The organism is Actinomyces israelii DSM 43320 (genome assembly GCF_000711965.1).
GTDB lineage: Bacteria > Actinomycetota > Actinomycetes > Actinomycetales > Actinomycetaceae > Actinomyces > Actinomyces israelii.
Genome location: NZ_JONS01000024.1, coordinates 1 through 57,671, shown reverse-complemented (window position 1 = coordinate 57,671; position 57,671 = coordinate 1). Strand labels below are relative to the sequence as shown.

Below are 57,671 nucleotides of genomic sequence, written 5' to 3'. Positions count from 1 at the left end.
CGCCCGGCCGCTGTAGGACCAGTCGTCATGGGTGCGGGGCACGAGCTTGGGCTGTCCCGTGGTCCCTCCGGAGACCAGGAACAGGGCGAGATCGCCGGAGGCCGCCCGCTCGGGCACCCCGATCGGTTCGTCATTCGCGGCCGGACCGGTGTCCAGGCGCTGATGGTGGCCGGGTTCTCCGACGACGAGTGTGCTCCGCAGCGCTGGGACCGCGGCCGCCACCTGATCGGCCAGATCCCGGTAGTCGAATCCGTTGACGACATCGGGGCAGAGGTAGGACGCCGCCTCGGTGAGCCGGCAGAAGTGTTCGATCTCGGAGCGGCGGTGGGCCTCCAGCGCGATGACGGGACGGGCTCCGACGCGCAGCAGTCCGAACAGCACCGCGACGAAGGCCGCGCTGTTGGGCAGCTGCAGGACGACATTGTCGCCGCGGGCGATGCCGTGCCGCTGCAGGCGGGCCGCAATCGCATCGGCCCGCGAGTCCAGGTCCCTGTAGGTGAGCCGGCCGTCATGAGCGACGACAGCCGTGTGCTCTCCACGACGGTCGGCCCAGGTTCTGAGCTCCTCCCCCAGCGTCCGTCCGGCCCACCAGCCTCTGCGGCGATAGCGCTGCGCGAAGTCGTCCGGCCACCCCACGAACTCATCCGCGGGCCGCTCCGGGCCGTCCTTTCGCACGTGATCAAAAACTGTCATGGGTGCGACTCCTTCCTGCAGAGGGGATTCGTGCCAGCGCCCGGCCGAGGTGGGTGAGCACCGCCTCCCGGTTCGATTCGAGGTAGAAGTGATCTCCGGCGAATCTCTTCACCTCGATATGGGCTGAGGTGTAATCCGACCAGGCCTCGGCGTCGGCCGCCGACAGCTCGGGATCGGACTCGCCGACCATGATCAGCAACGGGCAGCTCAGGGGCGGTCTCGCACGCGGGTGATACGTCTCGATCGCCCGATAGTCCGCCCGGATCATCGGCAGGAGCAGCGACATCAGCTCGAGCTGGTCGAAGGCGTCGGCATTGCGCGGATTGAGGCGCCGGAGGTCCGCGAGCAGGGCCTGGTCGCTCCTGCGATGGAGGTCCCCGGGGCGGTGCAGCGAGGGCGGCTTCTGACCGGAGATGACGGCGAGATCGGGAGGGCACCCGCGCGCCTGGAGCCCGGCCGCGACCTCGTAGCAGATCGTGCCTCCGAGGCTGTGGCCGAACAGCACCAGTCGGGCCCCGGGTCTCGGGCAAAGGGCCTCGACGAGGGGGTCGACCAGCTCCGACATGTGCGAGCGGGGCGGCTCGTTGAATCTGTCCTCGCGCCCGGGGTACTGGGCGGCATGCACCTCGACGTCGTCGGGCAGGCCGGACGACCAGCGCAGGTATCCGCCGGCCGACCCCCCGGCGTGCGGGAAACAGACCAGCTGCGCTCGCGCGCCCGGGCGGGGCTCCCGGCACCTCAGCCAGCCGTGGGAGCGCGCGGGTGCGCCGGTCACCGGGTCGCTCCGGACGCCGTTGGTGCGCTGCTGCGCTGAAGTGCGAAGAACCGGTGCCCGGCCCGGCGGAGAGGATGGTCGGTCGGCGGCAGGTCGAGGACCAGGTCCAGCTCGCGGATCCGGTCGAATGCGGCCAGCCACTGCCGGTGGGAGAGGAACGTCTCCCCGGATCGTTGCCGCTCATCGGTGGCCGCAGTCATCAGGAAGGCCTGCGACATCGCGATCCACTGCACTTCTCGAGTCGGCTCGGTGATGAGCAGCCATCCCCCTGGGGCCAGCCGCGCGGTCAGCAGCCGCAGTGAGCGATCGGTGTCCCGCGCGTTGTTGAGCACGCCTCCGGCGAGTACGACGTCGAAACCGCCGCCGACGCCCTGGTCGTCAGCGCCATCAGGGCCATCAGGGCCATCAGTGCCATCAGTGCCATCAGTGCCATCGATGTCGAATCTCCCCACACGGATAGCGGCCGCGGGGAAGCGGCCCGTCCCGAAGAGATCCTGTGCGGCCGTGAGGAAGTAGTCGCTGAGATCTGTGAACAGGTAGTCGACAGGATGGCCGTCGAGGGCGGCCAGGACCCGCTCGGTGGTGGCGCCGGTGCCGCCGCCGACTTCCAGGAGACGAAGAGGGCGGTCACCCGGCAGCGCGTCGGCCAGCTCCGAGACGAAGCCGGCCACCGCCGCGAGCTGGTATCGGCCCACCGGCGGTTCCCGGTAGAGGGCTCGGGCGACCTCGGGGCTCCCGTCGGGGAACAGGAGCGACATCGGGGACACCGCACCCCGAAGCAGCTCCGGGAGCCTGTCGGCACTGGCGCGGGCGTAGGCCAGGGTCTTGGAGCCCGTTCCCGGTCGGGGCGCGCCGTCGAGGGCGGAATCGGGTGAGAGGCTCTGCCGCCAGCCCCGCTCGACGCGATCCCACGACTCGGCGATATCGGTCGCGGCGACCGCCCGGGTGGCCCGCACCCGTTGCGCCCCTCCCCGGCCGCCGGCGCCTTCCAGGAGGCCGTGGTCCCCGAGGGCGGCCAGCCAGCGCCGCACCAGGGGACGGTACTCGGGCACGACCGGAGCCATCACCTCGCCGACGTCGACACCCGATGCGGGAATCCTCAGGGCGTGCAGCATTGTCAGCAGTGCCGCCCGATCGAGGTTGTCGGCCATCTGCAGCGCGGGCCCCAGCGCTATCCCGCTCATCTCGGCGTCCCCGGCGCGCTCGGCCCCGGTTCGCAGCCGAGCGCGGACGACGGCGGGAATCGGCTCCGCCTGCGGAGGGGCTGCGCAGGGCGCCTGGCGGCGCTCGATGCTCGCACCGAGCAAGTCGCCCGCGTCGGCGGGGACAGGCGTGTCATCGGTGCACGTGATCGTCTCCAGCGCCGACAGGTCGGTCAGCGCGCACGCCGGATCGACAAGCATGTCCCGCACGAGGCGGCCGGGCAGCTCCGCCCGGGTGACGGCCAGGCGCTCGAGGTCAGCGAGCACTCGGGCCGCGGGGGCATCGGGGTCGGGCCGGTAGACGGCCATGCTCGGGTGATCGCTCACAGGGCCACTCCTAGGACGAGGTGCTGGCCGCTCAGTGCGAGCGGGCTGTGCTGCCCGGGCAGGTCGAAGGCGACGGCGAAACCGGCGCCGGCCATCTCATGCCGCCAGGACTGCCGGTCGAGAAAGACCTCGTCCGTGGCGCGCGCGCCCTCGGGCGGGGACAGGAGGAACGCCATGGAGGTCAGCACGGCGTGCGAGTCACGAGTCGACTCCACGACTGCCAGCACACCGCCGGGTCTCAGCACCCGACGAATCCGTCGCAGGCTGCGGCCGATATCCGCGGCGTTATGGAGCACGTTGGCCGCGACGACGGCGTCGGCGGCTCCAGGCCGCAGGCCGCAGCCCTGGTCGATCAGATCGGCATCGATATTCAGGAGGCCCAGGCGCACCGCCGCCCCGAACCGCTCCTCGGCGGCAGACAGGAGCGTCGGGGAGATATCGGTCACAAGGTAGTCGGCCTCGGTCTCTCGCAGCGCATCGAGCACGGCCGCCGTGCAGACGCCCGCACCGGCCCCCAGCTCGACGACCCGCAGGCGGCGTCCGAGCGGCCCCGCCGAGGCGACCCGGCTGACGGCGTCCGCGAGCGCGGCGTTCAGGTACCGGCTGGCGACGTTGTCCTGGTAGGCGGCGAGTGCCGGCACAATATCCCGGCCTGCGAAGAGAATCTCCTCGATTGTCGTCCTGTCGCGAATCAGCTGGCCGAGACGAGCCGCTATATCGCCGTGGAGCCGGGCCATCAGCGGATCGAAGCCGAGGCGCGCATACGCCTCGGCGAGCGCTCTTCCGCTCACCGCGGCGGGCTCCGCACTCACCGACAGCGATCCCCCCTCATCCGTCCGCAATACGCCGCTGTCGACCAGAGCGGCCAGCCAGCGACGCACCAGCCAGGCGTGTCGGGGACTGGTATCCAGCGCTGCGACCGCCTCGGGCAGCGAGGCCGCCGGCAGCGCCGGCAGGACCGCCTCATACATGGCGGCGCGGCTGAACGCGTCGGTGACGGCGGTCGCCTGCGCCAGTCCGTCGACCTGCTGGGGGTCGACGGCGGCGCTTCCGGCAGCATCGGCCGTCTGCCGAGCGAGCTCGGCGAAGGGGGCCGGCAGGACCTTCTCGCAGGGGCCCGCGAAAAGATCGGCGGCATGCACCAGCCGAGGGGATCCGGACGGCCTGGGGGCGGAGGGGGCCTCTGCGTCGTGGCGGCATCCGGTCAGCTGGTCGGCCAGCCGGCACAACGACATCTCCTTCTGCGCCCGGCCGAGCGCCGCAGCCGTGGACTCGGGGGCGCGGAGCTCGGCCCGAACCGCCTCTCGCAGGTCCTCGGCGGGATCCGTGGGTGCCGCAACCGGCGCCACCGGCTCCGCGGCGCCCTGGAGCGGCTGCCAGAGCGCCGGGCCGTGGGGCCCGGGCAGAATGAGCTCGCCCGCCGCGCACAGCAGGGTGATCCGCAGGACCTGACGCTGCTCCACCCTGATCCGCAGTCGGGCGGGGCCGATCGTGCCCGAGCAGGTGCCGGATGAGGGATTGCGTTCGCCCAGGCGGATCCGGCCGAGGGCATCGTTGATCATGTGCAGGAGCCCGTAGATCTGATCGGCGTCGGCGGAGGCCTCCACAGCGGCGACCGGGCCGAGGCCGCGCAGCGCGCCCGCGGCGAGGACGAAGTGCCCGACAGCAGCCAGGCGGCGCCCCGGATCGGCGATCCGGACCGGGACGCCGGGGGCCCGGGCCGCCCGGAGCACCTGCGCGTAGTCCTTCGCCCGGACCGGCGGCTGGAGAACGACGAGGGATGCCGACTCGCAGGCGCCGTCGGGCAGCTCGGGCGCGGCGCCCGGCGCCACCCAGATCAGCCCGGCGTCGGGGGCGAACCGGTATCCCGCGTCCCGGAGCATCGCGGCGGTGGGGGCCGGCAGCTCGCCGACGACCCGCAGCCGGTGATCGTGCACCGCCATCACAGCTCCCCCTCCTCAGCGGGATCCACCAGCTCAACGGGGCCGTCGACGACGCGGACCTCGACACCTGGAGCCGCGCACACGCGGTCGATGGTGCGTGCGGGATCGAGTATCTCCGCGGCGTAGTGCAGGCCCGGCGGAACCTCACCGGCGAGCACCGCCTGTGCCGCGGCCGCTGTCGCGGCCCCCGCGAGCGCGCCCGTTCCCGGTCCGCGGAGCAGCCCGCTGCGAATGCGCGGCGGCTCGCCCCGGGCGCCGCCGGGGCCGCGCACCTCGGCCAGCAGCGCGGCCGCCGGCCTGCGGGCCGACATGTCGATCCTGCTGGCCAGGCACAGCGCCTCACGGGCCTCGCCGCGCTCCAGCGCGTGCAGCCGGTCGAGGACGCCTGCGACCCGCCCCTGCGCCATGAGCGTGTGCCACGTGCCATCGACCAGCTCCAGCTGGGTCGCCAGACGCTCCGCCTCGGTCGTCAGCACGGGAAGGTCGGTGAAGAGCCCATCGATGCCCGGCACGGCGACCGGGTCCGACGAGCGGCGCATGGCGCGCGGAACCCGTCGCCCGTTGCGCCAGGCCGCCAGCGGCTCGGTCAGCTTCCGGGCGGTCCCTTCGAGGTAGTCCTCCGCCGCGGCCCGGGTGAACAGGTCGACGACGGCGAACCACACGACGAGCGACACCGCGCGCTCCAGGGGTGAGGCCAGCAACCGGGGCAGGATCCCCGTCAGCCCGGGCTGCATGCCGCACGACAGGACATCGATGCGCCCTTTCTCGGCCGGCGGGTCTCCGCCCGGCCCTGTCAGGAATGCGTGCAGCGGTTCGTCGCCGGCGGCATCGACGAGGTCGGCGCCGGCTGCGCGGGCTGCGCGCGCGACCGGCCGGCCGACCTCGCACGACGGGCCCGCCGCGTTGACCAGGACCCGGCACCTGCTCGCGAACTTCAGTAGGGACCGCTCGTCGGCGGCGTCGACCGCCATCGCGCAGCCGACGCCGTCGAGGTCATGGGCGAGCACCCGCCGCGCACGGCGGATGTCGCGGCTGCCGAGGCATATGGGGTCCGCCCCCGCCCGGTGCAGGAGCCGCGCGGCGTGCGTGCCGACATCGCCGGAGGCGCCGAGCACACCGACGGCGATATCGCTCACTGCTCTGCCCTCACAGCGCGCCCGAGAAGCTCTGCGACCCGGAATACATGCGGTTCCTCGATGCAGGAGAGATGGTGGCCGTCAATGTCGATCACGGTGAGTTCCCCCAGACAGGTCCGCGTCCAGTAGGGGACCGCCAGGTCCTCCATTCCCGAGATGATCCCGAAGGACTGGCGCTGCGAGGCGCGCAGCAGCGTCATACTGCCCAGGTAGGGGTCCAGGTCGACGGTGGACCCCAGCAGACTGTGCCTGAACACCCGGTACAGGGCCGGGACGAGCTCCGGCTCGACGTCGGTGGACGCCTTCGCCGCGGCCGCCTGCGCGTATGCGGCCAGACGGCGCTCCTGCGGGACGGCCGAGCGCTCGGCGAAGGCGGCGGCCACCGCGTCCAGTCCCGGGTCGCCGCCGACCTCGGCGAGGGCCCCGGCCGGGACGTGGCCGGAGCTCTGCCCCTGGATCTGCATGAAGGCGCGGAATACGTCTGCGGAGTCGACGCCGCCCAGCACCACCTCGCCCGGGTCGAGCCTGAGATTGGGGACGAACACCGCCTCCAGAGCCAGCTCGTCATCGGTGGACACGAGCATCGGCACGCTGTCGATCAGGGTGAGGTCGGCGACCGGCAGGCCCGATTCCAGCATCCGGCGGGCCACCTCCACCGCCAGCAGCCCGCCGAGGGAGTGACCCACCAGCTGGAACTGGTTCGCCGGCTGGGACATCAGTCTGTCCGTGTAGTCGTCGGCCAGCCGGGAGACGAGCTCCGCCGGGTCCTGGGCGCAGTACTGGTCCCAGTCCGCGACGGCGATGCCGACAACGGGACCGAGCCGCTGCTCGGCCAGGAGCCCTCCCAGTGTCTGGAAGGTGTCCAGGGTCCCCAGGGCGGCGTGGAAGATGACTCTGAGCGGCCCCTGGCCGCCGTCGCCGAACGGGACCAGGAGCGCGTTGCTGCCCTCCGCCCTGACGCCCGCCTCGGGGCGGGCCGGCGCGGGACGGCGCCTGTGCTCGGCCGCCGATTCCGCGGCGGACGCCTCTGGAGCGGGATCCGGGCGCATCGGCGTGCGTATCAGCGCGCACAGCGCGGCCAGGGTCGGTTCGTTGAGCATGGTCCGGAGCAGGACATCGAACTCAACGGCCTCCGCCTCCGGGATCTCCTCCCTGATCCGGCCGGCGACGCGCGCCATGATCAGCGAGTCGGCGCCGAGATCGAAGAAGCTGTCGTGCCGTCCGAGCCCGTCTCGCCGCAGCGCGCTCGACCAGAGTGCCGCAACCCGTTCCTCGAGCTCGTCGGCCGGTCCGTCTGCCGCCGCATCGAGGCTCGCGGTCGGGCTCACGGCCCAGCCGGCCAGGGCGGCACGGTCGACCTTGCCGTTTCTCGTGAGGGGGATCTCGGGCACGACCTGGATCTGCGCGGGGACCATGTAGTCGGGAAGGTTCTCCGACAGGCGGGCGATCAGCGCATCGGGCCGCAGCGGCGCCAGCCCCGGTGCGGCCATGAGCACGAACGCCGTCATCCCCAGCGGTTCCGGAGCGCTCAGCTCGGCGATCAGCCGCGCGTCCGCGCCGGCGATGGTCTTCCGCCACTCCGGGGCGCTCAGGAGCGGCACCTCGCCGTTGTCGAGGTCGCCGTCGTGCGGAGTCATGAGGAACCCCTGGGTGAGGAGGATCTGCGGCTGCGGGGCGACAGGCTCGGTGAGCACCAGGACGCCGCCGGGCATGAGCATCGACACGGCCCGGGCGAGCGCGTCCGCCGGATCCCGGGTGGAGCCGAGCACTCCGGCGGCGATGACGATATCGGCGGTGGCGGGCGCATAGCCCTGCTCGCGCAGATCCTCGTTCAGGTCCAGTCGCGCCGTGCGGATCCGGGAGCCGAATCGGGTGGCGGCTTCGGACAGGAGCAGCGGGGAGATATCGGTGAAGAGGTAGTCCACGTCGAATCCGGCGAGAACCGGGAGCACCGATTCCGTCGTCGATCCCGTGCCCGCGCCGACCTCGATCACCCGCACGGGCGCAGAGCCCGCAGAGCCCGCAGAGCCGCCTGCCGCCCGGTTGGCCGCAGCACGGTGCGCGGCGACGGCGACGGCCTGGTTGAGCCAGCGCATGGTGATGTCGTCGCGGTAGATCGCGTGGGCGATTTCCAACGGGTCGTCGCTGTCCGATCCCTGCGGGAACAGGAGCTCACTGGGACTTGCCTCGCCGCTGAGCAGCTGCGGGAGGTGTTCCGCGCACGCGAGCTGGTAGTCCAGGAGGCCCTGGGTGCACAGGCCGGACCGGACGGACTGCGCCACCTGCGCCCAGTCCGCATCGAGCCGGCGCACCAGAGTGAAGCCGGATCCGGAGCGCTCCAGGACTCCGTTATCGACGAGCGCATCCACCCAGCGTCGGACCAGCCACCGGTACTGCGCCGCCGGGTGGACAGTCTCAACGATCTCGTCGATGGTGTGCCTGCACCCGACCGCGGGGAACAGTCCGCGGGCCTGGAGCGCGCTCAGCAGGGACCCGAGTGCGGCGGAGCGCACCGAGCCGACGTACCGGGCCAGGGCCTCCGGCTCCGTCTGCGGCGCGGTCCGATCAACCGTTCGAGTGACCGCCTCCGCATACCGTCGGACGGCCTCGAGGTCCGGCTCGCGCGGCTGCGGCTGAGCGAAGCCGAGCAGCATGCCCTCTCCGGAGGGATGCCGGGCGATGGTGACGACGGCGTCCTGGACCCCGGGCGCGTCGCGCAGCACCGCCTCTACCTCGCCGAGCTCGATCCGGTGCCCGCGGATCTTGACCTGGGTGTCCTCACGTCCGAGGAACTCGATGTCCCCACCGGGCAGGTAGCGGCCCAGGTCCCCTGTGAGATAGGTCCGTTCGCCGTCCAGGTCGGGGAATCGCTCGGCGGTGAGCGAGGGGTCGTTGAGGTAGCCGCGGGCGAGTCCCGCTCCGGTGATGCACAGCTCACCGGGCGCCCACACAGGGGCGTCCCGGCCCGCCGTGTCGATGGCTCTGAAGCCCTGGTTGGACAGCGGTCTGCCGTACGGGATGCCGGCGGCGCCGGCGGGCACCGGCCTGTCCACCACATAATGGATCGACCAGATCGCCGCCTCGGTGGCGCCGCCGAGAGCGACGAGGACGGACTCGGGGGCCAGCGCACGCACTCGTTCCGACAGGGGCACCGGAATCCAGTCGCCGGAGAGCAGCACGAGCCGCAACGACCCCAGTGCGTCCGGCCGGGTCTGCACGTGGTCCACCAGCATCTGCATCTGGGCCGGGACGCTGTTCCAGAGCGTGACGCCGTGCTCGGCCACCAGGCTCGCCCAGTGCGAGGGGTCGGATCGCCGCTCCGCCTTGGGGAGAACGAGTGCACCGCCCACCGACAGTGGCCCGAAGATGTCGAACACGGACAGGTCGAAGCCGAGCTGAGCCACGCCGAGCACCCGGTCGGCGGCGCTCACGCCGAAACGGGCGTTCATGTCCGCGACAGTGTTCCAGGCGGCCGCGTGGCTGATCATCACGCCTTTGGGATCGCCGGTGGATCCGGAGGTGAAGATCACATAGGCGAGCGCGTCGGGGGCGGTGGCATGTGCTGCGTCGATGACGTCCGCGATTCGGGGGACCGTGTGGGGAGCCGTCACAGTGATCGGAGTCGTCACCGAGGTGTCGATCTCGATCCGGCTCTGCGTGAGTGACACGCGTGCACCCGCCGCCAGCAGCATCCGGTTCCGGCGTGCGAGCGGTGAGGTGGTATCGATCGGAAGGTAGACGCCGCCCGCGAGGAGCACCGCCAGGACCGCGACGATCTGCTCGACGCCCTTGTCCATGACGATTCCGACGCTGTCGCCCGGCTGGACCCCGGCCTCCCGCAGCTGCTCGGAGACCCGCCCGGCCCAGCCGATGAGCTCGGCGTAGGTCAGCGCGCCCTCCGGGAAGATCACCGCCGGCGCGTCCGGTGTGCGCGACGCCCGGTCGAGCACGGCCGCATGGAGCGGCGCCGAGCCGATCGGCGCCGCGGTGGCGTTGGCCTGCTGCCGCTCGGTCTGCTGCCACTGCGGCAGCGGGACCAGGTCGGGGCCGCTGACGGGCTCCTCCCAGGCCGGGTCCTCGCCGAGCCGTGTCAGGAGGTCGAGCAGGGCGTCGGCTAGATCCGCGACGAGTCCGTCCGGCAGCGCCCCGGCGCGGGTGTCGAGGTCGATCCGCAGTCCGTCCTCGTCGTCCGTGACCTGGCAATCGAGGGTGACCTGCGGCGTCTGGGTCAGTCCGGCTCCCTGCTGGCCTGCACCGGTCCTCGCCGCCGGGCCGACGCCGATGCCGCTGGTGAACACGACCGGCATGACGGCCGCGTCCCTGCCTCTGCGCCGCGCGAGCTCCCGCAGCACCTCGACGCCGGAGAAGAGCCTCCTGCCGAGGTCGTCGGCCAGGCGGCCCTGAAGCGCGGCAGCCTGGTCGGCGAACGAGGAATGGCCCGGGTCGTCGACGGCGAGCAGGCTGACCGAGGTGAAGTCGCCCACGAGCAGCCGGACGTCGGGGTGCAGGTCGAGCCGGTTCAGGAGCGTCAGATTGAGTGTGAACGCGGGTCTCCTGCTCCACCGCTGCAGCACGGCGGCGTAGGCGCCGAGGACGGCGCCCGCCGGCGTAATGCTGTGCCGTTGAGCGGCTCTTGAGAGGGCCTGCCAGTGCGGGGACGGCAGCCGCCGGTGATGTCGGACGAATCGCGGCTCCCGGTCTCCTGCGGGCGAGTAGCTCAGCTCGGGCGCCGGGGGCAGGGAGTCCACGCGATCGAGCCAGTAGCGCCGGTCGCGGCGGTAGCGGCCGCCGTCCCGGAGCCGGCGCTCGGCGAGGATGTAGTCGCGGAACGTGATCGCCGGCTCCGGAAGCTCGGCATCCGGGTCCGAGACCAGCGTTTCCAGCTCGCGCATGAGCAGCGCGGCGCTGCTCCAGTCGGCGATCAGACCGTCGAACGAGATGTGGAGAATGTCGTCCTCGCGGGTACGGGTGATCCTCAGGTCGAACAGCGGCCAGCTGGACGGATCGCTCATCTTGTGGTCGAGCTCTGCCCGGACGGCGGCCAACGCGGGCGCCTGCTCCGCCGCTGGGGCCTCACGCAGATCGATCACGGGGATCTTATATTCATCGACTTCCGGCAGCACCTGCTGGTAGCCGTCGGGAGACACCACGCAGCGCAGCATGTCGTGCCGTCTGATCAGTCGGTTCCACGCATATTCCGCCCGCTGCGGGTCGAGCTCCGGGTAATGAACCTCGGCGAAGCTGTGGCAGCCCACTTCTCCCAGCCCGGAGGCATCGTAGCGTCCCAGCAGGTAGGCCGACTGGACGTCGGTCAGCGGGAAGGGCTCGTAGCGGCCATCCGGGTCCGGGTGCACCTGCCCCGCGGCGGCCGCCTCGCGCAGCGCGACGATCACCTGCTCGCGGGCGGCGCGCAGCGCCGCCCTGTGCGCCTCGGTCAACGCGCCCTTCGGTCCTCTGAACCGGATCCGGCCGTTGTCCTCCCACAGCTCGACCCCGGCGTCCTCAAGCTCGGCGATCAGGCTGACGGGATCAACGGGATCGACATGACTGAATGTATCGGTTGTCATAGCGGACGAGCTCCTAACGGCTCGGTGTACCCTTGCGACGTGTCCGCAGGAGGACGCGCTGAGGGAAGTGGTCCTGGGGATGAATGACGTGATGAAGGTCGTGGTCGCCGGAACCTCATTCGGGCGGATCTATCTCGATGCGGTCCGCTCCGACCCGGACCTGGCACTGGCCGGCATCCTGGGCCGGGGGAGCCGCACGACTCGCGCCTTGGCCGAGCAGCACGACGTCCCGATGCTGACATCGGTCGCCGATGTCGGCGACGACGTCGATATGGCGTGCGTCGTGATCGGCTCGGCCGTCAACGGGGGCCCCGGGGCGGAGATCGCTCAGGCCTTCCTGCGACGGGGGATCCACGTGCTGCAGGAGCATCCGCTGCATCCCGCAGAGATCGTCGAGTGCTTGCGAGCCGCGCGGCAGGGCGGCGCCGTGCACCATGTGAGCACGCTCTACCCCGACGTCGAGCCCGTGCGCTGCTTCCTGGCCGCGGCGCAGCGCCTGCGGGAGCAGCAGCCGGTGCTGTTCGTCGACGCGGCGTGCAGCAGTCAGGTCCTGTACCCGCTGCTCGACATGATCGGTCGCGCGCTGGGCGGTGTACGGCCGTGGGCCTTCGCAGAACCGACGGCGGCTGATGCGGAGGTGACCCGCGCCTGCCGGAGCGAGCAGCCCTTCCAATCGGTGCAGGCGGCGATCGCCGGCGTGCCGGTCGCCCTGCGGGTGCAGAACCAGATCAACCCGGCCGACCGCGACAACCACGCGCTGCTGCTGCACCGGCTCGCGCTCGGCTTCGAGGGCGGGGTGCTGACTCTGGCCGACAGCCACGGTCCGGTGCTGTGGAACCCCCGGATGTATGCGCCCCGCGACGAGGAGGGGCGTCTGGTGCTGGACGGGCCTGCGAACCCGCGGCTGGACGCCGCCAGCACGAGACTGCTGGGCGACTGGCGCACCCGGACCTACCGGGAGGTCTTCACACAGGTGTGGCCGGACGCCGTCGGCGCGGCGCTGCGGAGGCTGCGCGAGGAGATCGCCGCAGAGCCCTCCCAGCGCACGACGGCGCAGCGGGGCCTGGCGGTGTCCCGAGTCTGGGCCGACCTCACGGCACGGCTGGGACCCCCTCAGCTCATCGACTCCGCGGCGCCGCAGCCGGTCAGCCCGATCTGACCCGCACCTCACAGCTCACCCTCCTCCATGTCATCCTCCTGGGGAGGGGTCATCGCCTGCGCGCATCCGGCCACTGTCGGGGCGGCGAAGAACGCCCTCAGCGACAGGCTCGCCCCCAGGCGGCGCTCAGCCAGATCGGCCAGCCTGGTCGCCGCCAGCGAGTCCCCACCGAGCACGAAGAAGTTGGCGGCCCGATCAGCCACCTCAACACCGAGGAGCTCGCTCCACAGGTCGGACACCGCGCGCTCGACGCCGGGACGCGGGCGACCCGGCTCGACCCGGGGCTCTGCCGCGGTCGTGCGGCCGCTCGGCCCCGCACCGGCGACCGGGCGGGCGATGTCCAGGGGCCGCGACCAGTCGTCGTCGGCAATCGCCGCCACGCGCGCGGTGAACGCGGCGAACATCTCATCGAGCACGGCCGGGTCGAACAGCTGCTTGACCGCGTCCCAGCGCATCAGCAGCCGGCCGTCGGCCTCCCCGACCTGGCAGTCGATCCAGACCTGCGGAGTCTGGGAGATCCCCCAGGTCTCGACGGCGAACGGTGCCGCGGCCGGCCCGGAGGCGCCGACGCCGAGCATGCTGGTGAAGACCACCGGCATGGCGGTCGCCGCCCCGGCGCTCCGGCGGGCTAGCTCCCTGAGCGCCCACACCGCCGGGACCTCGCTGTGGTCGAGCCCCTCGGCGACGTCCTCCTGCAGGGCGGTCGCGGACGCCCGCCTGTCCGGCCCGCTGTGGTAGGCGGCCAGGAGCAGGGAGGTGAAGTCGCCGAGGACGCGATCGATATGCGGGTGCACCTCGCGCCGGTCGAACAGCGTCATGGTCAGCGTCAGGTCGGGTCGGCCGCTCCAGGCCGCGAGGATCTCGCAGTACGCGGCGGCCAGCGCCACGGACGGGGTGATCCGGCTGCGTCGGGCCGCCTCCCGCAGCCCGCCCCAGGTGCCGGCGTCGAGCTCCGCCCCGCGGCGGACGAAATGCGGTTTGCCGATGTCGGCCGGGTCCGCTGCGAGCGGCAGCCGGGGGGCCGGCGGCAGCTGCGGCAGTCGGGCGCTCCAGTACCGGCGGGCCCCCTCGAGCTGCGGCGGCGTGGGCCGCATCGCCGTGACGTAGTCCCGGAAGGTGATCCCGATGGGCGGAAGCGCAGCCTCCGGGTCCGAGTACAGGACGTCCAGCTCCGCACGAAGGGTCATCAGGCTCAGCGCGTCCAGCAGCACATTGTCGAAGCTGAGACCGATCCGGGTCCCGTCGTCGGTCGGACACGCCCGGACGTCGAACAATGGCCACCGCGTCGGGTCGAGGACCTGGTCCGCCATCTGCTCCCGCAGCTGCTCGGGGCTCTCGAGCCTCCTGATCTTGAACCGCGGCACCTTTGGAAGCACCCTCTGCATGCCGTCCTCCGTGAAGACGGTTCGCAGCGTGTCGTGACGGGCGATCAGCCGGTTCCAAGCCGTGGTGAGCCGGTCCAGGTCGATGTCGTCCCCGTCGAGCTCGGTGTAGAAGTGGCACCCGACCCCGCCGAGGGTGAAGCGGTCGGAGCGTCCTACCAGGTAGGCGCGCTGCACCTCGGTCGGGGGGAAGGGCTCGTAGCGCTCCTCGGGGCGGGAGGTCACCGCCATTGCCCCGGCGTGCTCCGCAGCGCCGTCGCCCGGGGTCAGCAGGGCCGCGAACTCCGACAGCTCCGGACTGCCGAACAGCCCGCTCAGGGTGGCGCCGGTGTAGTGACGACGACGCAGCTCGGCAATGAGCCTGGTGGCGATGAGCGAGTCCCCGCCCAGGCTGAAGAAGTCGTCGCCGCGCAGCACGGTCGGGGTGTCGAGCAGCGTCGCCCACAGGTCGGCGACCTCGGCCTCGACCGGTCCCCGAGGGGGCAGGCGCGCGGGCTCCGCCGCGTGGCCCTCCGCCCGCCGGCGCAGCGCGGCGCGGTCGACCTTGCCGTTGCGGGTCAACGGCATCTCGTCGACCGGCACGATCACCGCCGGTATCGCGTACGGGGCGAGCCGCCGGCTCAGGTGCTCCTTCACACGGCCCGGCTCTGCCGACGCGGGGGCGATGAATCCGACCAGTCGCCGATTCGTGCGGGTACCAGGCGCCACCACGACCGCCTGGTGCACCTGCGGCGCCGACTCCAGCGCGGCCTCGATCTCGCCCAGCTCGATGCGATGGCCGCGTATCTTGACCTGGGTGTCGACTCGTCCCAGGAGCTCCAGCGTGCCGTCGGGCCAGTAGCGGCCCCGGTCGCCGGTCCGGTACCACCGGTCCGCACCGGTGCGGACGAAGCGGTCCGCGGTCAGCTCCTCATCGCCGCGATAGCCGACGGCGACTCCCGCACCGCCGATCCACAGCTCGCCGGCGACCCAGTCCGGACAGTCCTCGCCCGTGTCGTTGACCACGCGGAACCGCTGGCCGCGCAGCGGCCGCCCGTAGGGGATCGCCGGCCAACCCGGCTGCACCCGGTCCCCCGGGAAGAAGTTCGACCAGATCGCCGCCTCCGTGGCGCCGCCGAGCACCTGAAGTCTGCAGCGATCATCCGAGGCCGCGCGGAGCCGGGCGGGCAGGTCGACGGCCGCCCAGTCCCCGGAGACCAGCGCGAGTCGCAGGTCCTCCGGCAGGGGCCGCTGTTGGCAGGCCGCCAGCAGCATCTCCAGCAGCATCGGCACCGAGTTCCACACGGTCACCCGATGCCGGTCGCAGAGCCGAGCCCAGGCCTGAGCGTCCCTGACGTCCTCCTCGGAGACCACGACCAGCGAGCCGCCGCAGCCGAGCATGCCGAAGACGTCGAACACCGAGAGGTCGAACTCCAGCGCGGACACCGCCAGTACGCGATCCGCGCACCCCACGCCCCAGCGCTGCACGACGTCGTCAACAGTGTTCCAGGCGGCCCGGTGCGACACCTCCACGCCCTTCGGCTCACCGGTCGAACCGGAGGTGAAGATCACATAGGCGACTGCAGCCGGATCGCACTCGACCGGCTCGGGCAGGGGCTGCCCCGTCAGCGCCTCGGCGGTTGTCAGCGCCGACTCGTGATCGAGCAGGCCGGTCCGGCTCTCAGCGCAGGTGATGAGGGTCTGCGCGCGCTCCAGCACCAGGGAGCGGCGGTGCGGCGGCTGATCCAGCCCGACCGGGACGTACGCCCCGCCGATCGCAAGGACTCCGAGGACCGCGGCGATGCGCGCCGCGCCGCGCGGCATGGTGATTGCGACCGCATCGCCCGGCCGGACTCCCCGACGGCGCAGCGCCGCGCCGAACCTGAGCGCCTGGTCGGCGAGGTCCCCGTAGCTCAGCTCGCGCCCCCCGCAGATCACCGCAGTGCGGTCCGGATCCGTCCGAGCGTGCTCGAAGAACGCCCGATGCAGCAGTCCGCCGGCGGCGGGCTCCCCGGTCGCATTGGCGGCCGCACGGACCCGCTGCTGCCCGCCGGGGAGCTCGATAATGACCGGCTGCCCCCAGTCCGAGTCCGGCAGCCGATTGAGCAGCGCCACATAACTGTCGAAGATCCCATCCAGGACACCGGGCGGGAACAGCTCCTCCACCGCGTCCAGTGCGAGATGCAGGCCATCGGGGTACTCGTTGATCTGATGGTCGAGCCACACCTGGGGCGTCTGGGTGATCATGAACCCCGGCTTGCCGAATGCCTGCCGAACGGAGTCGGTGATCAGCTCGTTGCCGAGGTTGCATGCGAAGACCGCCGCCCCGCTGCTGGCCTCGCCGTACCGGCTGAGGTCCCGCAGCACCTCCACGCCCGAGTAGGCGGTGTGCTCGGCGGCGTCGCGGAAGCTGCGCTGCAGGCCCCGCGCCCGGTCGCCGAATCCGGCGGTCTCCGTCAGGTCCACGGGGAGCAGCAGCAGGTCGGTGAAGTCCGCGACCAGGCGGGCGACGTCGGGGTGCAGCGACTCGTCTCGCGCGAATACGGGAAGATTGAGCACAAATCGGCGCTGCGAGCTCCACCGGCCGAGCACCTCGCCGTACGCGGCCGCCAGCACCATCGCCGGAGTGACTCCGGCGGCCCGCGCCTTCCCGGTCACGGCGTCCCACGCCGAGCGCGGCAGCCACGACTCGCGGCGAACGAATCGGGGACGTCCCACCCGGGCCGGGTCGACGGCCAGCGGAAGCTGCGGAGGTCCGGGAAGATCCGCGGTCCGTTCCCGCCACCACTCATGATCCCGATCGCGATCGATGCGCAGGCGCTCCAGGTGCCGGCGCTGGTACTCGGCGAACGTGAGCCGCAGAGGGGCGAGCGGCTGGTCGGGTCTCAGGTAGAGGGCGGCCAGGTCGTCGAGCAGGATGCGCAGACCGACCACGTCAGCCGCCAGGAAATCGACCTCGACGTGGAGGCGCGAGCCTCCGTCCTCGAATCGGCTCAGCTGAAGGTCGAAGAGCTCGCCGCGGGAGGCATCCAGGAGGCGGTGCGACAGACGCTCCCGCAGGCGGAGCGAGTCGTCCGGGCGCCCGATCCTGTGGACGGTGACGCCCGGCCAGGCATCCTGATCGCTGATCGACTGGGTGCCGTCGTCAAGGAAGCGGGCGCGCAGCATCTCGTGCCGGGCCGCCAGCGCCCGACCCGCCGCCTCAAGCCGCGCCGGATCAATGGTATCCGGGGTGTCGAGCTCCAGATAGGCGTGGCAGCCGACACCTCCGAGCACCTGATCGTCGCGCCGCCCGACCCAGTAGGCGTGCTGCACGGGCGTGAGCGGGAAGGGCGCTGCGAGACGGGCGGAGAAGTCAACGGGCGCCTCAGAAGCCGTCGTGCAGCCGCCGCTGCGCTGAATGCGATCGGGGCGGGCCGACGACGGTCCGCCCGGCCCAGGGCCGGCCGCCGCAGGACCGGAAGCGGCCGAGACCACCTCCCACCACTGCGCGAGCGTGGTGGCGGAGGCAAGGTCGGCGAAGCGCACCCCGCCGCCTCGACGCCGCCACTGCGCGACGAGCCGCATGGCGCGCACCGAGTCCAGTCCGAGGCCGATCAGGTCGGCGTCATCAGAGATCGACTCGGCCGGCATCCCCAGCATTCTCGCCAGGTCGTCCCGCATCGTCTCCAGGGAGAGACGTCGAGACGCCTCGGTTGAGCTGGCACCAGTCATCAGGGATTCCTCGTCTCATGGGGCGTGCTTCGTGCTCGACTGAACCGGCACGACAGGTAAGGCAAACCTTATACAACTGGTTGTCTCATGTCACTTGTGTCTTCCGCGCGTCCGCCGCTGCGAGCCTCGCCTCGATGCCGGCGAGGATGATCTCGAGCTTGTCGTCCGCCCATGCGTCGGGGCCGGCCGAGAAGTGGGCGTCGAACGCTGCGCGCAGCCCGGCGTCGTGGGCGCCGTCGGGCCCATCGGGGGCCAGGGCCTGCGTGAACCCGCCCCACTGCTCGGTGTACTGGGCGATCCGGTCGCGCCGGATGCGGCTGTCCGCGGCGAAGTCGGCCACCATATCGGCCGCGACGAGCGCGAGCCGCCGGGGGAACCCGAAGACGACGAGGTTCTCGGTCATCTCCAGCGCGGCCCGGATGAGGCGCTCGGGCATGGGCCACACCTGGTTGTAGATCAGGTCCATCATCCCCGGATACCGGCCGCACGCGGTGTCGATGGCGGCCGCGACGTCACGGAGGTAGTCCTGCCAGCTGCCCCGCGGCTCGGGCCACTCGGTGGTCTCCATGAAGCGGTCCGCGACAGCGCGCAGAAGGCCGGAGCGACCGTCGACGTGACGGTACAGCGCCGGATGCTTGACTCCGAGGCGAGCCGCAAGGCTCTGAAATGTGAGGGCCTCGACACCGGACTCGGCGATGAGCCCGATGGCGGCATCGGCGACGATCTCCCGGTTGATCAGGTTGGGACGGCCCGGACGACGCCGTTCCGGAGTTGGTCTGTGCGCCACGGCCCGGCCCTACCCATTCGCGCTCTCGGCGCCCTCGGCGATCTGCCAGCCCGCCGAGCTCACCTTGGCGCGCCAGAAGGCCTCGTAGCGTCCGCCTGCCCTCACCAGGGACTCGTGGTCGCCGTCCTCGATAATGACCCCGTCGTCGAGGACGAGGATGCGGTCGGCGCCCGTAATGGTCTCGAGCCGGTGCGCGATCGCGATCACCGTGCGGCCCGTGGCCAGGGCGGCGAAGGCGTCCGCGAGGGCCGCCTCGGTCTCGGTGTCCACCGCGGCGGTGGCCTCGTCGAGCAGCACGATCGGCGCGTCCTTGAGCAGGGCGCGGGCGATGGAGACCCGCTGCCTCTCGCCGCCGGAGAGCCGGGCGCCGCCCTCGCCGACCGGCGTGTCCAGCCCGTCCGGAAGACGGTCCACGACCTCCTGGAGGCGGGCGGCGCGGATCGCCTCCGCGACCTCCTCGTCACTCGCCTCCGGGCGGCCGATGCGGACATTGTCCAGGATCGAGCCCTCGAACAGGTAGACGTCCTGGAAGACCACCGCCACGCGCTCGATCACCTGCTCGGAGCCGAGCTGGCGGACGTCCGCCCCGCCCAGGCGCACGCTGCCGCTGGTGGCGTCCCAGAACCTGGCGATCAGACGCAGGATAGTCGTCTTGCCCGATCCGCTTGGTCCCACCAGGGCGGTGAACGTCCCCGGCTCCAGCCGGAACGACACCCGGTGGAGGACGTCCCCCGCCCCGTAGCTGAAGCTGACCTCGTCGAGCCCCACCGACAGACCGGTTCTCGCCACGGGGACGGGGCTGGCCGGCTCGGGCAACGTCGGCGTGTCGAGGAGGGCGCGGATGCGCTCAAGGCTGTCCCCGACGGTGCGCATGGCGGTGGTGTACTCCGAGAGCTCCGCGAGCGGGCCGACGAACCTGACGCAGACGACGAGCAGCCCGACGGTCGCCGGGACCTGGAGGCGGCCGGTCAGGGAGAGGCCGACCGCGGTGACCAGCAGGAGCACCAGCCAGAGCTGCACGGCGACCGTGCTGATAAGCACGCCGGGGATGGTGCGCCAGAATATGCTCTCCGACGTCCGGTGGTGCCGGTTGAGGGACTCGTCCAGGGGCGGGTAGCTCCCGACGGTGCGCCCGGCCGCACGCAGGACGGGCTGCGCCAGCGCGAAGTCGACGACCTGCTCGTTGACCTCGGCGGTGCGCCGGTCCAGGACGGCGTCCAGCCGCGCGGTCCGCTTGGGGGCGAGCCACCCGATGAGCGCGGCGACCGGGAGGAAGGCGGCGCCGGCTGCGGCGACGCGCCAGTCCCACCAGAGCAGGCCGACGACCACGGTCAGCGGGGTGAGGACCGCCGAGACGATCGGCTGCAGGAGGTGGGCCGTCACCGAGCCGGCGTCCTCGGCGCTCTTGCTGCTGAGCTGTGCCAGCTCTCCGGCGCGGGCATGGTCGAACCAGCCCAGCGGCAGGACGGAGGCGTGGTCGCCGATGCGGTGCTGCAGGCTGTGCATGAGCCCCAGGCTGATGCCGTACCCGGTGCGCGCCTGGAGGAAGTACAGCAGTGCGGCCGCGGCCGCGGCCGCGGCCAGGGCTCCCGCAGCGGACCACGCCGCGTGCATGTCGCCGCGCACGGCGGCGTCGACGACCGGGATGACGGTCAGGAAGGCGAGCCCCTGGGCGAGGGCGAAGGCGATGACCAGTGCGAGGAACGGGAGGAGGCGGACGCTTCCGCGGGCGACGTGCACAAGGTTGGCGAGCGTACGGATCATGCTGCGCTCCCCTCGACGTGACGGGCCTGCCACAGCCTGCGGTACATCCCGGCCTGTGCGAGCAGCTCCGCATGGGTGCCGACCTCGACGACCCTGCCCGTGTCGATGACCGCGATCTGGTCCGCCGTGGTGATCGACGCCAGCCGGTGGGCGATGACCAGCACGGTCCTGCCCTCGGCCGCGCGCGCGACCGCCCCCTGGAGACGGACCTCGTTCTCGGGGTCGGCGAAGGAGGTGGGCTCGTCGAGCACGAGGATGGGCGCGTCCTCGAGCAGGGCGCGGGCGATGGTGACGCGCTGCGCCTCCCCGCCGGAGAACCTCGCATCGACCCCGACGACGGAGTCGTACCCCCGGGGCAGGGCGGCGATACGGTCATGGATGCCCGCGGCCCTGGCCGCGGCCATGACCTCGTCGTCGTCGGCACCGGGCCGGGCGAGGCGGATATTGTCGCGCACGCTCATGGGCACGAGGCGGGTGCCCTGGAAGACGAACGCGACGCTCCTGTACAGGGCCGCGGCCTCCAGGTCGCGGACGTCCTGCCCGCCCACCCGGACCGCGCCGTCCCGCACGTCCCAGAACCTGGGCACGAGGGCTGCCAGGGTCGACTTGCCCGCGCCCGAGCGGCCCACGAGCGCCGTCACCGTGCCCTCGGGAAGCCTCATGGCGACCTGGGACAGGGTGTCCGGCCCGTGCGGGTCGTAGGCGAAGCTGACGTCGTCGAGGACGACCTCGCCGCCCTCGGCCGCTGCCGGGGCATCCGGGACGGGCAGCACGGGGGTGGCCAGGAACTCCCCGATCCGCGCGGCGGCCTCACGCGCAGCCCGCAGTCGCACGTCGTAGGAGTCCATCTGCGTGAGCGGGCCGGCCAGTCCGACCCCGAGCACCAGGCCCGCCACGAACCCGGTGAAGTCCACCCATCCCAGATGGAGGAGGAGCAGGCCCAGCAGCGCCATGGTCGCGAGCACGCTCGGAGCCGACACGATCGCCAGCCCCAGCGAGGACGCCCCGACCATCGGCACCATCAGCCTGCCGAAGAAGTCGGCGTAGTCGTCCACCGCCCGGCGGTAGTCCGCCGATGCGCGCCCCACCTGCCCGAACGTCTTGACCACCGCGATCCCGTGCGCGAACTCCACCGTCGCGTTATTGACCCGCGCCTTGGCGTCGTCCCAGTCGCGGAACTGCGTGGCGGCCTTGCCCATCATGGATCCGAACACGATGAGGAAGCCCGCCAGCGGCAGCAGAGCCACCAGGGCGAGCGGCCAGCTGTACAGGAGGAGCGCGGCGAGTGCGGCGACCGCGGTGACGACTCCGACCACCATGTCGCCACCCGCGTGCGCCACCAGGGTGTGCAGCTCGTGCACGTCGTCGGTGACGAGCTTCTTGACCCGGCCCGAGGAGCGCTGGGAGGCCTCCCCGATCGGGATGCGCCCCAGGTGGGTGGTCAGCCGGACGCGAAGGTCACGGTTCAGGCGGGCGTCCGCGAGGTGCGTCAGCATCAGCCCGGTGCCGATGAGCGCCATCCTGACCGCTATCCCGACCAGCGTCACCCACAGCCAGCGCCAGGTCTCGTCCGCCGGCGCCCGGTTCACCAGGGCGGTCGAGACCTGCACGCTCGCGACCATCGGAACCAGGCCGGCGACAGCGCCCAGTCCTTGCAGCGCAACGCCACTGACGACCAGCCCGCGCACGGGGCCGATCAGATCCCAGAACTTCACGGTACCTCCTTCATCTCCGTCAGCAATCAGCTGCTGTCACTCGCGACGTCATCATGTCCTCCGCGTTCTCAGTCGGGCCCCGTTCGCCTCTCTTCTCTTCGCCCGCTCCTCGGCCGAAGAACTCCCTGAGCCGGGCGGGCAGGTCCTCCGCCCCCTCGGGCGGCGGCTGGAGCGCTCCGCCGCGCAGCTCCTCGACCCGCGTGCAGACAAGGGCGAGGAACTCGGCGTCGTGACTGACGACCAGGACGGCCGTGCCCGCCTCGGCGGCGGTAAGGACCAGGTCGCTGATGGAGACCATCGACTCGCGGTCGAGCCCGCTGGTGGGCTCATCGAGTATGAGGACGCTCCGGGCGCTGCACAGGCCGCTGGCGAGTGCCGCCCGCTGCTTCTGCCCGCCGGAGAGCGAGAGCGGATGGCGGTCGCGCAGCTCCAGCAGGTCGAGGCGCTCCAGGACCCTGTCAATGTCCGACTCCGAGGGGTGCCGCAGTCCTATGGCACACTCCTCGGCGAGGGTCTCCCCGAAGAGCTGGGAGTTCACGTCCTGCATGACGAGGAAGACCCTGCCCCTGAGGTCTCGTTGCCGAACAGGTCTCCCCTGGACGGCGAACGCCCCGGCACCCGCCTTCTGCAGCCCGCACAGGGTGCGCACGAGCGTGGTCTTCCCCGCGCCGTTGTCCCCGATGAGCCCAACGACCTCCCCGGGGGCGAGCCGCAGGGAGACGTTATTGAGCACGGTGCGGTCGCGGAAGGACACCGTCAGGCCCGTCACCTCGATAGCGGGCGGCCTGCCGTCGAGGTCGGCGGGACGCGCTCTGCGCCGGGTCGCCTCTGCCAGGTTGAAGGCTCTCAGCCCCATTGCGTGCCGCCGCTGCGGGGACAGCGCCCTGAGCTCGTCCGCGGAGTAGCTGCCGGCCACCACCCCGGCGTCGAGCACGATGTAGCGGTCCGCCAGGTCGGAAAGATATCCGAGGCGGTGCTCGGAGACCAGCAGGGCCTTGCCCTGCGACCTCAGCCTGCGGAGCAGTCCCGCCAGACGGATGGTCGCCTGGTGGTCGAGGTTCGCCGAGGGCTCGTCCAGCACGAAGATCTCCGGCCCCAGGGCGTAGGCCCCGGCGATCGCCACCTGCTGCTTCTGCCCGCCGGACATCTCGAAGATGCTTCTGCCCGCGAGCTCCTGAATGCCCACCTCGGCGACGGTCTTCTCCACGCGGTCCCGGAGCGCGGGGTTGGGGACCCCGGCGTTCTCGAGCCCGAACGCGATCTCGCTGTCGGTGTCGAGGTTGAAGAACTGCGACTTGGGGTTCTGGAAGACCGATCCCACGAGGCGCGCGATCTCGTACCCCTCCAGGGACGAGACGTCGCGACCGCAGATCGTGACGCCGCCGCCGGACTCGTCCTGATCGTGCCTGGGCAGGAGCCCGTTGACGAGGTTGATCAGCGTGCTCTTCCCGCAGCCGCTGCGGCCGGTGACGACCACGAGCTCCCCGGCCCCGACCCTAAAGGAGACGTCCTTAAGCGCCCGGGCGGATGCGGCGGCGTAGCGGAATGAGACGTGCGAGAACTCGATCATCTGACCATCCCCCCTGCGCACAGGCCGACAAAAGCGAGAATCACGACGACGTCGGCCGCGCCGAACGCGAGGTCCACCAGGCAGGTCCTGGGAGCGGGATTGTCGATGCCCCGCACCAGCGCGGCGTCGGCGATCTCGTCCGCGATCACCGTGGCGCCGACCAGCATCGGGACATAGAGCCTCGTGGTGACGTCGACGGGATGGAGGAGGAGGGAGAGCGGCGTCGGGCTCAGGCCGCGGATCGCCATGGCGTCCCGCAGGTTCCTCCCCTGCTCCCGCATCGCCGGGAAGTAGCGGAAGACGACGGCGAACGGCGTGATCAGGACGCGCGGCATGCGCCACCGCGTCAGAGCCGCGACGAACTCGTTGACACGGGTGGTCTGGATAATGACCGCCCCGATGATACCGGCGGGGAACACCTTGCCGATGATCTGGAAGAACGTGACCACGAACAGCTGCGCTGCGGCCGGAAGATATCTCTCCCCGAGAATCTGCGCACCCGCGACAAGAATATAGGCGACCGCGGCGATCAGCGCCATTCTCAGCCTTCCGGAGACTGCCGCGAAGATGACGGCGGCGGCGACAAGGATATGGGCGTAGCCCGGGTGGACGGCGATCGTCAGCGCGAGATTGATGAGCACGAGAACGATCAGCTTGGTGCGCGGGTCGAGGCGCAGGCTCCGCCGCCCCTGATTATCCCTACCCACTCGAGCCGTCGCCTCAGGCGACGATACCGGCGCGCGTGAAGTGGCGGGCGAGCATCCGCCGTCCCAGCAGCGTGCCGAGCCAGGCGGCGAGAAGAGTGCCCACCACGATCGCCACCAGGAGCCACTGGTTCGCCGCCGCGATCATCGTGTTCATGTAGGAGTCGTCGGTGCCCTTTCCGACGAGATAGGCGCGATAGGACTGCTGATTGATCCAGACCATGACGTAGCTCGCGAGCGGGGCGAGGGCGAGCACCACGTAGCTGACCGTGTTCAGGCCCGGGCTCCGGAAGCGCCCGAGCGCGGTGATCTCTCCGGCGGCAACGCCCAGCACCAGCGCCGCGACCGCCCACAGCCAGAACATGCCCGTGACGAACAGCACAAGGCCGACTACTGCGCCGAGAATCGCGACCGCCCCGCGCCTGGGGACCTTCGCCACCAGCAGGAGGTACACGGGGGCGCAGAAGAACGCCGCCGAGACCGGCAGCGCATAGGTCAGCACCGGGCTGAACGCGAACGGCATCCCCGCAATGAACATGACCACGACGTACAGCACGCTGTAGACGCCGAGAGTAATCAGGTCCCTCGTGCCCAGCCTTGTCGACGCAGCAGGCTTCCGAGGTGACGAACCGCCATGCGGATTCTCGCGAACATCCTCATTACGCGTCTCCGTACTCACGTTACGACTCCTTTTGGGATGTGCGGCGCACACGCCGGCATCACATAGTTACAATGTGTAACTAAATGGTAGTCGACCGCGCCCGCACCGTCAAGGCCTCTCAAGCGCCGGACACCCCGCGGGACCCGGAACGAGGCGCCCGACCCGCGAAAGACGGAACCGCAGGAAGCGATCGATATCAGTTATAATTTTTTCAGCGCGGATAACGACAGGGAGTCGTAAAATGCGGTCCGGGGCTGCGCGCGACAGGTCGTGCGCTGGCACAAGGCGGATAGGGCGGATGAGGAGATCATGGGCGCCGGTACGATGACGGGCGGGTTCAGAGACCTGCTGCCCACGGCGGTGGAGGTCGAGCAGACGCCGCATGACGCGCCGGCAGGCGTTCTCTTCCCCGAGGAGAGCGCCGTCGTCGCCAAGGCCGTGCCCAGACGCCGCGCCGAATTCGCCGCCGTCCGCGACTGCGCCCGTCGGGCTCTGCGCCGCCTCGGGCAGCCGCCGGCCCCGATCCTCCCGGGCCCCAACCGGGAACCGCGATGGCCCGCGGGGGTGGTCGGAAGCCTCACCCATTGCGAAGGCTGTCGGGCCGCGGCCGTCGCCCGCAGGAGCGACGTCCTGGCCCTGGGCATCGATGCGGAGCCCAATGAGCCGCTGCCGGAGGGCGTGGCCGAGATGGTCGCCGTCGCCGCCGAAGCGCGCCGGATCGCCCGCCTGGCCTGCGTCCAGCCGGATGTCGCGTGGGACCGCCTGCTGTTCAGCGCGAAGGAGAGCATCTACAAGGCCTGGTTCCCGCTCACCCGGACCTGGCTCGACTTCACCGACTGCGAGCTGACCGTCCGCTCAGATGACGGCACCTTCACGGGGCGGCTGCTCGTAGTCGGGCGCCATGCCGGTGGTCGCACAATCGAACGGCTCAACGGGCGGTGGACGGTTCACGGCCGGCACATCCTCACAGCCGTGTGGGAGCCGGCGGCAGGGCCGGCTGGGCTGCAGCGCGCCGGGGCCTTCGCGCCCGGAAGCGCTCTCTCACCGCGGAGATGAACCGATCTCGACGGTCATGACACGGGCCCGCTCCCACCGTCGGGCGGGGCGGGCCCGTTGCGCGTGGTGGAGCTAGGGGGATTCGAACCCCCGACCTTCTCATTGCGAACGAGACGCGCTACCAACTGCGCCATAGCCCCGGGTGCGGGACGATCGTAGCACCGCGGCCGCCGCCGCCCGCAACTCAGCGCTCCGTGACCCGCGCCACCGCCGTCCAGCCCGAGCCAGGGTGTACAGCCCCGGCTCAGGCTCCGGCCGCGCGGCGCTTCTCCAGGACCGCGTCCAGATCGATGGGGTGGAACTCGATCTCCTCCTTCTCCACGCCCTCGGTCGCCAGCGTCCGCAGGCTGCTCGGCCTCGCCGGCACCGGCGCGGACGGGTAGGACTCCTCCTCCAGCTCCTCCAGGGCGCGCCGGGGCGCGCGGGCCGCGAGCGTGTAGGTGGGGGCGGGCACGTGAACCGGGTGCCAGCCCTGCGGCGGGGTCGCAGGCGCGGCCTCCCGCACGGCCTCCCGCGCCGTGGAGGCCGCCTGCCCCGCGCCGCCTGTCGTCGTCCTCCGCTTGCGCGCGGGCGTCGCGTCCCGCTCGGGGCCGGCCTGCCCGGACGCCGGCTCAGGCGCAGGCTCGGAGGGCCCGTCGTCGGCCTCCAGCTCGGTGACCGGCCACGCGACGGCCCTGAGGGCCTGCTGGACCGCCGCCCCCTCGCCGCTGCGAGCCGCCGGACGCTCCGCCGGCTCGGCGGGCTCCTCGGCCGCGCGCCTCCGTCTCGTCCCGTCCGCCGACGGCGCCCCGGCGGCGGACGCGCCCGCACGCTCGGCCGTCCGCACCGCCTCAGCGGCTGACGCCGCAGCCCCGCTCGTCTCGGCCGCCGAGCCCACTGGCTCCGCAGCCTCGCTCGCCGCGGGCGCCCGCCTCGCAGCGGGCGACGCCTTGCGCTTGGCGGCCGCCGCAGTCCTCCTGGCCGGCGCGGAGTCGGCCGGCTCCTCGCCGGCGACCGGCTCCGCCGTCGTCCGCTCGGCGGCCGCGCGCGGCGAGGCCGCCCGCTCGTCCCTGCCCTTGTCCTTGGAGGCGATGGGGTGGACCGACGCCGGGGCGGCGGGCCGCTCCCCGGTGAGGTCGGTCAGCTCGTCCTCAAGCTCGGCGATCCGGCGCCGTTCGCGCCGGTCCAGCGCCGCCGAGGCGAGCGCGGCACGGCGCCCGGCCCCCAGCGACACCAGCAGGAGCACCCCCGGGACGGCGAGGCTCGGCCACGGCAGGGCCGTCAGGGAGCACACCACGACCAGGCCGAGCAGGACCCCCGTAATGGTGCAGGCGATGGCGGCGCGGTGGGAGGCGGCGACACGGCGGCGCTCGCGCGCCTCCTCATGGGCCTGGCGCGCACGGATCAGCTCGCGCTCGGTGCGCAGCGCTCGCACATTCCTCACGGCGGGCCTGTTCATGGCCTTCACCTCCGGTCGACGTCGAAAGATCTGCGCGCGCCCGCCGCCGTCGCACTCCTCGTCGGACGCGTCCGAGGCGAGAGCGTCGCCCGTGGCCAGGACCCGCAGCTCTGAGGAGTAGCGGTCGTCGGCGTTGGACCGGCGCATCACCTCCCGGCGCCCGACCAGAAACGGCAGAAGGTACGCGGAAAGAATCGCCACGAGCGCCACCAGCACCCAAACCTCGATTCCCACCCCTCAACCGTAGGCGGGCCGGGGCCGCCCCGGTAGCCAGAAACCCGGCGTGTTGGCGCAGGGCGATCGAAATCGCAATCCTAAACCACCTCTTGAGCCCCTTGAATACCAGAAGTCACATTCGCCCCAAGCGCCCCACGAATCCGGGGCCGCTCCCCATCTCCTCCGCGACGACCGCGAAGCTCAGGTGGTCCGCCCAGGCGCCATCGATATTCATCAGCCCCCGGCGCAGCCCCTCCTCGCGCAGCCCCAGGCGCCGGCACAGCGCCAGGCTCCGCGCATTCTCCGGGCGGACATTGATCTCGACCCGGTGCAGCCCGACCTCGGGACCCAGCAGGTGGTCCAGGACCATGGCCACGGACAGCGCCATGACGCCCTGCCCCTCCCAGCGCCCGCCGATCCAGTACCCCAGGGTCGCCGAGGAGAACGCCCCCCACTGGATGGGCGCGACCGGCACCTGGCCGGCGAGCACGCCATCGACCTCGACGACGAAGGGCATGGCCGCCCCTCGGCGCGCCAGCCGATTCTGCTGGCGCACGTACGCCGGGAAGGGCCGCAGCGTCTCGGGGCTGCCCGCGGGCAGGGTCGCCTCCCACGGCGTCAGCCGCGCGTCGTCGGCCAGGCGCAGCGCGCACCAGGCCCGCTCGTCGGCCCGCCGCACCGCCCGCAGCCTGACCGTCTCGGGCCCGCGGGCGAGCCCCCGCTCGGTGACCGCCGAGGCCGTCAGCGTCGCGGGCCAGGCGAAGCGCCGTCGTCGTCGCACCGCAGCGCGCACCCCGGCGCCCAGCGAACCCGGGAACCCCCGCACGGCTCAGGCGTCCAGCAGCAGGCAGTGCAGCGTGTCCCCGGCGACCACCGCGCCAGTCGTCTCGGGCACCACGGCGAGCGCGTTGGCCCGCGCCAGGCCGAGCAGACTGGTCGTGCCCGGCCGGGACGTCGGCGCGGCCGCGTAACCGCGCGAGGGCGAGCCGGTCAGGAGGACCGGGACGAGCTCGCGCCTGCCGGCCGGCGAGCGCCAGCCCGCCGAGATCGCCGCCGGCAGGGAGGAGCGGTGCAGGTCCCGCCGTCCCGCGAGCTGCCGCAGGACCGGGCGCACGAAGGCCTCGAAGGCGATCTGCGCGCTCACCGGGTCCCCCGGCAGGCAGAAGATCGGGGTGTCCTCGACCGTGCCCAGGCCCAGCTGCCGGCCCGGCGCCATGGCGACGGCGTCGAAGCGCACCGACCCCAGCGGGGACAGGACGTCCTTGACGGTGTCACCCTGCCCGACCGACAGGCCGCCGGTGGTGATCAGGACGTCGGCCCGCACGAGCTGGTCCTCGATGGTCTCGGCCAGGGCGCCCAGCTCGTCGGGCACGGCGGCCACGCGGAAGGCCCGCCCGCCGGCGTCGGTGACGGCCGAGGCCAGGGCGTGGCCGTTGGCGTCGAAGACCTCGCCCACGTCCCGCGACTGGCCCGGCTCGACCAGCTCGTCGCCGATCGAGACGATGACGACCCGCGGCGCGGGCACGACCTTGACCCGGTAGCGCCCGATGCCGGCCAGCAGGGCGATCTGGCGGGCGGAGACGCGCAGGCCCCGGGGCAGCACCGTCGTGCCGGACGCGACGTCGCCCGCCCGGCGCCGCACGTTCTGACCGGTGCCCGCGGCGGCGCGCACCCGCACCCGGGTGCGCCCGCGGTCGGTGAGCATCCAGGGCACGACGGCGTCGGCGCCCCTGGGCATGGGCGCCCCGGAGTCGATCAGGACGGCGGCCCCGGGCACTATCCGCGTGGGGCGCATGTCGCCCGCCCGGACGGCCTCCATGACCTCCAGCGTCACCGGCGCCGCCTCGGTGGCGGCGGCCAGGTCCGCGCTCATCACCGCGTAGCCGTCCAGCCCGGCCAGGTCGACGGCGGGCAGGTCGAGATCGGCGACGATGTCCTCGGCCAGCACGCAGCCGACGGCGTCGAGCAGGACGACGTCGAGCGGCGCGGCGGGCTTGGCGGTCTCGAGGCACGCGGCGAGGTGCTCGGCAACGGTGCGCATGGGGTTGGCTCCTCCGTGTCCCGCCCGAGCCTGGTGCCCCGGGCATGTCCTCCCCAGGCTACGCGCATGCACGGCCCGTCCCCGGGCAGGCCGGGCAGGGCGGCGCGGCGGCGGCGGGATCGTGGTTGTCCCGCTCCCCCAGCCCGAGAAAAATGAGCCCATGACCATTGACCCCGCCGAGCCCGCCGAGCCCGCCGCCCTGCCCGACACCGCCTCGCTGACGCCATCGGAGACGGAGGACGCCAAGGAGGAGCTGCGCGCGATCCTGCGCTCCCACCGGCGCTCCAGGCACCGTCGCTGCGAGCACGGGCACAACGCCGACTGCGAGGCCCTCACCGAGCACGCCCTGCAGGCCCTCGACGGCGCGAGCACGGTGGCCGCGTACGTCTCGGTCGGGTACGAGCCGTGCACCCGGCAGCTGCTCGACCGTCTTCTCGAGCAGGGCGTCTCCGTGCTCCTGCCGGTGCTCGGCCCGCACCTGGCGCGGTCGTGGGGGGACTTCCGCGGCGCGCGCGATCTCGCCGAGCGGGCGCCCGGGCGGCCCCCCGAGCCCAGCGGCGAGGCCCTGCCCGCCGAGGCGATCGCCCGGGCCGACGCCCTCATCGTCCCGGCCCTGGCAGTGGACCGCGGCGGCCGCCGGCTCGGCCAGGGCGGGGGCTGGTACGACAGGATGCTCCCGCTGCGCCGCGACGGCGTCGGCGTCTTCGCCATGGTGTACGACGACGAGCTCGTCCCCGGGCCGCTGCCGACCGAGGAGCACGACGAGGTCGTGGACGCCGTCATCACCCCGTCCGCCTGGTTCCTGCTGGAGGGCTCGGCCTTCGCCGCCGGGAGCTGAGGCGCGAGGAGGCGCGAGGAGCCCGTCACCCCCGTCACCCCCTTCGCCGAGATCGGTTCACTTCCGCGCCGAGATCGGTTCGGGGCGTCGGGCGGCCACTCGCAGGGCTCCACAGGCCCGGTCCGCCTCCTCGGATCGCGGCGCTGTCCACAGGTTTCGGAACCACAGGTGCGCTTCCGGCCCGGAGGCCTCACCCTGAAGACATGTTCCGACGCAGCCGCTCCTCCCCCGACGCCCCCTCCCGCAGCGCACGCGCGTCCTCCCGCCCGAGAATCCGCCGACCATCGCTCGCCCTGTGGCGCCACCGCCACCTCGTGGTCGCCCTGTGCCTCGGCGCCGCCGCGGTGCTGGCCCTCAACGTGCTTCGCCCCGGACCGGAGCCCGGCCGGAAGGTGCTCGTCGCCGCGCGGCCCATCAGCGCGGGCGAGGTCATCGCGGCCGAGGACCTCGCCACCCGCGCGCTGCCGCCGGATGCCCTTCCCGACGACGGCCTGGCGGGCCCCGAGGTCATCGGCTCGCGGGCGGCGATCAGGCTGGAGAAGGGCACGGTAGTGACCGTCTCGATGACGAGTGCGGCGCTCGCCGTCGGCCTGGGGGACGGCGAGCGGCTGGTCCAGGTCCCGGTGGAGGTCGGGGCGCAGCTGGCCGAACCTGGTGCGCACGTGGACGTCATCGGGGAGGTCGCGGTCCAGGGGACGGACGGCTCCGCTGGCACGGGCACGTTCCACGCGGGCCCGAGCACGGACGTTTTATGCCGTAATGCACGCGTGGTCCTATCGTCGACCGAAGGCGAGGACAGCAGATGGGCGGCGGGGAGGAAGGTCACACTTATAACTCTTGCCGTTCCCGCAGCAAACGCTAGCCTTATTGTTAGCGCGGCCACGAACGGCGCTCTTGGTGTCGTGCTGAGCCCCTGACTCTTGTTCGGTGCCACTGTGCCGCGGCGGCAGCCCATCCGGGCTGCCGGATTCTTATTTCCATCCTTCCGCGAGCGGCCGCACTGCGCCCTCGCCCAGCCAGGAAAGGTCCCCCATGCTCAAGGGATTCAAGGAGTTCATCTCGCAGGGCAACGCCCTGGAGCTCGCCGTCGCCGTCATTATCGGCAACGCCTTCAAGCCGATCGTCGACGCGATCACCAAGGTCATCCTGGACATCCTGGGGCAGATCATCGGCAAGCCGAACTTCGACTCCATCGGCCAGTTCAAGATCTTCGCGGACGGCAGCTACATCCAGCCGGGAACGATCCTGACTCAGGTGGTCAACTTCCTCCTGGTCGCCGTCGCCGTCTACTTCGCCATCGTCCTGCCGATGAACAAGCTCAAGGAGCGCATGACCAAGGCCGAGGAGGACAAGCCCGCCGAGCCGACCGACGTCGAGCTGCTCACCGAGATCCGCGACCTGCTCGCCAACAAGCCTCAGGCCTGATCGCAGCGACCGGCTCGCTCGCGCACTCGCTCTCATCCGCCGGTCTCGGCCCGCTTCCGGGCCGAGACCGGTTCACTTCCGCGCCGGGGCCGGTCCGAGGCGCCGCCGCCTTCTCAGAGGCCAACGACGCCGGGAACCCGCGCCGCAGGGCGGCCCGACTGCGCCGTCGTCGACGCCCGCACGCCCGAGAGGGCGCACCGGCGGGAGGCGGTGCCCATCGGGGCGGTGCCAGCGGGTCGGGCTGCCGGGCACCGCGGTCGAGGAGCAGACCGACGACCGCGAGCCCCAAGGTACGAGCCGAAGGTTGCAGCCTTCCGTACCCTGCGGGACCTCGCAGCCGACCGAGCGGCCGCCCCAGCACCGCCATCATCTGAGAGGCGATTGCGAGCCGGGGCCTCCCGAACCGATCTCGACGCGGAACTCGACCGATCTCGATAAAGGGGCGGGCGCCGGTCGTCCAGGCCGGCCTCCGCCGGTCACCACTGGCGGTTGCCCTTGGGGCCCCCCGTGCTGTCGCCGTTGGCCCGGCCATTGCGGTCCTTGAGCTTCTCGCGCTGCGAATCGCCCGGCGAGGGGCTGGGCGTTGCCGGCGACGTCGTCTCGCTGACGGGGGTCGGCGTCTCACCCGGGCTCGCGGAGGCCGAGCTGGAGGGGCCGCTCGACGGGTCGTCGGAGGGCTTGCCGGACGGGCCGCTGGAAGGCTCGCCCGACGGGTCACTCGACGGGTCGCTCGTCGGGTCCGGGCTCGGCGTGGGCGAGGAGTCCGGCGGCGGCGGGACCTCGCACTCCCCGGCGGCGGCTGTCGCCTGATCCTGGGCGGCCTTCGCCCCGGCCTCGTCACCCGCCTCGGCGGCGCCGCTCGCACGTGAGAGGTAGGCGATGTACAGGTTGACGCGCACAAGGCACTCGGGCGCCCTGGGATCGCGGACCTGCGTCTCCGTCCCGTCCGGGAGCTGGACGGCGACCATGCCCGCCGCGGGCGCGGTCGTGAGCGCCTCCTCCAGCTCGGTGATGGAGCCGTCGACATCGTTGTTCAGCAGACGGGCCGTTCCCAGGTTGTAATGGACCCGCCACTTGTCCAGCCAGGGATCGGCCCTCGCCACCGTCTCGTAGCGGCTCACCGCGGTGGGGTAGTCCCCGGCGATCGCCGCCCGGTTGGCCGCCAGCGTCATGAGGAAGACGAAGCCCATCCAGACCGACACCACCGTCACGACCGCCGCCGGCGCGCCGCCCCAGGCCAGAAGGCGCCGACGACGGCGGAGCCGGGCCGCCCTGCGGCGCGGGTCCTCGGCCCCGTCGGGATCCGAGGAGACGATGGGCGAGCCCGTCCCGATCTCGCCGCCCCTGCCCTCGGGCGCAGAGGGGACCTGCGGCGCGCTCATCGCGGTCCTCCCATCGGTGCGCCCGGTCCGGCGGCCCGGCCGCCCGGGTAGCCGGGCGGCGCGACGGCGCCCGGCACAGGAGCGCCGGGCACGGGGCCGCCCGGCGCGGCCGCCACGGGCACGACGCCTGTCACCGGGACGGCCCGCACCATGGCGCCTGGACCGGCCGGTACGGCGACGGCCCGGCCGCCGGCGCGCCCGGCCGGCGGGCCTCCCGGCGCAGGACCGCCCGGACCCGCGTCTCCCGGCGCAGCGTCGTCGCCCTCCACGGAGCGGGTCAGGTGCGCAGCGGCCCGGTCGGCGCGCCCCAGCTCCACCATCTCCAGGATCAGCAGCATGGCGGCGACGATCCCGAGGGGCCAGATGAAGTAGGTGTGCCTGTGCGAGCGCTCCCGGCCGTCTGAGAACACCTCGGTCACATTGACGCTGGTGAAGTCCCGCGTCGGCACGTCGTCGCTGCCGCCCGTGCGCTGGAAGTAGGGCACGCCCAGGCCGGAGGCCACGTTCTGGAGCTCGGAGGTGTCGGGCTTGGAGACGGCGGGCTGACCGGTATCCGGATCCGTGATGTACGTCGGCTCCGCACTGGGATCGGGGGTCTGCCCGACCTCGAACTCGCGCATCTGGCCGCCGTCGGGCGTCCCGTATCCGAGAACGGCGCCGCCGTCGACCATTGAGCCCACCTGGCTCCACGACAGCCCGGCAGCGCCGGCATCCGAGGCGGCGGCGCCGTCGTCGGTGGGCTCCCCGTCGGACAGGACGTAGACGAGCCTGGCCGCCTCGGGGGAGTTCTCGGAGCTGGCGCGCAGGTCCTGGGAGAGCTGCGGCAGAGCCCGCTCCAGGGAGGACCCGCTGGACCGTGCCGTCTGCTCCTGCTGCAGGGAGTTGATCCACGAGGTCACGGCGTCAATGTCGGAGGTCAGCGGGAGCTCGCGCGCGGCGGCCGTGTCCAGGGCGATAATGGAGAAGCGGGCGGACGCGAAGGCGTCCCGGATGGCCATCAGGTCCTGCCGCACGCCGTCGAGCCTCGTGCCCCCGCCGTTGTCGGGGCCGCCGGCCCAGTCCTCGGCCGCCATCGAGCCGGTGCGGTCCACGACGAGGTAGACCTCGATATTCGACGTCGAGCGCGTCTGGGTGACGGGCACGCTGGGTCCGGCCATGATCAGGACCGTCACGACCGCCAGCGCCACGCGCCTGCCCCAGGTCCACTTCGAACCGGGATCGGCGTCGGGGCGCAGGAGCCAGCGCGCCGACCACGCCAGCGCCGCCGCCAGGAGCACGGCCACGACGGCGACCAGGAGCCACCCCCCGCTGTTGAACATCGGCTCGAAGCTCATGCGCGCCTCCAGGCGGTCAGGACCAGCAGCACGGCGACGGCCACGACGAGATACGCCGCCGGGGTCTGGGGCACGTCGGTGACCCGCACCTCGGTGTCGCCTTCGAGCACGGTGGCCTGGTCGGACTCCAGCTCCTTGACGATCCCCTCGACGGCATCGGGGTCATCGACCTCGTAGAAGAAGCCGCTGTGGTTCTCGGTCACGGATCTCAGGTTGTCGCGCGCCTGCTGCAAGGTCATCCCGGTCAGGGACGGGTCCACGGTGCTGGGATCGGAGCCGAACAGGGAGAACAGGCGGATGTCCTCCTGGGAGGCCAGGTCGGCGGCCTCGTTCAGGGAGTAGATCTGCTGGTTCAGCGGGTCGACGACCTGGTTGTCGCTGGCCAGCACGATCGAGCGCGAGCGGTCCTCCACCTTGTTGTTGTCGAAGGCGAGGCTGCACGAGGCGAGCCCGTCGCCGATGAGGGAGGAGGCCCGGACGCCCTGCGGCATCGTGCCGCTGAAGGTCGTGATGTACTTGTCCGACATCGGGTTGAGATGGCTGGGCCGGAAGTCGAGGGCGTCAGCCGCCTCCTCGAACTGTGAGCGCAGCAGGTCGTAGTCGTCGGTGAGCGGCACCATCGTCTGAGCGGTCGTGTTCCAGGCGACCAGCGCCACGCGCTCGCCCTCGAAGGTGTCCAGCAGCTTGCCGAAGGTGTCGAGGATCTCGACGTCGGCCGAGAGCATCGAGGTGGACACGTCCAGGCACAGCACGATGTCGCGGCTGGCCAGGGCCTTGCTGCGCACGGCGCGGTCCACCGGCCGCCCCGCCACCAGCGAGGCGGCGACCAGCCCGACAACCGCCAGGACGGCCAGGAGGGCGTGCAGGAACCGGCGTCGGCGCACCCGGGCCCGCACGAGCGGGCTGGCCAGGAGCACCGCGGAGTTGGCCACGCGCCTGGGCCCGTCCTTGCCCCGGCCGTCCGGCGGCCACGATATCCTGCCCGTGGCGGCGAGCACGCCGACCAGCAGGCCGAGACCGATCAGGGCCCACGCCAGCCAGGTCATCACCATCGGGTCACTACCTCCCTCGCCTCGCTTACGGCCTCCTCGGCCGCGGCCTCGGGGTCGCGGCCGAAGGAGGGCTGCTCCCACACCGCCAGCAGCTCGCCGACGTGCCCCAGCGGGTTGGTGTCGAGCGGGCGCCGGTGACGGCGCACGAGCCTGAGCCGGTCCTCGATGTCGCGCGGGCCGGCCGTGTCGGACATGTCCAGGATCTCGCGCACCGTCGCGGTCGTGATGTCCTCGCCGCTGCGGGCGGCCGCGAAGCCGCGCAGGATCGACGCGAGCTCGAGGTGCAGGCCGCGCAGGTCGATCTCGCCGGAGGCGAAGCGCGCCTTGGCGGACTCGACGCGGTCGCCCCACCGGCCGCGCTCGGCAGGCGCCATGGGGATGTCGCCCACCTCCCGGCTGAGGTCGCGGCGGGTGACGAGCAGGGACCGCAGCAGCCAGGCCGCGACCAGGACCAGGCCGACGACGGCGACGATGATCATCCACACCGGCATGAGCACCGGGCTGTTGATCTGCACGGCTCAGCGCCTCCCTCTGGAGGAGGCCAGGCGCTGGCGGGCCAGCAGGTCGGCGATCCGGTCGACCATGGAGGCGTCGTCGGCAACGGTGACGTACTCGATGCGGCGGGCGTCCAGCGCGGCGGTCACGGCGATGCGCCTGGCCTGGACCTGCCGGGCCAGACGGACGACCAGCAGCTTGTCCTCGCGCAGGAAGGCGGGGACCTCCCCGGAGAGCTCGACGTCGTGGGCGCGCCCGCGCCCGGGGGTCAGCGGGTCGTCGTCCTCGATCTGGATGACGATGAGCTCGTGCTGGGCCGACAGGCGCCGCAGCAGGTCGACGACGCGGGGGGCGAGGACCGGGTCCGGGTGGGCGGTGTCGGTGATGAGCACCACCAGGCTGCGTCTGCGGTGCCAGATGGAGACCCGGTCGAGAAGAGTGACCAGGTCGGAGGCGGGAGCCCCCGCGGCGAGAAGGCCGGCGCCCGGCGCCGCGCCGTCGGAGTCGGTCAGGTCGTTGAAGAGGTGGGCCAGCTGGGTCAGCAGCGTCTCGGCGTGCTCGGAGCCGGAGCGCGGGGGCCGTGAGACCTGGCGGTCGGCGTCGGCGGCCACGAGCGCGACCGGGTCCCCACGCATGCGCGCCAGGTAGGCGAAGATCTCGGCGACGGCCAGGGCGAGCTCGCGCTTGTCCTCGCCGGCCGGCGTCTGCGCCGCCATGGTGCGCCCGGTGTCCACCGCCAGGACCAGGGGCAGGTTGGCCTCCCGCTGGTAGCGCTTGATGACGGGCTGGCCGATGCGCGCCGAGGCCTTCCAGTCGATGTCGGTCACGTCGTCGCCCGGCCGGTAGAGCGACAGGTCGTCGAAGTCCTGGCCGTGGCCCAGGAGCACCGACTTGTGGCGCCCGTCGAGCAGGCCGGTGGCGCGCCGCAGCGTGGGCAGCGCCAGCCGGCCGCGCACGCGCGCCACCCGGGAGCCGCGCCCCATGGAGGGCCGGGGCGGGGCCTCGGGCGCGTCCGGGGAGGCCTGGGAAGACGTCTTCATCGCTTGATCACCGACAACGTGAGTCCTGCGCCCGGTCAGGGCGTCGGCACCGCGGCGAAGATGGCGTCGATGATCGCCTCGGGGGCGATGTCGTCGGCCAGGGCGTCGTAGGTCAGCACCAGGCGGTGGCGCAGCACGGCGTGGCGCAGGAGGCCGACGTCGTCGGGGGTGACGTAGGTGCGGTCCGCCTGCAGGGCGACGGCCTGGGCGATCTTCATCAGGGCGATGCCGCCGCGCGGGGAGGCGCCCACGCGCACGTGCTTGTCCAGGCCGGGCACGGGCCGCGGGCCGCCGCCGCGGGAGGTGTTGACCAGGGCGACGATGTACTGCTTGATGACCGGGTCCACGTAGACGCGCTCGACGGCGCCCTGGAGCCACTCGACGTCGTCGGTGGAGATGGGCAGGGTCGTGATGGCCTCCTCGAAGGCCCCCGACGAGATGCGGTCCAGGACGTCGGCCTCCTCGGCCGGCTTGGGGTAGGTCAGCACCTCCTTCATGAGGAACCGGTCCATCTGCGCCTCGGGCAGGACGTAGGTGCCCTCCTCCTCGATGGGGTTCTGGGTGGCCAGCACCATGAAGGGGTGGGGCAGGGGGTAGACGACGCCGCCGATGGAGGTCTGCCGCTCCTGCATGGCCTCGAGCATGGCCGACTGGGTCTTGGCGCTGGAGCGGTTGATCTCGTCGAGCAGGACGATGTTGGCGTGGACCGGCCCGAGCTGGGTGGTCATCTCGCCGGTGGCGTAGTTGAGGATCTGGGTGCCCACGATGTCGTTGGGCATGAGGTCGGGGGTGCACTGGATGCGGTGGAAGGAGCCGGAGACCGCGGCGGCCAGCGTCTGGGCCGCCGTCGTCTTGGCCAGGCCGGGGACCGACTCCAGCAGGATGTGCCCGCCCGCGATGAGCGTGGACGTCAGCGCCAGGCGCAGGCGCTTCTGGCCGACCACCCGCTGGGTGAAGGTGTCGGCCACGCGGTGGAGGAGCTCGGAGGCGCGCTCGACGTCCGCCTCGGGCGAGGCGTTGGAGCGGGAGGCGCGCTCCGCCTTGCGCGCCAGCGCCCTGTTGCTGGGCAGGGTGGCGGTGGGAGCGGGATAGGAGGGGCCGGCCGGGTTGGGGGACAGGCCGCGCGGGGCCGAGGGCTGGGAGGTCCTCTCCCGCCGCCCGGGAGCGGAGTGGGACGGCGCCTGCGGCACCGCGGGCACCGCCGGCGCCGACGGCGCGGGTGTCGCCCCGGGAGACACGGTTGGCGGCATGACGGCCTGCCGGCCGGGGTCGGCCGTGACGCCGTAGGACTGAACTGGCTGGTTGCTCATGAAACTCCTCATGCGCCGGAGAGGTGACGGCAGCACCATCGGAAGGCTATACGAGACGCCGGGCTGAGCCCAGGCCGATCGATGGGGAGCCCGACGCCCCGGCTCACAGATCGGCGAGCTCGACGTCGGATCCCGACAAGGTCAGCCTCAGCCCTTTGTCGGTCACCGAGACGCGGGTCAGGTTCAGCCCCTGCGGCAGCGAGTCGGCGCCGATCCTGATCTCATGGGTGTCGAGCCCCACATAGGACAGGACGGGACGGCCGAAGACCGTGGCGTCGGTGCCGAGCTCGACGCCGCGGACCGTGACCGACGTGACGTCCAGGAGCAGCCCGCCGTCGTCGGTGACCGACGGCACGATCGTCAGGGAAGCGGCGAGCCCCAGCACGCCGGCGGAGGCGGAGACGGTCCCCGGGGCGTCGTCGGAGCCGGCGGAGCCGGCCTGCACGGTGACGGCCGACATGTTGGGGGCCGCGGCCGCCACCATGGTCGCGACCTGGTCCCAGCCCACCGACGCCGTGGCGTCGACGCGGCCGGCCGGGAAGGGGTCCGACAGGCCGACGGACGTCAGCGAGGCATCGGCGTCGAGCAGCCTGAGACCGCCCCGGGCGGAGCCATCGGGGCCGGCGTCCGCGTCCTGCCCGTCCGCGCCGCCCTTGGAGGCCAGCTCCAGCTCGCCGGCGGTCACGGACAGGGAGTCCAGCTCGCCCCTCAGGACCTGAGGCAGAACAAGACCCTCAGTGGCGACCCGGGCGTCCGAGGACAGCCCGGGCATCGCCGAGCGGACGGTGGAGGCGACCCGGAAGCGGACGTAGAGCTCCGCGCCCGCGCACGCCCCCCCGACCGCCAGGACGAGCACGAGCAGGACGACGACGACCGCCCCGCCCCGACGGCGACGCGGGCGGTCGCGCTGCCGCCCGCCGCTGCTGGCGATGCCGCCGCTGCCGCCGCCATCGGCGCCCGGGACCGCGGGCGGCGGGGCCGCCCGGTCGCCGTCGGCGAGTGCACCCGCGGAAGCCGGCGCGCCCGCGGGGGAAGCCCCCGCGGAGTCGCCGGCCGTCACGCGCAGGGGCCTCCAGTGCCCGCTCCCCGCGGGCGGGCTGTCCCCGGCCCGTCCGCCGCCCGCGGTGGTCCTGTCGTCGCCGGCCACGCCACTCATCTTCTTCCGTCCTCGGCGCCGGCGCGCTTGTCGACGCCGACCGAGGCCGTGCTCGTGCCGGCCTCGCGCGCCGCGATCTCGTTGGCGGCGTGCTCCTGGTCGAGCATGGGGAGGTCCTCGGCGGTCACCATGAGGGTGGCCACGGCGTGCTCCACGAGCGCGGTGCGGCGGTTGGAGGCGGCGCCCCCGGCGCGCCCGCCGCGCAGGCCCCGCACGCCCACGCGGTCGAGCTTCTCGCAGACGTTGTCGAGCTTGCGATTGAACTTGGTCAGCGGCCATCCCAGGCGCGCGGCGGCGGCGGCCGAGGAGGGGATCTCGGCGGCCCCGGTGCCGGCGCGCCGCAGCACCGGCTCGGCCAGGGCCAGGACGAGCAGCAGCTGGGACTTGGTCATCGGGGCCGCGCCGATAGTGGTCTGGCCCGTGGACTGGTGAACGCCGTCGATGCCGGAGAACCGGTCCTCGCCGGCCGTGATGAGATCAATCTCATAGGTCGTGGGCCCCGCCGAGAACGTGAGGATAATTCGCTGGAAGACCAGGGGCAGGCGGGCCCCCGGGGCGAGCCGGGACTGGACCAGCCCGTCGCCGTCGGTCAGCGTCGCCGACAGGCGCGTGCCCTCGTTGGCGATCCACCACAGCCCGCCCTCGTGGGCCAGCACGAGGAAGCGGCGGTGGAGGTAGGGGTTGTCGTCGATGTCGAGGTCCCCGCCGCGACCGATGACGAAGGTCTCGTCGGTGCCGATGCGGTGCACCTCCCCGGAGAAGTCGAGGACCAGCTCGTCGGGGCGGTCCGGATCGACCTCCGGGCGTTCGGTCCAGGTCAGGTCGCTCATATGAGGCCTCCTTCGATTCAGGAGCAGTGTGAGAGGGGGGCGCCTAGATGGGTGGCTCGACCCGCAGCATGACGCCGTCCCCGACGTCCAGCAAGTCTCCCACGTACAGCGGCGTCGGCAGGGCGGCCGCGAGCAGGACCGCGGGGAACCCCGGTCGCAGGAGCACCGTGCCGTTGTTGGAGCCCAGGTCGCGGGCGAGCACGTTCCATCCCGCCGTCGTGATCAGCAGGTGGGAGCGCGAGACCAGGTGGGCGGGGCTGGGCACCTCCAGGAGGAACGCGCCGGGCTCGCCCCCCGGCTGCGGACGCGGTGCGCGCCCGACGACGATGTCGCCGCGCACGGGCACGCTCGTCCCGGTGGGCAGGGTGATCATGGCCAGGACCGGCCGCGGCACCGGGATGAGCCGCCCGCTCAGGGGCGCCGAGCAGCACAGGCAGACCTGCGCGTCCGGCGGGTTGGCGTGACCCGCCACGCAGATGGCCGAGGTGATCATGGGGACGGACTCGGCCTCCCGGACGAGGGTCCCGGTGGCGCCCGAGGACCCTGAGGACCCTGAGGACCCTGAGGACGCAGCCTGCGCCGCCTCCTCGGGCGCAGGCGCCCCGCCCGGAGGCAGCGGCGCCGTGGAGGAGCGCCGCCCGGAACCGGGGCCGCCGTCCCCCTCCGCGGCACGGGGCGGGGCCGGCCCGGACGCGGGGGGCGCCGCAGCACGCCGACGACGGCGCCCCGACCCCGGCTCGGGCTCGGGGTAGCGCGGAATCGGCTCGGGAGGGGGACCGGACGGAGCGGGGTCGGCGGAGCGCGCGGGCGCGGTGCGCGGGGCCTCGCCGTCCGCGAGCGCGTCGGCGCCGGGCTCGACGCTCATGGGCAGGTCGTCGGGGTCGATCCACACGCCGGTCTCCGCCCCGCTCGGGCACTCCGGCGCGTCCGGGCCGGCGGGGGCCGTAGAACCGGCGGGCTCCGGCCCGGACGCCCCTGCGGGTCCGAGGGCGCCTGCGAGCCCGGGTGCGCCGGCGGGCGCCGTCGAGCCGAGGGGGGCCGCGTCCGCGCGCGCGACCGGCGGGGGCTCCGCAGCGGCAGGCACCTGCTGCGAGTGGGCCTGCGGAGGAAAGGTCGGCGGGATGACGGCCGAGTACGTCCCGGCGGTCTCGGGGACGGCCGCGGGCGGCGCATCGGCCGGGCAGCGGAGCCGGGTCGTGCTGGCGGGCTCGTCCGCGGTGACGGCGGAGGCGGGCGTGGGGCGGTTGAGATCCACCGGCCCCCAGGCGTGCCGTCCCTTCGCAGTCGGCGGAGCCGACAGGCCAGTCGAGCCGCCGAGGGCCGCGAGCACCGCCCGCTCCACGTCCCGGGGGGCCTCCGGGGCCAGGAGCGCCTCCCCCCAGCGGCCCGCGACCCGCTTGGGGGCGGCCTCGCCGCCGGCGCCCGCGTCATTCATAGCGCCGACTCCGGGACAAGGTCGACGACCAGGGCAGTGGCGTTGTCGTGGCCACCGGCCTCGAGGGCGGCGGCGACCGCCGCCTCGGCGGTGCGCTGCGGACGCATCCCGGCGCCGAGCACGGTGACCAGGGCCTCGTCGTCGAGCTCGTCGGTCAGCCCGTCGGAGCAGACGAGCAGGCGGTCCCCGCGCTGGGCGGACGCGGTGAACATGTCGGGGACGGCCTCCTGGTTCAGGCCGGCCCCCAGCGCCCGGGTGACTACGTTCTTCCGAGGATCATGGCGGGCCTGGTCGGGCGTGAGCTGGCCCGCGTCGATGAGCGCCTGGACCTGGGAGTGGTCGCGGGACATCTGCGTGAGGGCCCCGTCACGCATGAGGTAGACGCGCGAGTCGCCGATATTGAATGTGATCCACGTCAGCCCCTCGGGCAGCTGGGCCAGGACGGCGCCGGCCACGGTGGCCCCGGGCCGGTGGGCCGCGTGCGAGGGGATGGCGGTCACCGCCTCGCCGGCTGCGAGCATGGCCTCGACAATGACCCGCTCGTCGGTGACCGCGGCACCGGCCAGCGACGCCAGGGCGCCCAGGGCGGCGCGGGTCGCGGCGCGCCCGGCGGCGTGCCCGCCCATGCCGTCCACGACGACGAAGGCGGGCGCCATGGCGAGATAGCCGTCCTCATTGACGGGGCGCGACCGGCCGACGTCGGTGGCCGCGCCGGCGACGGGCACGAGGGCTTCGCCCTGCGGCCGGGGCACGGCCGAGATCTCGCTCATAGACGTCTCCTATACTGGACGGCGGCCGGGGTGCGAGCGCGGCCGACGGCTGAATGGCGCCGACGATACCGTCACGGGCGCAACTCGGCTCACCTCAGGTACGCTCTTGGAGACCGGTACCCACCGGCGACCCGCCCCGTCTCCCTACGAACAACGTCCATACGGCACCAGGTGCGCACGGCGGGAACCGTGAACTCGTGGAGGACTCACCTCATGTCTCAGGCTCAGGACGACCTCGTCGCCGCAGCGAGCAATCCCAATACGGACCTCACAAAGCTGCACGAGCTCGCCAACAACTATCCGGGTCTGCGCCCCTATATCGCAACGAACCCACGTACGTATCCGGCGCTCCTGGAGTGGCTCGGCACGCTCGGCGACCCCGCCGTCGACGCCGCCCTGGCGCGCCGCTACGGTCCCGCGCAGCCTCTGACGACCGCGCCCGCCGACGGCGCCACCCAGATCCTGGCGCCCGGGCAGATCGGGGTGCAGTCCCCCCAGTCCCCGCCCCAGCAGCAGTCGCTCACCGAGACCCAGCGCCAGCAGCCCTTCCAGCCGGAGTACGCCCAGCAGACGCAGACCTTCCAGCAGCCCCAGTACCAGCCCGTCCAGCCGGAGTACGCCCAGCAGACGCAGGCCTTCCAGCAGCCCCAGTACCAGCCCGTCCAGCCGGGGTACGCCCAGCAGACGCAGGCCTTCCAGCAGCCCCAGTACCAGCCCGTCCAGCCGGGGTACGCCCAGCAGACGCAGCCCTTCCAGCAGCCCCAGTACCAGCCCGTCCAGCCGGAGTACGCCCGGTCCGCCCAGTCCGCCCAGCAGGCCCCTGAGGGGGTGTTCGGCGTCGGCGAGGCGGCCGAGGAGGAGACCGGGCCCCGTCCGACCCTGTGGCTGTGGATCCTCGGCGCCGTCGCCGTCGTCGCCGTCGTCGCCGTCGTCGTGTGGTTCATCCTGTCGAACCACGGCGGCGGTGACTCCGCCGACGACAACTCGGCCGACAGCCCCGTGGCGACCACGCAGAGCGAGCCCTCCAAGGCCGCCCCCTCGAAGAAGGCCTCCCCCTCGGCCGCCCCGACGCCCTCGGCCACCCCGACGCCGAAGATCACGGCGCCCGCTCCGGCCAATGCCATCGAGCTGTCCGCCTTCACCGCCCCCAGCGGCAATATCACCTGCACGCTGACGGAGGACTCGGTCACCTGCACCATCAACGAGCACAACTTCACGCCCACGGACGCCTCCTGCAGGAACTCCGCGAGCTCGCCGGTGACCTGGACCGTCAAGAAGGACGGCAGCGCCACCAGCAGCTGCGGTGGCTCCTTCAGCAGCGCGGGCGCCCAGCTCCAGTACGGCTCGGCCGCGAAGAACGACTCCTTCGCCTGCACCTCCTCGGAGAACGGCGTCGAGTGCTGGAGCCAGATCACCGGCCAGGGCTTCAAGGTGTCCCGCGACGACTCTCGGGGCACGTCCAAGTCCGCCCAGCACTGACCAGCACTGACCAGCACCGGCCGGCACCGATCCGGCGTACCGACCGGCGCGGACGCCGGCACCGCCCCGCGTCCGCCGGCCGTCCGACCCGCCGGCCGCTCAACGGCGCTGTCCCCAGGAGCGCTGCCGTCCCTCATCACCCCGTGGGCGCGGCCCACGGCCGACCAGACAGGCCCACCGACCCATGTCCTCCACCTACGGTCGCATCCTGCGCATCCCCGGCGCCGCCGCCTTCTCCGTCGCAGGGCTCCTGGCGCGGTTCCCCATGTCCATGCAGGGGATCGCCACCATCCTGGCCGTCCAGGCCCTGTACGGCAGCTACTCGGCGGCCGGGGCCGTCTCCGCGGTCAACATCGTCGCGGCCGCCGTGGGCGCGCCCCTGCTGGCGCGGCTGGTGGACGAGCACGGGCAGTCCAGGGTGATGGTGCCGGCGCTGACGGTCTCCGGAGCGTCCATGCTCGGACTCATCCTCGCCGCCCGGGCGCACGCCGACCTGCGGGTCCTCATGGCGCTGGCGGCGCCGGCCGGCGGCCTGTCCGGCTCCATGGGCTCGCTCGTGCGCTCGCGGTGGACCACGGTGACCACCCGCCCGGAGGACGTGCACACGGCCTTCTCCCTCGAGGCCGCCCTCGACGAGGTCGCCCTCATTATCGGGCCGGTCCTGACCACGGCCCTGTGCACCTCGCCGGCTCTGCCGGTCACCACCGGCTGGATCGCGTCGCTGGCCCTCCAGCTCGCCGGCGGGCTGTGGTTCCTGTCGCAGCGCCGGACCGAGCCCACGCCCCACCGGCGGCGCCGGCGTCGTGCGGAGGCGCCGGGCGAGCCGCGGGAGGGGCCCGCCGGGGATGACGGCGCCCGGCGCCCGAACAGGCCGGTGGTGCGCCACGGCGCGGTGCTCGTCGTCCTCGTGGCCTTCCTGTTCTCCGGGGCCATGTTCGGCGCCAGCGACGTCGCCTCGGTGGCCTTCGCCACGGAGGCCGGGCGCAAGTCGGCCTCGGGAGCCCTGCTGGCGGCGTGGTCGGCGGGGTCGCTGGTGGCCGCGCTCGTCTACGGGGCGCGCTCGTGGAGGTGGCCCCTGTGGAAGCAGTTCCTGACCGGCACCGCGGCGCTGTCCATCGGCGCCTCGCTCCTGCCGCTCGCGCCGGGGCTGGTGGTGCTCGGCGCGCTCATGGCCACCACCGGCATGGCGATCGCCCCGACCATCACCACCGGAAACAACATCGTCCAGGTCTCCGTGGCGCCCTCCCAGCTCACCGAGGGGCTGGCGTGGATCAGCACGTCGCTGAGCGTCGGGGTGTCGCTGGGCTCGTTGCTGGGCGGTCGCGTGGTGGACGCCGAGGGCGCTCACGGCGGCTACCTGCTGGCCGCCGGGTGCGCCTGGCTCGCCACGGCGGCGACCCTGGCGGGGCTGCGGGTCCTGCGCCGGGCGCGCGCGCACGCCAGCCTGCCCCGCTGAACCCCGTCGAGATAGACATTTTCGTACGAGATAGACGGTGTCACCGTCTATCTCGTACGAAAATGTCTATCTCGACGGCGGAGGATCGAGGAGCGTGGAGCCGGGCCGCTCTCGCGCCGAGGAGGAGCGTCCGAGGGCGGCGCCGTAGACTCCGGCGGGTGGACGAGAGCACGCGGAACAAGACGACCGGCTCCCGCCTCGGTGCGCTCCGGCTGCTGATCTCCGGCCCGGCCCAGGCCCTGGGCTGGGCCGCCCTTCTGTCGAGCGCCTACCCCTGGCTGTGGGGCAAGGACGGCGTCCCGACGTTCAAGCTCGACGCATGGGTCTACTACCATGCCGTCGCCCAGTGGCACGCCGGCGGGAGCCTGTACGACTGGTACGCCAACCCCGGCGAGCACCTGTGGCCCTTCACCTACCCGCCCTTCGCGGCCTGGGCGCTGAGCCCCCTGACCTGGGGCAGCGACCGGGCCGCCCAGGTGATCATGGTGCTGGCCACACCGGTGTGCACCGCGGCGACGGCGTGGGCGACCATGCGCGCCCTGGGGGCCGAGCGCCGGATCGCGCTGGCGACGGCGCCGTGGCTGGCCCTGGCCGGGGTGCTGTTCCTGGAGCCGATCTACAAGACCATGGAGTACGGGCAGGTCAACGCGATCCTCATGGCGCTGGTCGCCGTCGACCTGCTGGCCGCGCCCGAGGGGGCGCGCTGGCGCGGTGCGGGCGCAGGGCTGGCGGCGGCCTTCAAACTGACGCCGGCCATCGCGGTGCTCGTCCTGGTGGCGCGCCGCGAGTGGCGGGCCGCGGCCACCATGGTCGCGACGGCGGCGGGGGCGACGGCCCTGTGCTGGGCGGTGTGGCCCGCCGAGTCCGCGCAGTTCTTCTTCTCCGCCATGCTCGACCCCTCCCGCGCGGGCTTCCCCGAGTACGCCGGCAACCAGAACCTCAAGGGCGCCGCCGCCCGCTGGCTGCCCGAGCAGGCCTGGAACCCGGCGTGGGCGCTCGCCGTCGTCGTGGTCGGGCTGGGGGCCTGGCTGCTGCTGCGCCGGCTGACGGCCCTGGCGGCCCTCGGCGGAGCGCGGTCGCCCGACGGCGGTCTCGTCCTGTTGCTGCAGGTGAGCACCGCCATGGCGGCGGGCCTGCTGATCTCGCCGATCTCCTGGTCGCACCACTGGGTGTGGTGCCTGCCCGCCCTCATGGCGCTGGCGACGGCGGCGTGGCGCTGGTACTCCCCCGCCCTGGCGACCACCACCCTGACGGGCGCGGCCGTGTTCGCCCTGGCGATGCAGTGGTGGTTCCCGGGGCAGAACCACCTGGAGAAGGAGTGGCCCTTCGCCGTCACCGTCGTCGGCTCGTCCTACACCTGGTGGGCGCTGGCGACCGGAGCCACGCTGTGGGCGGTGGCGGGGCGCCTCGTGCGTGCGCGCGCGCCGCGGAGCGCTCCATCCGGCTGGGGCCCGGCGGGCCACGGGCGGGCCCCAGGCCCCGTAAGATCGGCCCGTGCCACTTTTCGACGTCATCCGTGCCGTTGAGGACCGGTTCCACCGGGACATGATCCCCGTACTCAAGCGGCGCGGCTGGCGTCCGCGCGTCATCGCCTACGACGGCTACGGCTCCGCCGGTCCCGCCGTCTCCGGGCGCGCGGCCCACAGCCCCGCCAGCGTGGGGGACGACGGCGGGGCGGCGCCGTCGGACATGGCCCGGGTGCTCGCACGCATGGTGCTGCGCCCGCGCGACGCCCCCGCCGAGGGCCCGCTGTTCCGCTCGGTGCCTGAGGAGATGCCGATGACGGCGCGCGGTGTGCGGGACGTGCGCGAGCTGGCCGCCACCAACCTCCTGGAGGCCCAGCGCGGCTGGCGCCTGTTCGTGGACGCGCCCGTGCCCTACCTGCCCGTGACGATCCGCTTCGGGGCGGTGAGCGTGCGCACCCGGGCGGACCACGACGGCTACGTCGACGTCGTCGTGCGCGGGCACGGGCTGGGGGCCGGCTGGCACGAGGCGCGCATCGAGGCGACCGGCGCCGGCACGGTCAGCACCCGGATCCTGGTGGTGGCGCCCGGGCCGCGCCTGGGCATCGTCTCCGACATCGATGACACGGCCATGGTCTCGCACGTGCCGCGCATGTTCGTCGCCGCCTGGAACCAGCTGGTGAAGTACACCTCCTCGCGCGAGCCGGTGCCGGGGATGGCAGCGCTGCTCACCCGGGTCAAGCAGGCGCACCCGGGCACGCCCGTCATCTACCTGTCCACCGGCGCGTGGAACGTCGTGCCCACCCACCGCTCCTTCTTCGAGCGCCACGGCTTCCCGGCGGGCCCGATGCTCATGACCGACTGGGGACCGACCAACACCGGCCTGTTCCGCTCGGGGATCGAGCACAAGCGCACCGAGCTGCGGCGCCTCATGATCGACCTGCCCGACGTGACCTGGCTCCTGGTGGGCGACGACGGCCAGCACGACCCGCTCATCTACGGCGAGGCGGCCCGCGAGCACTCCGATCGGGTGGCTGCGGTGGCGGTGCGCCGGCTGACGCCGACCGAGCAGGTGCTGGCGGGCACGCAGCTCGCCCACCCCATGGGCCTGGGGCCGGAGGCGCGCACGCTCGCCGAGGCGGACGTGCCCGTGGTCGTCGGCGCGGACGGCTACGAGCTGGCCCGGCTGCTGCCTCCCGAGATCCTCCGCGCGTGAGGGCGCGGTGCCGGTGGGCGCGGTGAGATGCCTGGATGGCTGAGGAGCGGGAGGAGCCGATGACCGTGGAGGCGCCGTCGGGGCTTGCGGGGGCTGTTGGGCGGGTGGTGGACCGGGTGGCCGAGCGGCGGTGGGGCGAGGTGGAGACCGCGGCGCGCGGGGGTGCCGGGGGTGTCGGGGGTGTCGGGGGTGTCGACTGGGCGCGGGTGGGCGCCGAGATGGATGCTGAGATGGATGCTGGGACGGGCTCCGAGGGGGTGGGGTTCCTGTTTCTGCCGATGCACCTGGATCTCATTGTGCGGTGCGAGGCGCTCGTGGGCGGGGGGTACGGGTTCTGGTGCCCCCTGTGGACGTCGCGGGGTCCTTCGCGCCTGGGGGTGGGCGGGGTGGCGCGCCGGGGTCCCGACGGCGGCTGGCGGTGCGTCGTCCATCGTGTCGGCGCGGCGGACGACGACGGCGGGTCCGGGCCCGGGGCCGGTGGTACCGGACTCGGGACCAGGGCCGCCGGCGTCGGCGGTTCCGACGGCGGCGGTGGTGCCGGCGGCGGCGGTGGTGCCGGCGGGTCCGGGTGTGGCGGCCGCGCCGCCGGCGGGGGGCGTCTTCCGGGCGGGCTTGTGGAGCTGGTGCGGGTGATGGTGGACCGCGTCGCCGCGGCGGACTGGGAGGGTGTGGCCCGGGTGGCGGAGGTCTACCCGGGGGCGCGGGCGGGCATGGCCGAGGCCCTGGCGGCCTTTGGGCGCACGTGTCTGCCGCTGCCCGACGACTTCGTCTCGGTGGTCCAGTGCTGGCCCCGGGGCGACGGCGGGATCCGGCTGGCGTGCCCCCTGTGGACCGTGGAGGACGGTGTGGCGGACCTGGAGGTCCACGGCGAGGCGCTCCGCGGACCGGGCGGCGCCTGGCGGTTGCGGCTCGTCGGCGTGGTCATGGGCTGAGCGCGCGGGGTGGCCGGATAATCGGATGAGGATGGATGAGCGGATGGAGGGACGTATCGGATGCACATGGTGATCAGGCACTCCGGGGTCAGGGGCACCGCGGGCTACTGCCGCGGCCGGGCGCCCGCGATCGACCTGGAGGGCTCGCCCAACGTGCCGGGGACCGCCTGGTACCGGGCGGCGCTGGTGCAGGGTGCGGCGGTGGGCACCTGCTACGCCGATGAGCGGCAGGTGGCGGCCGACGCGCTGCGGGCCGCGGGGCTGGGCGAGGCGGAGGTGGCCGAGGCCGTGGCCGCGGCGGACGCCTACTTCATGGGGAGTCTGGGCCTGGCCATGACGACGCCCGTCCGCGCCCCGGGCCTGAGGTGGAGGCATCAGCGGGTGGGACAGGCATGAGCGGCGGCTGGTCCCCGCCGGGGCTCCCCAGGCCCTCCGGGCTTTCGATGGCGGTCAGGATCGTGGTCGATCTGGTGGCCGCCGGCCGGTGGGACGCCCTGGGCGGGATCGTCCCGGCGGGGTGCCGGTGGGAGGAGGTGCGGGCCGCGGTCGAGGAGCAGGCCCGGGGTCGGGGGCTGCTGGCCCTGCCCGAGAACCTCGCCCTGATCCTGCGCTGCTCCTCGGCATCGGACGACGGCGGGCGCTATCGGTTCGCCTGCCCCCTGTGGAGCCGGACCGGGGCCCTGGACCTGGAGCTGACCGGCACCGCCGCCAGGGACCCCAACGGCCTGTGGCGGATCACCTCGCTCGAAGCACCGATACAGCAGGCGCAGTCGCGGTGCGATCAGGGCTTCCCGCGGGTGCCGCCGTCGGAAAGTGTGTCCGAGGGCGACCCGATTCCGGACAGCGTCGTCGAGCCCCTGCGGCGGTGCATGGACCTCCTGGCGGCGCGCAGCTGGGAGGCGCTGGAACAGGCCGCCCCGGACAGCCGGAGCGCGTGGAGCGACGTCGACCGGGTGCTGGACGACTACGGGCGCACCTACCTGCCCGTGCCGCAGGACTTCACCCGCCTCGTGTACTGCATCCGCACCCGCGACGGCAGCTACTTCCTGGAGTGCCCCATGTGGACCGCCCAGGAGGGGCGCTCCGACCTCGAGGCCCAGTGGAAGGCCACCCAACGCCCCGACGGATCCTGGAACCTGAACCTCCAAGACGTCCTTGTGCCCTGATTCACGCCGCACGCGCCCCGGCCCCGAAGCCCCCGCAGAGGGCCCGCCTCGTCCCAGACGACCCCGCGCGTACCGAGCCGCCGAGCAGAATGATCAGAATATGAGCAAGAACCTGGAAGTATCCTGGGACGACGGCGGAGAGCAGAAGGCCGTCCGCGGCGAGTCCTCCTCGCTCGCCACGGACAGAATCGGCATGCTCGACGAAATGGCCCGCACCGCCGTCACCATTGAGGGCGACGGCGTTCAGGTCGGCATTGGCGGAGGAAACGAGGGGCGCGTCATCGCCTACTTCACCAGGGACAGCTGGAACTTCTTCAATCTGGTCGGCGACCCGCGGGCGGAGGGCTCATCCGAGCTTGTCGCGGGAGGGCAGCCCGGAGATTTCGACCGCAGGCACATTGTCGATGCGCCCACCGCCATCTCCGCCGTGCGCAAGCTCATTGACGACGGCGCCCCGACGGACCACCTGTGGGAGGAGCAGGACGGACGTGAGTCTCCCCCGCGCGCCCCGGATAAGGACGTTGAGGGAGTGGCCGCCGCCGGCCGCCCAGCCGGTCTCCCCCTATCCCGGAGCCAGTCACCGAGACGACCGACTCCAGTCCACCAGGGGCGGCCCGCAGGCGCCCACCAGCCTCCACGAACCGATCTCGACGCGGAGCCCGACCGACCTCGACGAAAAGGGACGGCTGGGACGGCCAGGGGCGGCGAGGAGCGAGCAGGCGGGCGCGGCGCCTGGGAGCGCGGCCGGGCGGCGAGATCCGGCTGGGCTACGACAGGAGATTCCTGTCGATTCCCATCGTCCCGCCGCCGAAGGCTCTTCTGCGCTCGCGGACCAGCCGTGCCCGGGACTGGGCCATCGAGTACACGCGCACCCTGCCGCCGCAGGTGGTGGGACGGGTGCGAGCGGTCGCCGACGCCGTCTCGCTACGCGACTGGGAGCGGGCCGGGGCGCCGACCAGCGGCAACCGCCTGGACTGGGACCAGGCGGACGCCTTCATAACGACCTACGCCCTACAGCCCTGCACCACAGTGCCCGACGAGCTCACCCAGGACATGTTCGCCGCCCCGGTGACTCCGGAAGGCTGCTGGATCGACTGCCTGCCGTGGACCGAGCGGGAGCGCCCCAGCGACGTCGAGATCTCCCTGAAGATCACCCCCGACCCGGGCGCACCCGACGGCCTGAGAGCCAGTCTCGCCCGCATGCGCGCCGTCGGCTTCCGCTACCCCGGACGCTGCGACCAGCGCCCCCGCCCCGCGGTGCCCGCCTGGACCACGCTCATTCGAACTCATCTGAGCTCATCTGACCACGAGCAGGGCCTAGATGATTGGCCGGAACGCTTGCTACGCCCCTTTGCCCCTTACTACGCCCCTTACGGCCGTACAGTAAGGAGCAAAGGAGCGTAGTAAGCGACGTCCGGTCCGACACAGTCCGGGCCCGGAGCATCCCGCGGCCAGTAGGCTCTGCCCCAGTACCGCCACCAGCGTGAGGAGATCGCCATGGCCAGCAAGCTGCCCTTCATCATCGGCCTGGGAGCCGGCTACGTGCTGGGGACGCGGGCCGGCCGCGCCCAGTACGAGCGCTTGAAGTCCGCCGCCTCCCGAGCCGCGTCGCGGGTCGCCGAGCGCCCCTTCGTGCGGGACAAGGTCGATGCCGCGTCCGCCCGGGCCGGCCAGTTCGTGCGCCGGCAGGGCGAGGCCGTCACCGACAAGGTCGCCGACGCCGTCAAGGACCGCCTCTTCCGCAGCCCGACGGAGCGCACCGCCCCGGCTCCCGCCGTCCACGTCGACGACGCCGAGGTCCGCCCCATCGACTGAGTCCGGGCCCGGATCGGCGGACTCGCTCCCGGCCCGCTCACAGGTCCTCGACGTCGAGGGGCTTGCGCCGGCGCAGCGGCCGGGGCGCCTGACGGCGCGACAGCAGCGCCCGGCGCCAGCCCGAGCGCACCGTGCCGCCGTAGCGGCCCGCCAGACCCCGGGCCCGAGCGGCGAGGGTCGGATCGCCGGCCGCCAGCCGCTCGGCACGACGTCGTTCCCGGTCTCCCGCCACCGGCAGCCGCCAGGAGCGCCAGTAGGCCAGCAGGCAGGTGCTGGCGCCGACCAGCGTGGCCGCCAGCAGCGCGTAGGCCTCCGGAAGGCCCCCGCGGACGACGCCGACCGCCGTCCCCGCTGCGCACAGGGCGGGAACGGCGTAGAGCTTGTTGCCGCCGAACACGGCCGGGGTCTCCCCCACGGACACGTCGCGGATCATGGAGCCGCCCACCGCCGTCAGGCAGCCCAGCAGCAGCGCGGGCATGACGCCCAGCCCGTTGTCCAGCGCCTTGGCGGCGCCGGTGGCGGCCCAGGTGCCCAGGACGACGGCGTCGGCGACGACGAGGAAGCGGTGGGCGAGGCGGGAGGTGAAGGGCACCCACCAGGCGACCAGGGCGCCGGCGCAGGCGGTGTAGAGGTAGTACGGGTCGGTCAGCGCGAAGGGCGGGCCGGCCTGGATCATGACGTCCCGCAGGATGCCGCCGGCGGTCGCGGTGAGGATGGCCAGGACGACGAAGCCCACCAGGTCGAAGTTCTTGCGCCGGGCGATCAGCCCGCCGAGGATGCCGTTGAGGAGCACGCCGGACAGGTCGAGGATGCGGAAGGTCTCCGGCAGCGTGTCCGGGACCGCGAGCTGGGCGGGGAGCACGCCGCCACCCTACCGACACCCCGTGATTTTCCCGCGCCCCGCGCGGCAACGGCGCCCTCGCGACGCGGCCCGGGCCCGCGACCCCTCTGTCCCCCCCCCTTCCCCCCTTCGCCGAGATCGGTTCACTTCCGCGCCGAGATCGGTCCGGGACGCCCGTAGCCCCAGGAGGCACTCACCTCGGTCGCGGCTGGACCCGGTGGGCCGGCATCGGCGAGACTCGGGGAATGCCATCGACCCGCTACGCCCCGCCCAAGGATCTGAGCGCCTACGCCTGGCTGTCCATCGGGGCGGCGGTGGCGACCATCGCCCTGAAGGCCTTCGCGGCCTGGCTGACCGGCTCGGTGGGGCTGCTCTCCGACGCCGCGGAGTCGGTGGTCAACCTGGTGGCGGCCGTCGTGGCGCTCATCGTCCTGAAGATCTCGATCAAGCCTGCCGACGACGACCACCAGTTCGGCCACTCCAAGGCCGAGTACTTCTCGGCGATCATCGAGGGCGTCATGATCTTCGTGGCGGCCGCCTTCATTATCATCTCCGCGATTCAGCGGCTCATCGTCCCCGTCATGCCCGAGCGGCTGAGCGTGGGCCTGCTCATCTCCGTGGGGGCCTCCGTGGTCAACGGGGCCGCCGCCTGGGTGCTGCACCGGGTGGGCAAGCGCGAGCGCTCGGCGACGCTGGTGGCCGACGCCAGGCACCTGGCCACCGACGTCGTCACCTCCGTGGCGGTCCTGGTGGGCGTGGGGCTCGTGGCGCTCTTCAGCTCGCCCATGCTCGACGCGGTGGTCGCCCTGGGGGCGGGCCTGAACATTATGTGGACCGGGTTCAAGCTCATTAAGGAGTCCGTGGGCGGTCTCATGGACGTGGCGCCCAGCCGGGAGGCGCAGGCGCGGATCGAGGCGGTGCTGGAGCGGTACCACGACGACGGGCGGATCGGCTTCCACGCGGTGAGGGTGCGCGAGGCGGGCAACCGGCGCTTCGCGGACATGCACGTGCTGGTGCCGGGCACGTGGAGCGTGAAGGAGGGGCACGACTTCACCGAGCGCGTGATCGACGAGCTGGTCGCGGTGGACCCGAACCTGCGGGTGTCGGCCCACCTGGAGCCCATTGAGGACCCCAAGAGCTACGAGGACGTCGAGGACGTCTGAGCCCTTTTCGCCGAGATCGGTCGTATTCCGGCTCGAGATCGGTCCGGGAACCGATCTCGAGCCGGAATACGACCGATCTCGGCGAAAGCGGGGCGAGGCGCGCCCCAGGGCCCGCTCACGCCTCATCGCCGGCCATGCTGGGCACGACCAGGCCCTCTGAGGGCTCGACCCAGGTGCCCACCGGCAGCGAGGCCTGGACGGGCCGGCCCGCCGGCAGGTCGGGGTCCAGCCCGAGCGCTTTCAGGAAGGGCCAGGGCTGTCCCGGGTCGTGGCGGACCGGCGTCAGCCGCATGGCGACGTCCTCGAGCTCCCACACCGGGGCCCAGGCCTGCACGGTCATGCCGCCGGGGGCCCGCATCGACAGGCGGGCGGCGGTACCGACCACCGCCCGCACCGCCGCGGGCGCGCCGCGCCAGAAGGCGCGCGCCCGCACCACCAGCCGGTCGGTCGACACGACCTCCTCCTTCCGCAGCACTCCCGCCCAGCGGCCCGGCAGCCCGTAGCCGTTCGGCCGGTCCGGGGCGAAGCCGTTGGGACACCGGGCGGTGAAGGGCGCGAAGCCGATGAGGGTCTCCTGCCTGATGCGGGGAGGGACCTTCGGCGCGAGGTAGGACTGCCAGAGCAGGCCGTCCACCCACTCGTACGTGCCGGCCATGAGCGGGCCGGTCCACCCGTCCGGCCAGTCGGGGAGCACCGCCCGCGGGCCGGGACCGGTGGCGTCCGGGAGGAATGCCACGACGGCGCACCGCCCGCCGAGGTCCAGGTGGGCGCCCGCGTGCCCGCCGCCCTCGGGCGCGCAGGTGAAGCAGCGCACTCCCACGCGCACCGCCCGCAGGTCCGTCACGGGAACGGGGGCCGGGCGCCCACTGCCCGTCTCACGGATCCAGGCGGTGCCGTCGACGACGCCGACCACCTCCACGCGCTCGCCGTTGACCACGCCCGCCGTCTCCAGCCGGGTCCCCGCCGTGACTGGGCCGGGGTCCTCCCAGGCGTCCAGGTCCCGTGACCTGGAGAAGCCCTCCGGGCAGGGAGCGCTCAGGGGCGCCACCCGCACCCAGCGCCCGTCCGGGCGGGGTACGGCCTGGTAGCCGGTGTCAGCGCAGAAGTCCCCCGCGTGCAACCCCAGACCGTCTCCCCCGGCGCGCAGGCCGAAGGCGGGGTCGACGACCATGCCGGTGGGCCACCAGGTAAGGTCCGTAACGGACCGGCCCGCGATCTTGCGCAGCATGCGTCCGGGGTCCGCGAGGAGCGCGGCGCTCCCCGGCAGTCGGTCCTCGAGCCCGGGCCGGCCCGCCGCGGCCACCGGACCAGCCGGCGGGGAGGGTGGTTCCGGGCTCTCAGCAGGCGGGTGCGGGGTGACGTCCTCATACCCGCTGGCCCCGACCGCCATCCAGGTGGGGACATTGTCGGAGTCGCGCGGGAAGAGTCTGAGCTCGTTGGCGTACTCGACCGGCGCGACCCCCGGGTGCTGAAAACAGGGGCGGGCGAGCCAGTCGTAGTCGGCGTGCAGGACGCCGTCTGCGGCGCCCATCCGCAGCCGCGCACTGGTCCACGCCCCGCGGCCGGGCTCGGCCCGGGCCTCGCGCAGCCGTTCGACGGCACCGGCGGTCGCCCCGTGGAGCGCCACGAACCTCTGGCGTCCGTCGATCGCGACCCGGACCTCCGCCTGCAGCAGCGTCCCGAGGCCGGCCAGGGTGATCTCCAGCCGGGAGCCTCCGTGATCGGCGAGCCACCGGGCCAGATACTCCTGCGCCCGCGCATGCGCCCCTTCCGCCGCGGCGGGCACCGGCCCCGACGGCGAAGGGCGGCGCGGTCCGCGCGGAGGCGCCAGCACGGTCACAGGGCCGCCAGCATCATCCATACCGCCCGCCGCACCTCCAGGCTCCCAGGCACCGCCCTCGGCACCAGCGCGCTCAGCCGCCCCGGTCTGCGCGGCGCCGACCTCCAGACGGGCACCCGGGAAGCCCGGCTCCTTCCAGCTGCGGCCCTGCCGCTCGGCATTGTTGTTGAAAAGGGTGAGCGGGACCCGACTCATGACGACACCGTCGAGCTCCGAGACGTCCACGGCGCAGGCGAGACGAGGACGTCCTGCCCCGCCACCCCCGGCGGCCGCCTCCTCCCGGTCGCAGACCCACGCCCGCCTTCCCCAGGCCTCCTGAACATCCACCGCAATGCCGTCGACAACAGCGGTAGCCCGCCCGCGGAAGCCCCGCACGTCTTTCGAGATCCAATTGATACGCCTGCCCCACGCCCGCCGCTCAGGCAGGGGGTAGAAGTACCTGGGACACGGAAGGTCATCGGGCACCATGAACCATGTGGGCATGGGAAGCACCCCCCGCGGGGGCCCCGCAAGGCCTGTGCGGCCCTCACCCTGCCAGCAAACACGATCGGTGGGGAGCCGCATGAGCGGCCAGCCCGGCACCTCCTCGTCAAGAAGCCGCAGACCGTCCTCCAGGTAGTCCCCGACCCACACCGGGACGACCACCGGCAGCGTGCTGCCTGATTCCTCAGAGTACACAACACTCCTTCCCGCAAGAGCCTATCCGGCCCGAGCCCACATTCGCCCAAAGCCCACCGGAAGCACCCGAGGCACGACGACACCCCCCTCAGCCTACGACCACTCCAGGACGTCGCCGTCAACACGCACGACCTCGCTTCGCGCCTCAGAGGGAGCCCGGATATACAGAGCCGGATCATCAAAATCAATATCCACTTCGCCCTCGATCTCCCGAAGCTCTACATCATCGGTCAGATACTCGGTCGCCCGCGGCGACCGCACAAGGACACTCAGTTGCGCAGCATCCGTGCTCAGTGCCACCCTGGCACCGTTGTCGAGCTGCCAGGTCTCCCGCCCAACCGGCTCTCCGTACACATCGCTCAGGGCCTTCACGTACTCCTTATACACCGGATCTCCTCGGCGCACACGAAGAAGATATGGCTGGAATTAAACAAGATCGGTGTGTGGCGGTGTGACTGGGAGGTGCTCGAAGTCGTAGTCGAAGGTGCGGTTGGTGATGTAGGCGGTGAAGGCCGCGAAGGTGTTCTCCGGGGTGTGGGGGTGGAGGTTGGCGATATTGTTCTTGGCGGCGTTCCACACGTGTTCTGTGGGATTGTGATCGGGGGCGTACGGGGGCATGTAGATAGGCATGATGCGCTCCAGAGCCTGGCCGGGGGCATAAAGATCGTTCAAAGCCTTGGCGTGGTGGAACCTGGCGTTGTCCAGGACGACCGCGATCTTCTTTTT

The 57,671-nt window shown here is 72.7% G+C and carries 45 protein-coding genes and 1 tRNA gene (1 of these 46 running past the window's edge); 15 read left to right on the top strand and 31 right to left on the bottom strand.

The window, feature by feature from the left end:
- The 6 genes in view from O145_RS09710 to O145_RS09685 are tightly spaced (each overlapping or abutting the next) and all read right to left on the bottom strand, a layout consistent with a single transcriptional unit that may run on beyond the window.
- Positions 1–693, bottom strand: partial view of a (2,3-dihydroxybenzoyl)adenylate synthase gene (locus tag O145_RS09710; protein ID WP_084682519.1) — the 5' portion only. It extends 960 nt beyond the left edge of the window; only the first 693 of its 1,653 coding nucleotides appear in the window; it begins with the start codon at positions 691–693; its stop codon lies beyond the left edge, outside the window.
- The gene (locus O145_RS09705) at positions 680–1,468 is read right to left on the bottom strand and encodes a thioesterase II family protein (RefSeq protein ID WP_043562475.1); all 789 of its coding nucleotides are present in this window, start codon (positions 1,466–1,468) and stop codon (positions 680–682) included. The genes O145_RS09710 and O145_RS09705 overlap by 14 nt, the downstream gene beginning before the upstream one ends.
- Entirely contained in the window at positions 1,465–2,997 is a 1,533-nt protein-coding gene (locus O145_RS09700) for a class I SAM-dependent methyltransferase (protein ID WP_052374940.1), read from the bottom strand. The genes O145_RS09705 and O145_RS09700 overlap by 4 nt, the downstream gene beginning before the upstream one ends.
- The gene (locus O145_RS16540; protein ID WP_052374938.1) at positions 2,994–4,940 is read right to left on the bottom strand and encodes a class I SAM-dependent methyltransferase; all 1,947 of its coding nucleotides are present in this window, start codon (positions 4,938–4,940) and stop codon (positions 2,994–2,996) included. The genes O145_RS09700 and O145_RS16540 overlap by 4 nt, the downstream gene beginning before the upstream one ends.
- The gene (locus tag O145_RS09690) at positions 4,940–6,076 is read right to left on the bottom strand and encodes a saccharopine dehydrogenase NADP-binding domain-containing protein (RefSeq protein WP_052374937.1); all 1,137 of its coding nucleotides are present in this window, start codon (positions 6,074–6,076) and stop codon (positions 4,940–4,942) included. The genes O145_RS16540 and O145_RS09690 overlap by 1 nt, the downstream gene beginning before the upstream one ends.
- Entirely contained in the window at positions 6,073–11,643 is a 5,571-nt protein-coding gene (locus tag O145_RS09685; RefSeq protein ID WP_052374935.1) for a non-ribosomal peptide synthetase, read from the bottom strand. The genes O145_RS09690 and O145_RS09685 overlap by 4 nt, the downstream gene beginning before the upstream one ends.
- Positions 11,644–11,722: 79 nt before the next feature.
- Between O145_RS09685 and O145_RS09680 the strand changes: the two genes are divergently transcribed.
- The gene (locus O145_RS09680; protein WP_043562488.1) at positions 11,723–12,802 is read left to right on the top strand and encodes a Gfo/Idh/MocA family oxidoreductase; all 1,080 of its coding nucleotides are present in this window, start codon (positions 11,723–11,725) and stop codon (positions 12,800–12,802) included.
- 8 nt (positions 12,803–12,810) lie between these two features.
- On the opposite strand, the gene O145_RS09675 is transcribed toward O145_RS09680, so the two are convergent.
- From O145_RS09675 to O145_RS09645, 7 genes are all read right to left on the bottom strand, one after another.
- A complete protein-coding gene (locus O145_RS09675) occupies positions 12,811–17,877 on the bottom strand; it encodes a non-ribosomal peptide synthetase (RefSeq protein WP_084682517.1) in 5,067 nt (1,688 codons plus the stop codon).
- Between the two features lie 85 nt (positions 17,878–17,962).
- Complete coding sequence (locus O145_RS16535; protein ID WP_052374932.1) at positions 17,963–18,664, bottom strand: TetR family transcriptional regulator; 702 nt, start codon at positions 18,662–18,664, stop codon at positions 17,963–17,965.
- Between the two features lie 9 nt (positions 18,665–18,673).
- Entirely contained in the window at positions 18,674–20,428 is a 1,755-nt protein-coding gene (locus O145_RS09665; protein ID WP_043562474.1) for an ABC transporter ATP-binding protein, read from the bottom strand.
- Positions 20,425–22,143, bottom strand: coding sequence for an ABC transporter ATP-binding protein (locus tag O145_RS09660; RefSeq protein WP_043562473.1), 1,719 nt, complete (start codon positions 22,141–22,143; stop codon positions 20,425–20,427). The genes O145_RS09665 and O145_RS09660 overlap by 4 nt, the downstream gene beginning before the upstream one ends.
- A gap of 19 nt (positions 22,144–22,162) precedes the next feature.
- Positions 22,163–23,713 (bottom strand): ABC transporter ATP-binding protein, encoded by a 1,551-nt coding sequence (locus O145_RS09655; protein ID WP_052374931.1) that lies wholly within the window; start codon positions 23,711–23,713, stop codon positions 22,163–22,165.
- Positions 23,710–24,420 (bottom strand): energy-coupling factor transporter transmembrane component T, encoded by a 711-nt coding sequence (locus O145_RS09650; protein ID WP_043562472.1) that lies wholly within the window; start codon positions 24,418–24,420, stop codon positions 23,710–23,712. Before O145_RS09650 ends, O145_RS09655 begins: the two co-directional genes overlap by 4 nt.
- A gap of 13 nt (positions 24,421–24,433) precedes the next feature.
- Positions 24,434–25,096 (bottom strand): MptD family putative ECF transporter S component, encoded by a 663-nt coding sequence (locus O145_RS09645; RefSeq protein ID WP_169740338.1) that lies wholly within the window; start codon positions 25,094–25,096, stop codon positions 24,434–24,436.
- 291 nt (positions 25,097–25,387) lie between these two features.
- Between O145_RS09645 and O145_RS09640 the strand changes: the two genes are divergently transcribed.
- On the top strand, positions 25,388–26,134 hold the full coding sequence (locus O145_RS09640; RefSeq protein WP_156966691.1) for a 4'-phosphopantetheinyl transferase family protein: 747 nt from the start codon (positions 25,388–25,390) through the stop codon (positions 26,132–26,134).
- Between the two features lie 64 nt (positions 26,135–26,198).
- On the opposite strand, the gene O145_RS09635 is transcribed toward O145_RS09640, so the two are convergent.
- The 4 genes from O145_RS09635 to O145_RS09620 all read right to left on the bottom strand — a co-directional run bounded on the left by O145_RS09635 (position 26,199) and on the right by O145_RS09620 (position 29,829).
- Positions 26,199–26,274, bottom strand: a tRNA-Ala gene (locus O145_RS09635).
- Positions 26,275–26,378: 104 nt separating this feature from the next.
- Entirely contained in the window at positions 26,379–27,806 is a 1,428-nt protein-coding gene (locus O145_RS09630; RefSeq protein WP_043562471.1) for a flagellar biosynthesis protein FlhF, read from the bottom strand.
- Positions 27,807–27,921: 115 nt separating this feature from the next.
- Positions 27,922–28,614, bottom strand: coding sequence for a GNAT family N-acetyltransferase (locus O145_RS09625; RefSeq protein WP_043562470.1), 693 nt, complete (start codon positions 28,612–28,614; stop codon positions 27,922–27,924).
- 3 nt (positions 28,615–28,617) lie between these two features.
- The gene (locus tag O145_RS09620) at positions 28,618–29,829 is read right to left on the bottom strand and encodes a molybdopterin molybdotransferase MoeA (RefSeq protein WP_043562469.1); all 1,212 of its coding nucleotides are present in this window, start codon (positions 29,827–29,829) and stop codon (positions 28,618–28,620) included.
- Between the two features lie 160 nt (positions 29,830–29,989).
- Between O145_RS09620 and O145_RS09615 the strand changes: the two genes are divergently transcribed.
- The 3 genes from O145_RS09615 (at position 29,990) to mscL (ending at position 32,092) form a co-directional block, all read left to right on the top strand.
- A complete protein-coding gene (locus tag O145_RS09615) occupies positions 29,990–30,667 on the top strand; it encodes a 5-formyltetrahydrofolate cyclo-ligase (protein ID WP_052374929.1) in 678 nt (225 codons plus the stop codon).
- Between the two features lie 203 nt (positions 30,668–30,870).
- Complete coding sequence (locus O145_RS09610; RefSeq protein ID WP_404975967.1) at positions 30,871–31,584, top strand: SAF domain-containing protein; 714 nt, start codon at positions 30,871–30,873, stop codon at positions 31,582–31,584.
- Between the two features lie 115 nt (positions 31,585–31,699).
- Positions 31,700–32,092, top strand: coding sequence for a large conductance mechanosensitive channel protein MscL (gene mscL / locus O145_RS09605; RefSeq protein WP_043562467.1), 393 nt, complete (start codon positions 31,700–31,702; stop codon positions 32,090–32,092).
- A 476-nt stretch (positions 32,093–32,568) separates the two neighbouring features.
- Here mscL and O145_RS09600 read toward each other — a convergent pair whose 3' ends face one another.
- The 10 genes from O145_RS09600 to O145_RS09555 form a co-directional block, all read right to left on the bottom strand.
- On the bottom strand, positions 32,569–33,474 hold the full coding sequence (locus tag O145_RS09600) for a tetratricopeptide repeat protein (protein ID WP_043562466.1): 906 nt from the start codon (positions 33,472–33,474) through the stop codon (positions 32,569–32,571).
- Complete coding sequence (locus O145_RS09595) at positions 33,471–34,808, bottom strand: vWA domain-containing protein (RefSeq protein WP_043562465.1); 1,338 nt, start codon at positions 34,806–34,808, stop codon at positions 33,471–33,473. Before O145_RS09595 ends, O145_RS09600 begins: the two co-directional genes overlap by 4 nt.
- Positions 34,805–35,860 (bottom strand): vWA domain-containing protein, encoded by a 1,056-nt coding sequence (locus O145_RS09590; RefSeq protein WP_043562464.1) that lies wholly within the window; start codon positions 35,858–35,860, stop codon positions 34,805–34,807. The genes O145_RS09595 and O145_RS09590 overlap by 4 nt, the downstream gene beginning before the upstream one ends.
- Positions 35,854–36,375, bottom strand: a complete 522-nt coding sequence (locus O145_RS09585) for a hypothetical protein (RefSeq protein WP_043562463.1) — start codon at positions 36,373–36,375, stop codon at positions 35,854–35,856. The genes O145_RS09590 and O145_RS09585 overlap by 7 nt, the downstream gene beginning before the upstream one ends.
- Positions 36,376–36,378: 3 nt before the next feature.
- The gene (locus tag O145_RS09580; RefSeq protein ID WP_043562462.1) at positions 36,379–37,395 is read right to left on the bottom strand and encodes a DUF58 domain-containing protein; all 1,017 of its coding nucleotides are present in this window, start codon (positions 37,393–37,395) and stop codon (positions 36,379–36,381) included.
- Positions 37,396–37,430: 35 nt separating this feature from the next.
- On the bottom strand, positions 37,431–38,705 hold the full coding sequence (locus O145_RS09575) for an AAA family ATPase (protein ID WP_043562461.1): 1,275 nt from the start codon (positions 38,703–38,705) through the stop codon (positions 37,431–37,433).
- Positions 38,706–38,808: 103 nt separating this feature from the next.
- Complete coding sequence (locus O145_RS09570) at positions 38,809–39,861, bottom strand: LmeA family phospholipid-binding protein (RefSeq protein ID WP_156966690.1); 1,053 nt, start codon at positions 39,859–39,861, stop codon at positions 38,809–38,811.
- Entirely contained in the window at positions 39,858–40,691 is an 834-nt protein-coding gene (locus tag O145_RS09565) for an FHA domain-containing protein (RefSeq protein WP_043562459.1), read from the bottom strand. The genes O145_RS09570 and O145_RS09565 overlap by 4 nt, the downstream gene beginning before the upstream one ends.
- A gap of 43 nt (positions 40,692–40,734) precedes the next feature.
- Positions 40,735–42,126 carry a hypothetical protein gene (locus O145_RS09560; protein WP_229118487.1) on the bottom strand — a complete coding sequence of 464 codons (1,392 nt, stop codon included), beginning with the start codon at positions 42,124–42,126 and terminating at the stop codon, positions 40,735–40,737.
- Positions 42,123–42,896, bottom strand: a complete 774-nt coding sequence (locus O145_RS09555; RefSeq protein ID WP_043562458.1) for a PP2C family protein-serine/threonine phosphatase — start codon at positions 42,894–42,896, stop codon at positions 42,123–42,125. The genes O145_RS09560 and O145_RS09555 overlap by 4 nt, the downstream gene beginning before the upstream one ends.
- 213 nt (positions 42,897–43,109) lie before the next feature.
- On the opposite strand from O145_RS09555, the gene O145_RS09550 reads away from it, so the two are divergent.
- The 9 genes from O145_RS09550 (at position 43,110) to O145_RS09510 (ending at position 52,423) form a co-directional block, all read left to right on the top strand.
- Positions 43,110–44,375, top strand: a complete 1,266-nt coding sequence (locus O145_RS09550) for a variant leucine-rich repeat-containing protein (RefSeq protein ID WP_043562457.1) — start codon at positions 43,110–43,112, stop codon at positions 44,373–44,375.
- Positions 44,376–44,559: 184 nt separating this feature from the next.
- The gene (locus tag O145_RS09545; RefSeq protein ID WP_043562456.1) at positions 44,560–45,831 is read left to right on the top strand and encodes an MFS transporter; all 1,272 of its coding nucleotides are present in this window, start codon (positions 44,560–44,562) and stop codon (positions 45,829–45,831) included.
- 158 nt (positions 45,832–45,989) lie between these two features.
- The gene (locus O145_RS09540) at positions 45,990–47,357 is read left to right on the top strand and encodes a glycosyltransferase 87 family protein (RefSeq protein WP_229118486.1); all 1,368 of its coding nucleotides are present in this window, start codon (positions 45,990–45,992) and stop codon (positions 47,355–47,357) included.
- The gene (locus O145_RS09535; RefSeq protein ID WP_043562455.1) at positions 47,326–48,510 is read left to right on the top strand and encodes an App1 family protein; all 1,185 of its coding nucleotides are present in this window, start codon (positions 47,326–47,328) and stop codon (positions 48,508–48,510) included. The genes O145_RS09540 and O145_RS09535 overlap by 32 nt, the downstream gene beginning before the upstream one ends.
- Before the next feature lie 35 nt (positions 48,511–48,545).
- Positions 48,546–49,442: a DUF7668 domain-containing protein gene (locus tag O145_RS09530; RefSeq protein ID WP_043562454.1), complete on the top strand. Its 897-nt coding sequence runs from the start codon at positions 48,546–48,548 to the stop codon at positions 49,440–49,442.
- Positions 49,443–49,508: 66 nt separating this feature from the next.
- Positions 49,509–49,838, top strand: a complete 330-nt coding sequence (locus O145_RS09525; protein WP_156966689.1) for a hypothetical protein — start codon at positions 49,509–49,511, stop codon at positions 49,836–49,838.
- Positions 49,839–49,885: 47 nt separating this feature from the next.
- Positions 49,886–50,608: a DUF7668 domain-containing protein gene (locus tag O145_RS09520; protein ID WP_043562452.1), complete on the top strand. Its 723-nt coding sequence runs from the start codon at positions 49,886–49,888 to the stop codon at positions 50,606–50,608.
- 885 nt (positions 50,609–51,493) lie between these two features.
- On the top strand, positions 51,494–52,012 hold the full coding sequence (locus O145_RS09515; RefSeq protein WP_156966687.1) for a hypothetical protein: 519 nt from the start codon (positions 51,494–51,496) through the stop codon (positions 52,010–52,012).
- Between the two features lie 93 nt (positions 52,013–52,105).
- Positions 52,106–52,423 (top strand): hypothetical protein, encoded by a 318-nt coding sequence (locus O145_RS09510; RefSeq protein ID WP_043562450.1) that lies wholly within the window; start codon positions 52,106–52,108, stop codon positions 52,421–52,423.
- A 37-nt stretch (positions 52,424–52,460) separates the two neighbouring features.
- Here the strand turns inward: O145_RS09510 and O145_RS09505 are convergent, their stop codons facing one another.
- Positions 52,461–53,285, bottom strand: coding sequence for a trimeric intracellular cation channel family protein (locus tag O145_RS09505; protein WP_043562449.1), 825 nt, complete (start codon positions 53,283–53,285; stop codon positions 52,461–52,463).
- Positions 53,286–53,509: 224 nt separating this feature from the next.
- Here O145_RS09505 and O145_RS09500 point away from each other — a divergent pair, with 224 nt between their 5' ends.
- On the top strand, positions 53,510–54,427 hold the full coding sequence (locus O145_RS09500; RefSeq protein ID WP_043562448.1) for a cation diffusion facilitator family transporter: 918 nt from the start codon (positions 53,510–53,512) through the stop codon (positions 54,425–54,427).
- Positions 54,428–54,542: 115 nt separating this feature from the next.
- On the opposite strand, the gene O145_RS09495 is transcribed toward O145_RS09500, so the two are convergent.
- From O145_RS09495 to O145_RS16530, 3 genes are all read right to left on the bottom strand, one after another.
- Positions 54,543–56,945 carry a hypothetical protein gene (locus O145_RS09495; protein ID WP_156966686.1) on the bottom strand — a complete coding sequence of 801 codons (2,403 nt, stop codon included), beginning with the start codon at positions 56,943–56,945 and terminating at the stop codon, positions 54,543–54,545.
- 93 nt (positions 56,946–57,038) lie between these two features.
- Positions 57,039–57,317: a hypothetical protein gene (locus O145_RS09490; RefSeq protein WP_156966685.1), complete on the bottom strand. Its 279-nt coding sequence runs from the start codon at positions 57,315–57,317 to the stop codon at positions 57,039–57,041.
- A gap of 54 nt (positions 57,318–57,371) precedes the next feature.
- A partial coding sequence (locus tag O145_RS16530) for a transposase (RefSeq protein ID WP_229118485.1) occupies positions 57,372–57,671 on the bottom strand: 300 nt, incomplete at its 5' end.

Coding starts and splice junctions, on each gene's coding strand:
- O145_RS16540 (WP_052374938.1), bottom strand. CDS start 4,940: ATGGCGGTGCACGATCACCGGCTGCGGGTCGTCGGCGAGCTGCCGGCC.
- O145_RS09685 (WP_052374935.1), bottom strand. CDS start 11,643: ATGACAACCGATACATTCAGTCATGTCGATCCCGTTGATCCCGTCAGC.
- O145_RS09680 (WP_043562488.1), top strand. CDS start 11,723: ATGAATGACGTGATGAAGGTCGTGGTCGCCGGAACCTCATTCGGGCGG.
- O145_RS09675 (WP_084682517.1), bottom strand. CDS start 17,877: ATGACTGGTGCCAGCTCAACCGAGGCGTCTCGACGTCTCTCCCTGGAG.
- O145_RS09665 (WP_043562474.1), bottom strand. CDS start 20,428: ATGATCCGTACGCTCGCCAACCTTGTGCACGTCGCCCGCGGAAGCGTC.
- O145_RS09655 (WP_052374931.1), bottom strand. CDS start 23,713: ATGATCGAGTTCTCGCACGTCTCATTCCGCTACGCCGCCGCATCCGCC.
- O145_RS09640 (WP_156966691.1), top strand. CDS start 25,388: ATGGGCGCCGGTACGATGACGGGCGGGTTCAGAGACCTGCTGCCCACG.
- O145_RS09620 (WP_043562469.1), bottom strand. CDS start 29,829: ATGCGCACCGTTGCCGAGCACCTCGCCGCGTGCCTCGAGACCGCCAAG.
- O145_RS09615 (WP_052374929.1), top strand. CDS start 29,990: ATGACCATTGACCCCGCCGAGCCCGCCGAGCCCGCCGCCCTGCCCGAC.
- O145_RS09610 (WP_404975967.1), top strand. CDS start 30,871: ATGTTCCGACGCAGCCGCTCCTCCCCCGACGCCCCCTCCCGCAGCGCA.
- mscL (WP_043562467.1), top strand. CDS start 31,700: ATGCTCAAGGGATTCAAGGAGTTCATCTCGCAGGGCAACGCCCTGGAG.
- O145_RS09600 (WP_043562466.1), bottom strand. CDS start 33,474: ATGAGCGCGCCGCAGGTCCCCTCTGCGCCCGAGGGCAGGGGCGGCGAG.
- O145_RS09595 (WP_043562465.1), bottom strand. CDS start 34,808: ATGAGCTTCGAGCCGATGTTCAACAGCGGGGGGTGGCTCCTGGTCGCC.
- O145_RS09590 (WP_043562464.1), bottom strand. CDS start 35,860: ATGGTGATGACCTGGCTGGCGTGGGCCCTGATCGGTCTCGGCCTGCTG.
- O145_RS09580 (WP_043562462.1), bottom strand. CDS start 37,395: ATGAAGACGTCTTCCCAGGCCTCCCCGGACGCGCCCGAGGCCCCGCCC.
- O145_RS09575 (WP_043562461.1), bottom strand. CDS start 38,705: ATGAGCAACCAGCCAGTTCAGTCCTACGGCGTCACGGCCGACCCCGGC.
- O145_RS09570 (WP_156966690.1), bottom strand. CDS start 39,861: ATGAGTGGCGTGGCCGGCGACGACAGGACCACCGCGGGCGGCGGACGG.
- O145_RS09565 (WP_043562459.1), bottom strand. CDS start 40,691: ATGAGCGACCTGACCTGGACCGAACGCCCGGAGGTCGATCCGGACCGC.
- O145_RS09560 (WP_229118487.1), bottom strand. CDS start 42,126: ATGAATGACGCGGGCGCCGGCGGCGAGGCCGCCCCCAAGCGGGTCGCG.
- O145_RS09555 (WP_043562458.1), bottom strand. CDS start 42,896: ATGAGCGAGATCTCGGCCGTGCCCCGGCCGCAGGGCGAAGCCCTCGTG.
- O145_RS09550 (WP_043562457.1), top strand. CDS start 43,110: ATGTCTCAGGCTCAGGACGACCTCGTCGCCGCAGCGAGCAATCCCAAT.
- O145_RS09545 (WP_043562456.1), top strand. CDS start 44,560: ATGTCCTCCACCTACGGTCGCATCCTGCGCATCCCCGGCGCCGCCGCC.
- O145_RS09530 (WP_043562454.1), top strand. CDS start 48,546: ATGGCTGAGGAGCGGGAGGAGCCGATGACCGTGGAGGCGCCGTCGGGG.
- O145_RS09525 (WP_156966689.1), top strand. CDS start 49,509: ATGGTGATCAGGCACTCCGGGGTCAGGGGCACCGCGGGCTACTGCCGC.
- O145_RS09520 (WP_043562452.1), top strand. CDS start 49,886: ATGGCGGTCAGGATCGTGGTCGATCTGGTGGCCGCCGGCCGGTGGGAC.
- O145_RS09510 (WP_043562450.1), top strand. CDS start 52,106: ATGGCCAGCAAGCTGCCCTTCATCATCGGCCTGGGAGCCGGCTACGTG.
- O145_RS09500 (WP_043562448.1), top strand. CDS start 53,510: ATGCCATCGACCCGCTACGCCCCGCCCAAGGATCTGAGCGCCTACGCC.